The sequence below is a fragment of the Streptomyces javensis genome (assembly GCF_039525925.1).
GTDB lineage: Bacteria > Actinomycetota > Actinomycetes > Streptomycetales > Streptomycetaceae > Streptomyces > Streptomyces asiaticus.
The window spans coordinates 1-55,931 of record NZ_BAAAIF010000043.1 but is presented as its reverse complement, the minus strand read 5'-3'; the positions used below and the strand labels follow the sequence as shown (position 1 = coordinate 55,931).

General features: G+C 71.8%; 49 protein-coding genes and 2 tRNA genes. 19 read left to right on the top strand and 32 right to left on the bottom strand.

The window, feature by feature from the left end:
* Window positions 1-104: 104 nt before the first annotated feature.
* The 5 genes from ABD329_RS30980 to ABD329_RS30960 all read left to right on the top strand — a co-directional run bounded on the left by ABD329_RS30980 (window position 105) and on the right by ABD329_RS30960 (window position 5,736).
* Window positions 105-929: an AfsR/SARP family transcriptional regulator gene (locus tag ABD329_RS30980; RefSeq protein ID WP_037953152.1), complete on the top strand. Its 825-nt coding sequence runs from the start codon at window positions 105-107 to the stop codon at window positions 927-929.
* 263 nt (window positions 930-1,192) lie between these two features.
* Complete coding sequence (locus ABD329_RS30975) at window positions 1,193-2,428, top strand: FAD-dependent monooxygenase (RefSeq protein WP_198282009.1); 1,236 nt, start codon at window positions 1,193-1,195, stop codon at window positions 2,426-2,428.
* 93 nt (window positions 2,429-2,521) lie between these two features.
* Complete coding sequence (locus ABD329_RS30970; protein WP_198282008.1) at window positions 2,522-3,472, top strand: GlxA family transcriptional regulator; 951 nt, start codon at window positions 2,522-2,524, stop codon at window positions 3,470-3,472.
* A 103-nt stretch (window positions 3,473-3,575) separates the two neighbouring features.
* Complete coding sequence (locus ABD329_RS30965; protein WP_344317219.1) at window positions 3,576-4,322, top strand: SDR family NAD(P)-dependent oxidoreductase; 747 nt, start codon at window positions 3,576-3,578, stop codon at window positions 4,320-4,322.
* A gap of 91 nt (window positions 4,323-4,413) precedes the next feature.
* Window positions 4,414-5,736 (top strand): nucleotide disphospho-sugar-binding domain-containing protein, encoded by a 1,323-nt coding sequence (locus ABD329_RS30960; RefSeq protein WP_344317218.1) that lies wholly within the window; start codon window positions 4,414-4,416, stop codon window positions 5,734-5,736.
* Window positions 5,737-5,814: 78 nt separating this feature from the next.
* Here the strand turns inward: ABD329_RS30960 and ABD329_RS30955 are convergent.
* From ABD329_RS30955 to ABD329_RS30925, 7 genes are all read right to left on the bottom strand, one after another.
* Window positions 5,815-5,888, bottom strand: a tRNA-Lys gene (locus ABD329_RS30955).
* Window positions 5,889-5,944: 56 nt separating this feature from the next.
* Window positions 5,945-6,562, bottom strand: a complete 618-nt coding sequence (locus ABD329_RS30950; protein WP_198277661.1) for a bifunctional DNA primase/polymerase — start codon at window positions 6,560-6,562, stop codon at window positions 5,945-5,947.
* A gap of 114 nt (window positions 6,563-6,676) precedes the next feature.
* Window positions 6,677-7,042, bottom strand: a complete 366-nt coding sequence (locus ABD329_RS30945) for a hypothetical protein (protein WP_198277660.1) — start codon at window positions 7,040-7,042, stop codon at window positions 6,677-6,679.
* 270 nt (window positions 7,043-7,312) lie between these two features.
* Entirely contained in the window at window positions 7,313-8,695 is a 1,383-nt protein-coding gene (locus tag ABD329_RS30940; protein ID WP_309142742.1) for an AAA family ATPase, read from the bottom strand.
* Window positions 8,695-10,431, bottom strand: coding sequence for a hypothetical protein (locus ABD329_RS30935; RefSeq protein ID WP_198277659.1), 1,737 nt, complete (start codon window positions 10,429-10,431; stop codon window positions 8,695-8,697). The genes ABD329_RS30940 and ABD329_RS30935 overlap by 1 nt, the downstream gene beginning before the upstream one ends.
* Entirely contained in the window at window positions 10,422-11,753 is a 1,332-nt protein-coding gene (locus ABD329_RS30930; RefSeq protein ID WP_246618522.1) for a hypothetical protein, read from the bottom strand. The genes ABD329_RS30935 and ABD329_RS30930 overlap by 10 nt, the downstream gene beginning before the upstream one ends.
* A 31-nt stretch (window positions 11,754-11,784) precedes the next feature.
* A complete protein-coding gene (locus tag ABD329_RS30925; RefSeq protein WP_198277657.1) occupies window positions 11,785-12,795 on the bottom strand; it encodes a phosphatase PAP2 family protein in 1,011 nt (336 codons plus the stop codon).
* Between the two features lie 309 nt (window positions 12,796-13,104).
* Here ABD329_RS30925 and ABD329_RS30920 point away from each other — a divergent pair, with 309 nt between their 5' ends.
* Window positions 13,105-13,698 carry a histidine phosphatase family protein gene (locus tag ABD329_RS30920; protein ID WP_198277656.1) on the top strand — a complete coding sequence of 198 codons (594 nt, stop codon included), beginning with the start codon at window positions 13,105-13,107 and terminating at the stop codon, window positions 13,696-13,698.
* Window positions 13,699-13,830: 132 nt separating this feature from the next.
* Here the strand turns inward: ABD329_RS30920 and ABD329_RS30915 are convergent, their stop codons facing one another.
* On the bottom strand, window positions 13,831-15,285 hold the full coding sequence (locus ABD329_RS30915; protein ID WP_344317216.1) for an NsdA family TPR-like regulatory protein: 1,455 nt from the start codon (window positions 15,283-15,285) through the stop codon (window positions 13,831-13,833).
* Window positions 15,286-15,471: 186 nt separating this feature from the next.
* Here ABD329_RS30915 and ABD329_RS48340 point away from each other — a divergent pair, with 186 nt between their 5' ends.
* Window positions 15,472-16,077, top strand: coding sequence for a hypothetical protein (locus tag ABD329_RS48340; protein ID WP_198280216.1), 606 nt, complete (start codon window positions 15,472-15,474; stop codon window positions 16,075-16,077).
* A 40-nt stretch (window positions 16,078-16,117) separates the two neighbouring features.
* Window positions 16,118-17,008 carry a spermidine synthase gene (locus tag ABD329_RS30905; RefSeq protein WP_344317215.1) on the top strand — a complete coding sequence of 297 codons (891 nt, stop codon included), beginning with the start codon at window positions 16,118-16,120 and terminating at the stop codon, window positions 17,006-17,008.
* A gap of 311 nt (window positions 17,009-17,319) precedes the next feature.
* On the opposite strand, the gene ABD329_RS30900 is transcribed toward ABD329_RS30905, so the two are convergent.
* Window positions 17,320-17,895 carry a hypothetical protein gene (locus tag ABD329_RS30900; RefSeq protein WP_198281711.1) on the bottom strand — a complete coding sequence of 192 codons (576 nt, stop codon included), beginning with the start codon at window positions 17,893-17,895 and terminating at the stop codon, window positions 17,320-17,322.
* A gap of 42 nt (window positions 17,896-17,937) precedes the next feature.
* Between ABD329_RS30900 and ABD329_RS30895 the strand changes: the two genes are divergently transcribed.
* The 3 genes from ABD329_RS30895 to ABD329_RS30885 all read left to right on the top strand — a co-directional run bounded on the left by ABD329_RS30895 (window position 17,938) and on the right by ABD329_RS30885 (window position 21,234).
* Window positions 17,938-18,651, top strand: coding sequence for a response regulator transcription factor (locus ABD329_RS30895; RefSeq protein ID WP_198281710.1), 714 nt, complete (start codon window positions 17,938-17,940; stop codon window positions 18,649-18,651).
* The gene (locus ABD329_RS30890; protein WP_198281709.1) at window positions 18,648-20,042 is read left to right on the top strand and encodes a sensor histidine kinase; all 1,395 of its coding nucleotides are present in this window, start codon (window positions 18,648-18,650) and stop codon (window positions 20,040-20,042) included. The genes ABD329_RS30895 and ABD329_RS30890 overlap by 4 nt, the downstream gene beginning before the upstream one ends.
* Window positions 20,043-20,181: 139 nt before the next feature.
* On the top strand, window positions 20,182-21,234 hold the full coding sequence (locus ABD329_RS30885) for a chitinase (RefSeq protein ID WP_198281708.1): 1,053 nt from the start codon (window positions 20,182-20,184) through the stop codon (window positions 21,232-21,234).
* A 112-nt stretch (window positions 21,235-21,346) separates the two neighbouring features.
* Here ABD329_RS30885 and qcrB read toward each other — a convergent pair whose 3' ends face one another.
* The 5 genes from qcrB to ABD329_RS30860 all read right to left on the bottom strand — a co-directional run bounded on the left by qcrB (window position 21,347) and on the right by ABD329_RS30860 (window position 28,020).
* Window positions 21,347-23,038, bottom strand: a complete 1,692-nt coding sequence (gene qcrB, locus ABD329_RS30880; protein ID WP_198281899.1) for a cytochrome bc1 complex cytochrome b subunit — start codon at window positions 23,036-23,038, stop codon at window positions 21,347-21,349.
* 180 nt (window positions 23,039-23,218) lie between these two features.
* The gene (locus ABD329_RS30875) at window positions 23,219-24,625 is read right to left on the bottom strand and encodes a GH1 family beta-glucosidase (protein WP_198281898.1); all 1,407 of its coding nucleotides are present in this window, start codon (window positions 24,623-24,625) and stop codon (window positions 23,219-23,221) included.
* A gap of 96 nt (window positions 24,626-24,721) precedes the next feature.
* Entirely contained in the window at window positions 24,722-25,636 is a 915-nt protein-coding gene (locus tag ABD329_RS30870) for a carbohydrate ABC transporter permease (RefSeq protein ID WP_198276993.1), read from the bottom strand.
* Window positions 25,637-25,653: 17 nt separating this feature from the next.
* Complete coding sequence (locus tag ABD329_RS30865) at window positions 25,654-26,679, bottom strand: carbohydrate ABC transporter permease (protein WP_344317213.1); 1,026 nt, start codon at window positions 26,677-26,679, stop codon at window positions 25,654-25,656.
* Window positions 26,680-26,685: 6 nt separating this feature from the next.
* A complete protein-coding gene (locus ABD329_RS30860; protein ID WP_198276991.1) occupies window positions 26,686-28,020 on the bottom strand; it encodes an ABC transporter substrate-binding protein in 1,335 nt (444 codons plus the stop codon).
* A 279-nt stretch (window positions 28,021-28,299) separates the two neighbouring features.
* Between ABD329_RS30860 and ABD329_RS30855 the strand changes: the two genes are divergently transcribed.
* Window positions 28,300-29,346: a LacI family DNA-binding transcriptional regulator gene (locus ABD329_RS30855; RefSeq protein ID WP_198276990.1), complete on the top strand. Its 1,047-nt coding sequence runs from the start codon at window positions 28,300-28,302 to the stop codon at window positions 29,344-29,346.
* A 94-nt stretch (window positions 29,347-29,440) separates the two neighbouring features.
* Here the strand turns inward: ABD329_RS30855 and ABD329_RS30850 are convergent, their stop codons facing one another.
* Entirely contained in the window at window positions 29,441-30,808 is a 1,368-nt protein-coding gene (locus ABD329_RS30850; protein WP_198276989.1) for a glycoside hydrolase family 6 protein, read from the bottom strand.
* Window positions 30,805-31,971 carry a glycoside hydrolase family 5 protein gene (locus ABD329_RS30845; RefSeq protein ID WP_198276988.1) on the bottom strand — a complete coding sequence of 389 codons (1,167 nt, stop codon included), beginning with the start codon at window positions 31,969-31,971 and terminating at the stop codon, window positions 30,805-30,807. The genes ABD329_RS30850 and ABD329_RS30845 overlap by 4 nt, the downstream gene beginning before the upstream one ends.
* A 317-nt stretch (window positions 31,972-32,288) precedes the next feature.
* Between ABD329_RS30845 and ABD329_RS30840 the strand changes: the two genes are divergently transcribed.
* Window positions 32,289-35,180: a glycoside hydrolase family 48 protein gene (locus ABD329_RS30840; RefSeq protein WP_198276987.1), complete on the top strand. Its 2,892-nt coding sequence runs from the start codon at window positions 32,289-32,291 to the stop codon at window positions 35,178-35,180.
* A 68-nt stretch (window positions 35,181-35,248) separates the two neighbouring features.
* On the opposite strand, the gene ABD329_RS30835 is transcribed toward ABD329_RS30840, so the two are convergent.
* The 4 genes from ABD329_RS30835 to ABD329_RS30820 all read right to left on the bottom strand — a co-directional run bounded on the left by ABD329_RS30835 (window position 35,249) and on the right by ABD329_RS30820 (window position 40,029).
* Window positions 35,249-36,238: a glycosyltransferase family 2 protein gene (locus tag ABD329_RS30835; protein ID WP_198276986.1), complete on the bottom strand. Its 990-nt coding sequence runs from the start codon at window positions 36,236-36,238 to the stop codon at window positions 35,249-35,251.
* Complete coding sequence (locus ABD329_RS30830) at window positions 36,235-36,600, bottom strand: hypothetical protein (protein WP_198276985.1); 366 nt, start codon at window positions 36,598-36,600, stop codon at window positions 36,235-36,237. The genes ABD329_RS30835 and ABD329_RS30830 overlap by 4 nt, the downstream gene beginning before the upstream one ends.
* A gap of 96 nt (window positions 36,601-36,696) precedes the next feature.
* Window positions 36,697-38,232, bottom strand: coding sequence for a glycosyltransferase (locus ABD329_RS30825; RefSeq protein WP_246618422.1), 1,536 nt, complete (start codon window positions 38,230-38,232; stop codon window positions 36,697-36,699).
* 231 nt (window positions 38,233-38,463) lie between these two features.
* A complete protein-coding gene (locus tag ABD329_RS30820) occupies window positions 38,464-40,029 on the bottom strand; it encodes a N,N-dimethylformamidase beta subunit family domain-containing protein (RefSeq protein ID WP_425574401.1) in 1,566 nt (521 codons plus the stop codon).
* 154 nt (window positions 40,030-40,183) lie between these two features.
* Here ABD329_RS30820 and ABD329_RS30815 point away from each other — a divergent pair, with 154 nt between their 5' ends.
* Both ABD329_RS30815 and ABD329_RS30810 read left to right on the top strand, forming a co-directional pair.
* Window positions 40,184-40,456: a hypothetical protein gene (locus tag ABD329_RS30815; protein WP_198276984.1), complete on the top strand. Its 273-nt coding sequence runs from the start codon at window positions 40,184-40,186 to the stop codon at window positions 40,454-40,456.
* 55 nt (window positions 40,457-40,511) lie between these two features.
* Window positions 40,512-41,261 (top strand): Clp protease N-terminal domain-containing protein, encoded by a 750-nt coding sequence (locus tag ABD329_RS30810; RefSeq protein WP_198276983.1) that lies wholly within the window; start codon window positions 40,512-40,514, stop codon window positions 41,259-41,261.
* On the opposite strand, the gene ABD329_RS30805 is transcribed toward ABD329_RS30810, so the two are convergent.
* A complete protein-coding gene (locus ABD329_RS30805; RefSeq protein ID WP_198276982.1) occupies window positions 41,239-41,697 on the bottom strand; it encodes an STAS domain-containing protein in 459 nt (152 codons plus the stop codon). The genes ABD329_RS30810 and ABD329_RS30805 overlap by 23 nt on opposite strands.
* A 108-nt stretch (window positions 41,698-41,805) precedes the next feature.
* On the opposite strand from ABD329_RS30805, the gene ABD329_RS30800 reads away from it, so the two are divergent.
* Window positions 41,806-42,207: a helix-turn-helix transcriptional regulator gene (locus ABD329_RS30800; protein ID WP_246618421.1), complete on the top strand. Its 402-nt coding sequence runs from the start codon at window positions 41,806-41,808 to the stop codon at window positions 42,205-42,207.
* Window positions 42,208-42,243: 36 nt separating this feature from the next.
* Window positions 42,244-42,621 (top strand): MerR family transcriptional regulator, encoded by a 378-nt coding sequence (locus tag ABD329_RS30795; protein ID WP_198276981.1) that lies wholly within the window; start codon window positions 42,244-42,246, stop codon window positions 42,619-42,621.
* 41 nt (window positions 42,622-42,662) lie between these two features.
* Here the strand turns inward: ABD329_RS30795 and ABD329_RS30790 are convergent, their stop codons facing one another.
* From ABD329_RS30790 to ABD329_RS30770, 5 genes are all read right to left on the bottom strand, one after another.
* On the bottom strand, window positions 42,663-42,863 hold the full coding sequence (locus ABD329_RS30790; RefSeq protein WP_037953114.1) for an SCO3870 family protein: 201 nt from the start codon (window positions 42,861-42,863) through the stop codon (window positions 42,663-42,665).
* Between the two features lie 410 nt (window positions 42,864-43,273).
* Window positions 43,274-43,346 (bottom strand) — tRNA-His (locus ABD329_RS30785).
* A gap of 108 nt (window positions 43,347-43,454) precedes the next feature.
* Window positions 43,455-44,063, bottom strand: a complete 609-nt coding sequence (gene orn, locus ABD329_RS30780) for an oligoribonuclease (protein ID WP_086880111.1) — start codon at window positions 44,061-44,063, stop codon at window positions 43,455-43,457.
* A gap of 5 nt (window positions 44,064-44,068) precedes the next feature.
* Window positions 44,069-45,400 carry a helix-turn-helix domain-containing protein gene (locus tag ABD329_RS30775; RefSeq protein WP_198276980.1) on the bottom strand — a complete coding sequence of 444 codons (1,332 nt, stop codon included), beginning with the start codon at window positions 45,398-45,400 and terminating at the stop codon, window positions 44,069-44,071.
* A 520-nt stretch (window positions 45,401-45,920) separates the two neighbouring features.
* A complete protein-coding gene (locus ABD329_RS30770; RefSeq protein WP_344317212.1) occupies window positions 45,921-46,295 on the bottom strand; it encodes a hypothetical protein in 375 nt (124 codons plus the stop codon).
* Window positions 46,296-46,794: 499 nt separating this feature from the next.
* Here ABD329_RS30770 and ABD329_RS30765 point away from each other — a divergent pair, with 499 nt between their 5' ends.
* The gene (locus ABD329_RS30765; RefSeq protein WP_020871124.1) at window positions 46,795-47,316 is read left to right on the top strand and encodes a universal stress protein; all 522 of its coding nucleotides are present in this window, start codon (window positions 46,795-46,797) and stop codon (window positions 47,314-47,316) included.
* A gap of 467 nt (window positions 47,317-47,783) precedes the next feature.
* On the opposite strand, the gene glmS is transcribed toward ABD329_RS30765, so the two are convergent.
* The 3 genes from glmS to ABD329_RS30750 form a co-directional block, all read right to left on the bottom strand.
* Window positions 47,784-49,616 carry a glutamine--fructose-6-phosphate transaminase (isomerizing) gene (gene glmS / locus ABD329_RS30760; RefSeq protein WP_198280017.1) on the bottom strand — a complete coding sequence of 611 codons (1,833 nt, stop codon included), beginning with the start codon at window positions 49,614-49,616 and terminating at the stop codon, window positions 47,784-47,786.
* A 108-nt stretch (window positions 49,617-49,724) separates the two neighbouring features.
* On the bottom strand, window positions 49,725-50,000 hold the full coding sequence (locus ABD329_RS30755) for a hypothetical protein (protein ID WP_037953108.1): 276 nt from the start codon (window positions 49,998-50,000) through the stop codon (window positions 49,725-49,727).
* A 133-nt stretch (window positions 50,001-50,133) separates the two neighbouring features.
* The gene (locus tag ABD329_RS30750; protein WP_198280018.1) at window positions 50,134-51,045 is read right to left on the bottom strand and encodes a DUF4429 domain-containing protein; all 912 of its coding nucleotides are present in this window, start codon (window positions 51,043-51,045) and stop codon (window positions 50,134-50,136) included.
* A 103-nt stretch (window positions 51,046-51,148) separates the two neighbouring features.
* On the opposite strand from ABD329_RS30750, the gene ABD329_RS30745 reads away from it, so the two are divergent.
* Entirely contained in the window at window positions 51,149-52,822 is a 1,674-nt protein-coding gene (locus ABD329_RS30745) for a beta-N-acetylhexosaminidase (protein ID WP_198280019.1), read from the top strand.
* Window positions 52,823-53,055: 233 nt separating this feature from the next.
* Here ABD329_RS30745 and ABD329_RS30740 read toward each other — a convergent pair whose 3' ends face one another.
* The 3 genes from ABD329_RS30740 to ABD329_RS48335 all read right to left on the bottom strand — a co-directional run.
* Window positions 53,056-54,222: an acyl-CoA dehydrogenase family protein gene (locus tag ABD329_RS30740; protein WP_171072702.1), complete on the bottom strand. Its 1,167-nt coding sequence runs from the start codon at window positions 54,220-54,222 to the stop codon at window positions 53,056-53,058.
* A gap of 3 nt (window positions 54,223-54,225) precedes the next feature.
* Window positions 54,226-55,158 carry a hydroxymethylglutaryl-CoA lyase gene (locus ABD329_RS30735; protein ID WP_198280020.1) on the bottom strand — a complete coding sequence of 311 codons (933 nt, stop codon included), beginning with the start codon at window positions 55,156-55,158 and terminating at the stop codon, window positions 54,226-54,228.
* The coding region (locus ABD329_RS48335) for an acyl-CoA carboxylase biotin carboxyl carrier protein subunit (protein ID WP_425574400.1) at window positions 55,158-55,931 on the bottom strand (774 nt) is incomplete at its 5' end. The genes ABD329_RS30735 and ABD329_RS48335, both read right to left, overlap by 1 nt.

The window sequence follows — 55,931 nt, the reverse complement described above, 5'->3', positions numbered from 1 at the left end:
CACTGGCCGCACAGGCCGCCCACAAGCGAGGCTCTTAGATGCCTCGGTGGCAGGGCCGCGCGGCCAGGAGGCACTTGACGGACCGTTGACGGAGGTACACGACCATGGACATCAAGGTGTTGGGGCCGCTGAGCGTCGAGGCGTGCGGTCAGTCGATCGTGCCCAGCGCGGGCAAGCCGCGCCAGATCCTTGCACTGCTTTCCGTCTACGCCAACCAGATGCTCCCGGTGCCCACTCTTATGGAGGAAATCTGGGGCACGCAGATGCCGCGCAGCGCGCTCACCACTTTGCAGACCTACATCCTCCAGCTGCGCCGCAGGCTGGCCGCGGCCTATGGACCACAGGCCCCGCAGGCTTCCAAGGACGTGCTGGCCACGCGCTACGGCGGATATGTGCTGGAGGCCCAGCCCGGCGCGGTGGACATCCATGAGTACGACCGGCTGGTGGCCGCGGGGCGGGACGCGCTGGACGCCGGGGACGATGTCCAGGCGTCCCTGCTGCTGCGCGAGGCGCTGGCCGTCTGGCGCGGTCCCGCGCTGGTGGATGTGAAGGTCGGGCCGGTCCTGGAGATCGAGCTTGCCCGTCTGGAGGAGAGCCGGCTCGGCGTCCTGGAGCGCCGCATCGAGGCCGATCTGCGGCTGGGCCGCCATGCCGAGCTGCTCACGGAGCTCACCGAGCTGACCGCCCGTCATCCGCTGCACGAGGGGTTGCACGCCCAGTGCATGGCCGCGCTCTACCGCGCGGGCCGCCCCTGGCAGGCACTGGAGGTCTACCAGGGGCTGCGCGCCAGACTGGTCGAGGACCTCGGGCTGGAGCCGTCGCCGCGGCTTCAGAAGCTCCAGCAGGCGGTGCTCGCCTCCGACCCGGCGCTCGATCTGGACCTGGACGGCCACTGGCGCCGCCCGGTGCTCGACCTGTTCGCCGCCTAGCCCCCGGGCCACCGGCCCGCAGCCCGCAGCCCCCAGCCTCGGTCCCCCGGCCCACAGCCCCCGTACCAGCCGTCCCCGTCCGGTGAACCATCCCCCCAATACGCCCGGCGCCGCCCTTCAGCCGGGCCTGCTACGGCTCCGCTGCCCGATCCCCCCGCGCGGGCAAGCGGAGCCGTAGCGCGTCCAGGGGCTGTCACGGGCGCCCGATGCCCGATGCCCATGGCCTGAGCCCTGGACCCTGAGCCCGACCAGCAGGAGGCGCGATGATGCGCGAGATCGACACCGATGTGTGCGTGGTCGGGGGCGGCCCGGCCGGTCTGGTGCTGGCGCTGCTGATGCTGCGGTCGGGGGCTCGGGTGACCGTGGTGGAGTGCGCCCGCGCGCATCAGCGCGTGGTCCGCGGCGAAATACTCCAGCCCGGCGCGATGGAGCTGTTGGACGCGCTCGATGTGCTCGCCGGCGCCCGCGCCCGCGGCGCCCATGAGCACCACCGGTTCCTGGTGATAGAGGGCGAGCGGGTGCTGCTGGAGGCCGACTACCGGCTGCTTCCGGCCCCGCACGACCACCTGCTGAGCGTGGTGCGCTCCCATCTGCTGGACGAGCTCCTCGCCCGCTGCCGCCGCTCGCCCGGCTTCCGTTATCTGCCCGGGCGGCGGGCCGGGGCGCTGCTGCGGCGGGAGGGGCGGATCGCCGGGGTCATCGCCGAAGGCCCGCCGGGCCGCTGTGCCGTCCGGGCCCGGGCCGTGGTCGGCGCGGACGGCCGGTTCTCGCGGATCCGGCGGCTCGCGGGCATCGGGGCGGGCCGCGCCGACGCGTTCGCCCAGGATGTGCTGTGGTGCACCCTCGTCACGCCCCCGGAAGAGCCGCCGGTCCGCGATGTACGGGTGTACCGCACCGGCGGCGGCCCGGTGCTGGTCTACGGCTCCTGGCCGAACCGGATCCAGATCGGCTGGACCCTGCCGCACCGGCGCTACGGCCATATCGCCGCCCTCGGCCTCGATCACGTCAAGGAGCGGCTGGCGCGTGCCGTGCCGCGGTACGCCACGCTGATCCGCGATCAGATCCGCACCCCCGCCGACCTCGGTGTGCTCGATGTCTTCTCCGCACGTGCCGAGCGCTGGGTGGCCGACGGGCTGGTGCTGATCGGCGACGCCGCCCACACCCACAGCCCGATCGGCGCCCAGGGCATCAACCTCGCGGTGCAGGACGCGGTGGTGCTGCACCCCCTGCTGGCCCGCGCCCTGGCCGACGGCGACACCAGCGCCGGGCGGCTGGCGGAGTTCGAGCGGCGGCGCGGGCCCGATATCGCGGCGGTGATGCGGATGCAGACCCTACAGAGCCGGGCGATCCTCTCGCAGGGCGCGTTCACCACCCGGGTGCGCCCCCGTCTCGCGCGGGCGCTGCGTCATACGCCGATCTATCGCAAGATCCTCCAGCGCATGGCCTACGGCAACCCCTCGATCCGTATCGCCGACGCCGGGGTGTGCGGCCGTACCTGACACCCCAGGGGCCGACGGCTGGAAACCAGCTGCACACCGGCTTCTCGCCACCCCGGCATTGGCGCCATGCCCCGTACGGCCTAGGTTGAGGCCATGCACACTGTCGTGATCCTGGCGCTGGACCAGGTCATCGCCTTCGATCTGGCCACCCCGATCGAGGTGTTCACCCGCACCCGGCTGCCCGATGGCCGGGAGCCCTACCGGGTCCGGGTCTGTGCCCCCGCCCCCACCGTCGACGCCGGGGTGTTCGCCCTCCAGGCTCCGTACGGGCTCGAGGCGCTCGCCGAGGCCGACACCATCGTCGTGCCCGGCCGCGGCGACCCCCTGCTCCCGCTCCCCGACGGGGTGGTCGAGGCGCTGCGGGACGCGGCCGGGCGGGGCACTCGTATCGCCTCGATCTGCTCCGGGGCCTTCGTCCTCGCCGCCACCGGGCTGCTCGACGGTCTCCGCGCCACCACGCACTGGCTCGGCGGCGCGCTGCTCGCCGAGCTCCATCCGAAGATCCAGGTCGACCCGGATGTGCTCTATGTGGACAACGGCCAGTTCCTCACCTCGGCGGGCGCCGCGGCCGGGCTCGACCTGTGTCTGCACATCATCCGGCGCGACCACGGCTCCGCCGTGGCCGCCGACGCCGCCCGGCTGTCGGTGATGCCCCTGGAACGGGAGGGCGGACAGGCCCAGTTCATCGTCCATGACCAGCCACCCGTACCGCGCGGATCGCTGTTCGAACCCCTGCTGCGGTGGATGGAGGACAACGCCGGACGGGACCTCACCCTCAACGAGATCGCCGCCCACGTCGGCATGAGCACCCGCACCCTCAACCGCCGCTTCCGGGAGCACACCGGGACCACCCCGCTCCAGTGGCTGCACCGCGCCCGGATCCGGCAGGCGCAGTATCTGCTGGAGGCCACCACCCACCCCGTGGAGCGCATCGCCTCCCAGGTGGGGTTCGGCTCGCCCACCTCCTTCCGGGACCGCTTCAAGCGCGTCGTCGGCACCAGCCCGCACAGCTATCGCTCCGCCTTCCAGCGAAACGCCGGATAGCCGCCGAGCGAGGCACCGGACAGGGTCGGGCGCGGGTCGAGGCGGGCTCGAGTCACGGCGGCGACCATGGCCTTCTCAGTGGGAACGACCGCGAGGAGCGCCCATGTTGGACCTCGGCCTGGAGGGGCGCACGGTCCTGGTCACCGGGGCCACCGGCGCCATCGGCAGCGCCGCCGCACGCGCCTTCGCGGAGCAGGGCGCCCGGGTCGCGCTCGCCTTCCGGCACCGCCGCGAGGCCGCCGAAGGGCTGGCCGTCGAGCTGTCCGGACCGGATCGGGGCCGGGCCTTCGCGGTGCCGTACGCCCTGGACGACGCCGCGTCGCCGCGCTGGGTCGTGGCCGCCGTGGAGGAGCACTGGGGCGGGCTGGACGTGCTGGTGGCGGCCGCCCGGCGAAGGGGCGCGCGGCGCGAGCCGCACGCCCGGTTCGAGGACGTCCCGGAGGAGCACTGGCGGCCGCTGGTCGTCGACGCCTTCGCGCCCGCGATCCGCACCGTCCAGTGGGCCGTGGCCGGGATGCGGAAGCGCGGCTGGGGCCGGATCGCGCTGGTGGCCCCGCCGCATATGCCGGACGGCGACCCGGGTGGGGAGTTCCACGAGGTGGCGCGGGCCGGGCTGCGGGGTCTGGTCCGCGGGCTGGTGGGCGAGGTGGGCGGGGATGGAGTGCTGATCAACGCCGTATGCCCCGGTCCCACCCCGCCCGACCGGCCGCCGACCTCGCCCGACCGACCACCCATCGCCTCCGAGAGCCCCACGACCCCCGAGGACATCGCCCGCGCTCTCGTCTTCCTGTGCTCGGCGGCCAACGGCGCGATCACCGGCGAGACGCTGACGCTCGCGGGGCGCCGCTGAGCCCGCCGGCGGGTGTGAGGGGTCGGCTCGGTGTCATGTCCATCGGCCGGACGGGTCGGTCCGGTCGGCTCGACCTCCGCGGGAGGTGACCATGCGCGTCCTGTTCACGACCTGGGCCTCGGGCGCCCATCTCGTCCCCATGGTGCCGCTGGCCCGCGCCCTGCTCGAGGCCGGACACCAGGTGCGGGTCGCGGTGCCGTCCGAGTGCGCGGCGGCCGTCGCCCGGACCGGCCTGGTGCCGGTGCAGATCGGCGCGCTGCCCATGGCGGTGGTCAGACCGCCGGACGCGGCGCGCCGCCCGCGCGGCATCTGGCCCGCGGAATGGCCGGTGCGGCCCGCCGCGCTCACCCCGGAGCAGCACGGTGTGCTACGCGCGTGCGGCGACCGGCAGGTGCGGATCGCCGAGGCGATGGCCCAGGGCCTGGTGGCCTTCGCCCGCTGCTGGCAGCCGGAGCTGGTGGTGCATGACGCGGGCGCGTACGCGGGCACGGTGGCCGCGGGGGCGCTGGGCGTGCCGGCGGTCGGCCAGCTGTGGGGGAGCGCGGCCGTCCTGCGGCTGGACCGGCAGCGGCTGGAAGGCCCGCCGCTGCCCGGCTACGCCCGGCTGATGCGGCGTTACGGCGCCGATCCGGCGCGCGAGCCCGACCTGTGGCTCGACCCCTGCCCGCCGAGCCTCGCGCTGCCCTCGCGGGCGCGGCGGCTGCCGGTGCGCTTCGTGCCGCACGACGGGACGTCGCCGGACGAGACGCCGTCGCCGTACGAGGCCCGCCGCGCCGGGACACGCCAGGAGCACCCCGGGCACCCCGGGCGCCACGAGTACCCGGGGCACCCCGGGCACCCCGGGCACCCCGGGCGCCACACCGCCGCGTCGAACGGGCGGCGCGGACCGGGCGGTGGCCCCAGGTGCTCAGGGCCGGTGCGGGTGTGCGCGGCGTGGGACGACGCCGGTGGCCCGCCGGACGCCGTACGGGCCGCGCTGTGGGCCGCCGAGGCGCGGGGCGTGGAGGTCGTCAGGGTCGGAAGCGCCGCCGAGGGGCGGCCGCCCGCCGGGCCGCTGCACCGGGTGCTGCCGGGCTGCCGGGCGCTGCTCCACCAGGGCGGGGGCGCGGCGGTGCTGGGCGCCGCCATGGCCGGGGTGCCGCAGTTGGTCGTCGCGCCCCGCCTGGAGCACCAGCTGAACGGGGCGCGGCTGGCCCGCGCGGGCGCCGGAATGTATCTGCCCGCAGACGCACTCGACGCCGCCCGACCCGGGGCGCGGGCGGCGGGCGCCCGGCTGGCCCTGGATCTGTTCGCGTTGCTGGAGCAGCCCTCGTACGCCGCGGCGGCGCACACCCTGCGCCGGGAGGCGCTCGCGATGCCCGGCCCGGACAAGGCGGTGAAGGCGGTCACCCGGCTCGTGGGCCCGGCGGTGTGAGTCCGCCGTCACCCGCGTCCCGTGTCGCCGGGGTACGCGAAAGGCCCCCCACCGAGGTGAGGGGCCTTTCACTGTCTGTGCGCCGCCAGGGACTCGAACCCCGGACCCGCTGATTAAGAGTCAGCTGCTCTAACCAACTGAGCTAGCGGCGCCTGCTGACGTAGGAGACCTTAGCACCCGGACGCCACGGAGCGAAAATCGATAAGTTTCAGCCCGGAAAGGCGGCGGGTTCGCTGGTCACGGCCGTGCAGACAAGATCACCACCGGCGGCGCGCGCCGCCCTCACACACGCCCACAGCAGCACCTCGGGGCCGGGCAGCCAGGGGGCGCGGACATCGGGCGCGACCAGCCAGCGCGGCGACGGCATCGGGGCGACGCCGGACTCCGGGGCGTCGTGTTCCAGGGGCGCCGCCTCCTGTGGGCCGGGGTCCGGCGGGAACAGCGGCGGCACGGTCACCGCGTCGCCCCGGCCGTAGCAGAGCAGCGGGGGAGCGGCCGCGCCCCACTCCTCCCAGCCGAGCAGCGCGGGCAGCCGCTGGGCGGTCCCGGGTGTGGCGAAGAGCATGACCCGGCCGCCCTGGGCCGCGACCGGTCCGGTGCCGGGGCCGTCGGTCCATAACCGGCCCACCACCCGGCGGCCGAAGAGCGCGTCCATGCTGATCACGTCGAACGCCGTGCCGCACGGCAGCGTCACCGGGGCGGTCGGGGCAGCGGCCCACAGGGCCTGCACACCGCGCGGGGAGGCGCTGGCCGAGGCGAGCCAGTCCGCGCCTGCCGGGGTGACGAAGGCGGCGGTGTGAAGTGAGTCCTGCGGCGATCTGCTCATGTTTCCACCTTTACCGTCAGCGCGGACGGTGTAGAGAGATGAGACGAAACCGGGACATCGGATGGCGGTATCGGGTACCTTCCGCTCGCATATGCCCCGGGCTCACGCCTGCCGTCAGTCCAGCACCTCGCCGCCCCGCATCAGCTCACGACCGAACTCGACCATCTTCTTGGCGTAGTCCTCGGTCCACTCGGCACGCTCGGCGATCACGGCGGGGGTCAGCCGATCGAACCGCCTCGGGTCGGCGAGCTGCGCGGCCGCCATCGCCTGGAACTCCATGGCCCGGTCGGTTGCCGCGCGGAACGCCAGCACCAGCTCCGTCGAGCGGGACAGCAGCTCACGCGGGTCTTCGATCGACTCCAGGTCGAAGAAGTGCGCCTCGTCCGACGCGGCGGCGGCCGGCTCGAAGAGCAGGGGCGCGGGCTTCAGCCGCCGGGGCGCGGAGCCGTGCGGGCCGTGAGCCGAATCCGGCTCGGGCATGTGATCTCTCCTCCTGGCTCGTGAGACACGTACGGTTCGCGGGTCTTGTCGTCTCCATTGTCGCGCGTAGGGCAAGGGCGTCCCTGCCGTACGCCGCCGACCTGGGGTCTCTCCCCACCCCACCGCCCCCTGAACCATGGCCGCGCCGCTCGCCCCGGTGACGCACCGTACGGCCACCGGGAACGCGCCGTCCTTACGGCCACCGGGGAGACGCCGTCCGGCTCTCGGAGACGCACCCTTAACGGCCACCGGGAACGCGCCCTCACGTCCTTACGGCCGCCATGACACCCGGTGCTCGGACAGGTGCGCCAGCACCGCGTGGTTGGCCTCCCAGCCGTCCGGGAACTTCACCGTGACGCCCAGCTGCACCGGCTCCGTGGACGGATGCTCGTCCAGCAGCTCGGCCACCCCCGCCCGGCACACCACCACACACGCCTGCCGGTGCCGCGACGCCAGTACGCACAGCCGCCCCGTCTCCAGGTGGAAGGCCGTGGCGTCGGGCCGCCCCGACAGCGGGTGGAGCACGACCGTGACATCGAACTCACGCCCTTGGAGGCGGTTGGCGGTGTCGACGGTGACGCCGGAGACCCCGAGCCCCGCCAGCGCCGCCCGGACGGCCGCCGCCTGGTCCCGGTGCGCCGTGCCCACCGCGATCCGGTCCGCCGCGACCGGCTGCGGCTCGTCGGACCGCTCGCTGACCGCCACCGCGCCCCGGTCCAGCAGCCGCCGCACCACCTGGGCCACGGCCGCCACCGCCTCCGGGTCGGTGCGCGGGGTGCGCCGGGCGGGCAGCTCCAGCAGCCCCCAGCCGGACGCGGCGGCCTCGTCGAGCACCCGGTCGGGGCCCGAGCCGTCGGAGGCCACCCCGAAGCTCAGCCGCCGCTCGCCGTGGCCGGTGCCGCTGCGGAAGGGCGTGTACGGATAGAACGCGTGCGAGACCAGCGGCGCGGCCGAGGCCGGGAGCCGCCAGGAGACCGGCAGCCGGTGCTGCGGTAGTCGCGGATTGTGGGCGAGCAGGGTGGTCACCGCGCTCGCCGAGGGGTCGTACGAGAGCCCCGCCCACTGGTCGGCGCCGACCACGCTGAACGGGTCCAGCTGCCCGGGGTCGCCCACGAACAGCGCGCGCTCGAACAGCCCGGCGACCGCCAGCAGCGCGTCGGACCGCATCTGGTACGCCTCGTCCACGATCGCGTGCCGCCACGGTTCGACGTGTTTGATGTGCGCCCACTTCGCGGCCGTGGAGACCACGATGTCGAGCCCGGCGAGGTCGGCGATCTTCGCGGAGGCGCGGACCGACTCATGGCCGTCGAGCACCGGGTCGTACGGATGCGGATCGCTGCTGTGCAGCCGCCCCACCGGAAGATCGGGGTCCGCCGTGGCCAGCCGGTCCACCAGATCGTCCACCTGGGCGTTGGTCTGCGCGACCACCATCAGCGGCCGCCCGGCGGCGGCCAGCTCCCGCGCCGCCCGCACCACCAGCGTCGACTTGCCGGCACCGGGCGGGGAGTCCACGACGACGCCGCGGTCCGCTCCGTGCAGCGTGTCGTGCAGGATCGCCTCGGTGGCGCGCGCCGCGGCGGCCGACGGGTCGAACGGCTCGCCCGCGCGGGCACGGCCCGGGTGGGCCGCGGCGGCGGCCGGGTCCGCGCCGATCACAGATAGTCCTCCTCGGTCATCGGGTCGGGCTGGGGGCCCTGGGCCGGGGCGGCGGCGTCCGGCGGGCCGCCGTGGGTCCATGGGGTGCTCTCCGCGTCGGGCAGCTCGGGGCCGCCGCGCGGGGCGTGCTCGAACAGCGTCCAGCACACCCGGTCGCCCTTCTCGGGCACCGTGCCCGGCTCGGGCTGCTTGCCCCGGCCCATCCCGCCGGTGAGCCGCACCACCAGCGCACGACCCGCGCCGTGCGCATCGCCCGCGCCTTGCGCACCGCCTGGGCCGTCCGTATCGCGGGGACTGGTGTCGCCCGGGCCGTCCACGACGTCGGCTCCCGGGCCGTCCACGACATCGGCTCCGTCGGTCTCGTCGGGCACGTCGGCACCGTCCAGGTCCGCGAAACCCGCGAACTCCCCGCTCTGCGCCCTGCCGTCGGCCGTGACCCGGTGCAGTTTGACCCGCTCGGCCAGGTGCGGACGGTCCTCGGTGCGGATCGTGACCAGCGGGCGCGGGCGCGGCACCTTCGCGTCCGACCAGGCCATCTCCACATCGATCACCTCGCCCGCGAACGCCTCACCGGCCAGCCGCCGCCCCGCCATGACCAGCGGATCGTCCAGCGCCTCATGGGCGTCCAGCTGGGCCTGCGCGGTCTCGCGCGCGGCGAGCTTCTGCGCCGCCGTCACCGCGTCGTCCAGCTTGGGCTGCGGTGGCTCCCCGGCCCGGACCCGGTCCCGGTGGCCGGTGTACGACCAGCGGTCCCGCTTCCAGCGGTCGGCCACCCGCGCGCCCTCCGGGAGGGCGCGCAGCAGATCCACCCCGTGCCACAGCGCGTCCCAGGTGGGCCGCAGCTGCGACTCGATCAGCCCGCGCAGCTCCGCCTCGGCGAGCCGCAGCCGCGCCGTGCCCCCGGCCACGCCCTGCGACGCCTCGGCACGGGCCGCGTCATAGCGGGACATCGCCGGGGCCAGCAGCTTGTTGTCGAAGGCGGGGTCGGTGGACGGCCCGGCGGGCGGGCAGCGCAACTGGCCGGTCTCGTCCCGCTCCGACTCCGCCCGCAGTGCCGCCTCCGCGCCCGGTACGCCCTCCGGGGGGTCGATCCAGGCCAGCAGCGAGCCCAGGTGCTGGTCCTCCAGATTGCTCTGCCCGGTCGCCCAGTGACGGCTCAGCAGCTCGGTGAGCGACAGCAGCAGACAGGAGCCGGGCACCCGCGCCCGCTCCCCGTAGTGGGTCAGCCACCGCCCCAGCAGCGGTACCCGCGCGGGCGCCGGGAAGGGCGTCTCCGGGTCCTGCTCGGCGGTCCGCCGGAACCGCATCGACCGGCCCAGCAGCCGTACGAACGCCACGCCCGCGGCGCTGGGCACCAGCAGCTGCGGCGCGTCCTGGCAGAGCTCGACCTGGACCGGCACCTTCTTACCGGTCTCCGGATCGGTCTCCTTGCGCTCCTCCAGCTCGACCTCGTCCCCGTACGAGTCCAGATACGGCTGGATCTCCTCGGCGAGCTCGGCGAGGAACGCGAACCTCAGGTCGCGGTCGCGCGGCTGGGCCACGATCAGCAGCCGCGGCGCGTCCCGGTCGGTGCCCACCAGCGCCCCGAGCGGCGCCCCCGCCTCACCGGCGGTGGTGAGCGGGACGAACGCCAGCGGACGCTCCGACAGATGGCGGTGGCGCACGGTGGTCAGGGGCTGGGCCCGCCCCTCCCGGACCGCCTCCATCCGGGCCAGGGTGGTGATCAGCGACATGCCACCGCCTCGGGGCGGGACGCGAGCGCCTCGGCGCGCAGGGCCGCCGCGCGGCGCAGGGCGTCCACGGCGGGGTCACCGGTGGGCGCCTCGTCGGCGGGGCCGTTCATGGCGGCCGTAAGGACGGCGTCCACGGTGGTGAGCCCGCCCAGTTCGCCCCGCACGCCACGGCCCAGCGCCTCGACCTGTCCCGCCGCGCGGGACCGCGTCCGGCAGTGGGCGGCCAGCTCGCACGTGGACAGGCACTCCGGCGCGTACGCCGCGTCCACCGCGTCCACGGCGGCCGTGAGCTCATCGACCGGCCGGGTGGGGCTCCGGCCGTCGTCGGTGAGCCGGAGGTCGAAGGTGGTGCCCTCGGGGAGGGCGGCGGCGATCTCCTCGATCCGGGTCAGCCGGTCCAGCTGTCGCCTGGTGACCGCCAGCTGCTTGCGCACATCGACCAGTTCGGCGGTCGGCAGATTGGAGAAGTCCTTGGGGCAGACGAGCAGCACCTGATGCCGCACCCGGGCCCGGGCCCGCACGGGAGCGGCCTCCGCCGGGGTCACCGAGCCCTCCTGCGCCGCCGTTTCGGCCGGGTCCGCCGAGGCTGCCGCCTCCTTCGTCCCAGCCGGGGCCGCCGCGTCCGCCGGGGCCGTCTGGCCCGCGGTTTCAGCTGCCCCGGCCGCCTCAGCCGTCATCGCCGCGCTCGCCGTCTCCGCCGCGTCCACGGCCTCCACCGCCGCCGCGGTGTCTCCGCCGCCCTCCTCCGGCTCGCCGACCATCGACGCCACCCGCTCCAGCGCCAGCGTGTAGACCGCGGACTGCCGGGCGGCCGCGCCCACCTTGGCCGGGTCGGCGGAGCCGTCCACCATCGGGAAGGACTTGATCTCGATGACCGTCCACGACCCGTCGGGGTGCACCACGACCGCGTCCGGCTCCAGGAAGGCGGGCGAGCCCGCCACGTCCAGGCTCACCATCGGATGGTCCAGCAGCGCCCAGCGCCCCGCCGCCGTGGCCTCCCGCAGCGCGAGCGCCGTACGGGCCGTGCGGCCCTGCGGCCCGGGCGCGGTCAGATCGGGGGTCGCGACGGCGCCGGGGCCGGGCGGCTCCGAGCCGTCGCGCAGCCGCTCGTGCAGCAGCCGCACCAGATCCGCGCCGCCGTCGGCCTTGACCCGGGCCTCGAAGGAATTGCCGCGCTGATGCGCGAACTGCGACTGGCCGAAGTTCGCGGGAGCCCCCAGGGCCTGCGCCAGCGCGCCCTTGTCGACCCCGGCCCCGTCCAGCAGCGCGCGGCGGCGGCAGCCCGGGTTGGCGGCCAGGGCCGCCAGCGCTCGGGCGTCCATCGGACGGGGAGCGGTGGCCGGGCCGCGCAGCTCAGCGAGCCGCTGCCGGAGCCCCGTCGCCTGCCGTGGAGGTCGCGCCGCCCCGGCTGCCGGTACCGGCACCGGCTCCCCGGCCGCCGTCGTCCGCGGCACCGTCGGTGTGTTGCCTGTCCGCGCCCCTGCCCTGCTGTCGGGGGATCCGTTCCCGTTCACGCGCCGAAGTCTCGCACTTGTCACCGACATTCGCGGGCACACCCGCGTTTCGGGAGGCGACGGGGGCCTCCTGGGCCGGGCGCAGCCGGGTGCGCAGGGCCTCCGTGAGCCGCAGCGCCGGGCCCGCGAGCAGCGCCCCGAGTCCCATGGTGGCGACGCCGGCGGCCGCGTCCAGGAAGTAGTGGTTGGCGGTGCCCATCACCACGAGCGTGATCGCCAGCGGATAGCCGACCGCGAGGACCTTGGTCCACAGCGAGCGCCCGTGCCGCCACAGGGCGACACCGCACCACAGCGCCCACCCCACATGGAGGCTGGGCATCGCCGCGTACTGGTTGGTCAGTCCGCCGAGCCCGCGCGGTGCGCTGGCGTCGCCGCCCCACCAGCCGTACGAGCCGTACTGCGCCATGGTGTCCACGAAGCCGTGGCTCGCGTCCAGGAGCCGCGGCGGGCACGTCGGCAGCAGGGTGAAGCCGATGAGCCCGATGACCGTGGAGACCAGCAGCCAGGTGCGCAGAAAGCGGTAGTCCGACGCCTTACGGCGCTTCCACAGCCACATCAGGATGGCCGGGGTGAGGACGTAGTGCAGCGAGGCGTAGGCGAAGTCCGCCGGTATGCCTATGACCGCGTTGGCCGTGAAGAGGTCGTTCAGCGGCGACTCGAAGTCGATGTTCAGACGCTGTTCGAAATGGAGGATCGCCAGACCGTGATCGACGGCGGTGGACACATCGCCGCGGGCCAGGAGCCGACCGGCCGAGTACGCGGCGTAGACCACCGCTATGAGCGGCAGTTCGGTCCACCAACGGGGCCGACTGCCCTGTGCTGCTCCGGCACGGGGCACGGTGTGGGGCATTCGGACGCTCTCCAAAGTTCAGGCGGCCAGAAAAAGGCGCGCGATCAACCGTACGGTGTAGGCGAAGCGACCTACGCACCGCCCCCGTCCGCGAGCGCGCCCACTGTCGGGACCCCCTGGCGGACTCGCGCGCAGCCTGGAAGACGCCAGGAGTGACCCGGAGGTTGCCTGTCGATCACGTGCGCGATGATGGAGGGATGGTGATCGGCCATGTGCCGGTCCCGTGATGTGCACGAAACCGCAGGCAGCGACGTGTAATGGCGCACGGCGGCGCGGCGGTGCGGAACCGGTGAAAGAAGGCACTGCCCCATGGCCCCACGCATCCTCCTGGCCCGGCACGGACAGACGCGGTGGTCGCTGACCGGGAAGCACACCGGCCGTACGGACATCCCGCTGCTGGACGAGGGGCGGCGCGGCGCCGAACTGCTCGGCGAGCGGCTGCGCCACGGCCCCTGGGCGGGCCTCCCGGACGTCGAGGTGCGCACCAGCCCGCTGGCGCGGGCGAAGGAAACCTGCGCGCTGGCGGGCTTCGGCGACCGGGCGCGGGAGTGGGACGCGCTCCTGGAGTGGGACTACGGCGCGTACGAGGGCATGACCCCCGACGAGATCAAGGCCGTCCGGCCGGGCTGGCTCATCTGGCGCGACGGGGTGCCCGAGGGCGAGTCGATCGCCTCGGTCGGGGCGCGGGCCGACGAGGTCGTGGAGTGGGCGCGCTCGGCCGACCGCGATGTGCTGGTCTTCGCGCACGGCCACATCCTGCGGACACTGGGCGCCCGTTGGCTCGGCCATGACGTCTCCTTCGCCGCCCGTATCCGGCTCGATCCCACGTCCCTGTCGGTGCTCGGCTGGGCGTACGGCGAGCCCGCCATCGAGCGCTGGAACGACACCGGCCATCTCGACTAACCGGCCACCTCGGCCGAACCGGCCATCTCGACCGAGCCGGCCATCTCGACCGAACCGACCATCTCGGCCGAGCCGGCCATCTCGGCCGACGACCATTGAACCGGCCATCCCGACCGAGGGCCCGGACCGGAGTCAGACCGGGCTCGTGAGCCCGGCTGGCTCGGGACGGGCGGCGCCCTCGGGCCGCGCGGTCGGCTCGTGGCGTGCGGCGGTCGTCTCATAGCGGGCGAGGAAGTCCGCGACCCCCGCATCGCGACCGTAAGGACGAAGTATCCGGGCCGTGTCGTCGAGCATCCGGCGGATCCGTGACGACTTCACCTGATCCAGCAGGCCGAGCGCCCGGGCGGCCGAGGCGGCGGCCGCGTCCGGTGCGCCGCCCGCCACCAGATCGCTCGCCAGCTCCGTGGTGAACAGCGCGATGTTGCGGGTGAAGTGGGGGTTCTGGAGGGCCACCGCGCGCCGCGCGTGCTCCACGGCGCGCTTCCAGTCGCCGAGCGCCGACCAGCACTGCGCCTCAAGACCCTCCAGTTCGGCCTCCCCGAAGAAGCTCATCCACTCGGGGTCGGCGTCGCAGGGCCCGCGCCCGAACAGCGTCCGGGCGCGCAGCAGCGCCCGCTCACAGCCGCCCCGGTCGGTCAGCCAGGCGAGCCCCCCGGCCTCGCGCAGCGCGAGCAGCGACAGCAGCCGTGGCGAGGCGAGCCGCTCGGCGACCCGCTGGGCCGCCTGTGCCGCCCTTACGGCCTCGCGGGGGTGCCCGGCGTCGCGGGCGAGGAAGGCGGTGTTGCAGAACGCGTGCGCCTCCAGGGCGGCGTCGCCGGAGACCCGCGCGGTGGCCAGGGCCTCGGCGTAGTGGGACCGCGCGTCGGACAGCCGCCCGGAGTCATGGGCCAGCCAGCCCACCGAGATGGCCAGTTCGCCCGCGCCCGTGAAGAGCCGCTCGGCGATCGAGCGGCTGTAGCCGCCCGCGTCGAGCAGCGCGTAGGCGGCGCTCAGCGGTTTGGCGGTGTGTGCGTAGAGGGGATCCGCGCCGTGCCGGTCGTCCAGCACCCGGATCCGCCGTACGGCCTCCACCACGGCGGCGGCGTCGGCCTCGCCCTCTCGCCGCCCGGCCCGCCGGGGCGGCGTCCCGGCCCGGGGTGCGGCGGCCACGGCGGCGGCCGCCGCCCCACCGGCCATGAACGAGCGGCGCAGCAGTTCGCTCTCCTCGAAGATGTCGACGGACCCCTTGCCCTGGGGGTCGCGGGGCCCGGGGCGCGGGCCGGGGAAGGGGACGGGGACGGGGACGGGAGGGCCCGCCGGGCCGCGCGCCTGGTGGCCGCGCACCGACTCACGGGAGGCGAAGCCGAGATCCGTAAGGGTGCGGCCGGGGAACATATGGCGGAAGACCCGCTCGTACGCGTAGTTGGGGCAGCGGATCGCCCCCGACTCGACACGGCCGATGTAGCGGGCGTCGCAGGAGACCTGCTCGCCGATCTCACGGGCGGCGCGGCGTACGGACGCCGCGAACTCGGAGGGCGAGAGCTGTCCGCGCAGTCGGCGGAACGCGGTGTTCGGCCGGGTCGGCGGGGGCTCTGGAAGCGGCGTCATCTGAGCCTCTCCCTTGGTGATGCCAGGTGGGCGGGGGAGAACCGTACCGGCTGTGATATCCACGACACTCGGAGATTTCCGGCAAATGTGACGTCTCGCCCACGATCTGCCATGAACTGCCATCCTTTACGGCGGCATTCGGCCGTAGCCGTTGACACCGCCGCGCGTTGAACCAGGTGCTACCCGATGGAGAGGGAGGCCGGAGTGGATACCAGCCGCTCACGGACGACTGCCCAGCACCCCCAGCGCCAGGACTGCGATCTCGTCACCGTGCCCGCCCGCCAGGGGCTGGAGGCGGTGGACATTTTGCGCCGTGCGTGCGACGGCCTCGGTCCGGTCCTGCATGACAACGCCTGCGACACCCTCGGTTTCCTGGTCCCGCCCGGTACGGCGGACGGCTGGGACCTGCCGGGCTCGGCGTGCACCCAGACATCCGGGCGCGGGATCCGGATAAATATCGGCTCCGGCCCCGGCGTCCCCGCCGGGGCCGGAGACACCCGAACCGGAGACTCCGCACCCGGAGACCTCCCATACGGCAACAACGGATCCGGAGGCCCTGAATCCGTAAACAGCGCATCCGGAGACAGCACATCCGGAGACAGTGACTCCGGAGACAGCGACCCCGGAGACATCGCATCCGGCGCGTCCGGGAACGAGGCCCCGCCGGGCATCGGCACCGACTGGCTGGTGCCGCCCCACGCGGCGTACACGGTCGCCACCGACCCCGCCGAGCTCCGGGCGGCGCTCGGTGAGGCGGCCCGCATGATCGAGGCCGTCGACCGCTGCCAGTGAGCCCACGGGGCTGTCAGTGGTCGGCCCCATACTGGGACACATGGCGAAAGGCACGAACAAGCGAGCCGCGCGCGGGCGCGGAGCGGCGCGGGGACGCAGCCCCGAGCCGGTCACCGCATCCGTCGACGGGGGGCTCGCCGAGCTCGTGCCGGACCGGGACCGGCCGCGCGGCTGGACGCTGCTGCTCGACGGCAAGCCGCAGTCGCATGTGGACCTCGACGACCCGGCCCATCTCGACTTCGAGTACCAGCGCAGATTCGGCCATGTCGCCGATCTCGCCGCCCCTCCCGGCCGTCCGCTGCACGCGGTCCATCTGGGCGGCGGCGCCTTCACCCTCGCCCGCTATATAGCGGCCACCCGCCCCCGCTCCACCCAGCAGATCATCGAGATCGACGCCCCGCTCGTCCAGTTCGTCCGGCGTGAGCTGCCGCTGGACCCCGGCGACCGGATACGGGTGCGCGGCGCCGACGCCCGGGCCGGGCTCGCCAAGGTGCCCGACGGCTGGGCGGATCTGATCGTCGCGGATGTCTTCAGCGGGGCCCGTACGCCCGCCCATCTCACCAGCGCGGAGTTCCTCGCCGAGGTGCGCCGCGCCCTGCGACCGGACGGGTGCTACGCCGCGAATCTCGCCGACGGCCCGCCGCTGGCCCATCTGAAGGCCCAGATCGCCACCGCCCGCGCCGCCTTCGCCGAGGTGTGTCTGACCGCCGACCCCGCCCTGCTGCGCGGCCGCCGCTTTGGCAACGCCGTGCTGCTGGCCGCCGACCGCGAGCTGCCGCTGGCCGAGCTCACCCGCCGCGCCGCGGGCGATCCGCACCCCGCCCGGGTCGAACACGGTCGCGCGCTCGCCGACTTCACCGGTGGCGCGGCCCCGGTCACCGACGCGACCGCCGCCCCCTCCCCGGCCCCGCCGCCCGCGGTCTTCGCCTGACCGTCCCGGCGGCTCTTTCCCCTCCCCGCCCCTTCCCACAACCATGGGCTCCGCCCCTGTACCCCGCATTCCGGGGCGGAGCGCCACCGCGTGGCGGGGTCGGACTGTGCGGCGGTACGGGACCTTGGGGTCTGGGGCGGAGCCCGCGCGGCGGGGTTGGACCGCGCAATCTGGGGCGGAGTCCCACCGCGTGGCGGGGTCGGACTGTGCGGCGGTACGGGGCCCGGGGGTCTGGGGCGGAGCCCCGGTTTCGGGAAGGGGCGGGTCGGGGAACAAGCCCGCCGCAGGCGCCAAGAGCCCCCCAACGCGCACTAATGCTCGTCGATGCGAACCTTGGGCGGCCCGTCGTGCCAGGTGCAGAAGATCGTGGTGGTGTCGGCCCCGGAGACGAAGTCCACCCGGATCCACTCGCTCTGCTTCCACACCTGCATCTGCCATCCGCCGTCCGGGGTGGCCGAGACCAGATCCGCCGACGCCGCCCGGATGTCGAACACCGCCCGGCCGCCCTTGGCCGGATAGCTGCGCACCTCCCCGCTCTCCTCCGGCCGTGCCGACTCCTGCCGGGACGGCGCCCGCGTCGGCTTCCGGGTGGGCCCGGCCGAACCGGACTCCTTGCGTTTGTCCCCGCCGGACCCCGCGTCCGTCCCGGGAGACGAGGGCGAGGACGGCGAGGACGGTGAAGTGGCCGAGGGAGACGGCGGTTTGGGCCGATGCGTGGAGGAGGACCAGGCCCCGTTCGCCGACCCGGAGCCGTCCGTGATCGGCAGCGCGCGCGGCGGGTCGTAGGCCGTACCGGTCAGCACCGTCCGCACGCCGTACCACGACAGCGTGACCGCGGCGCCGGTCGCCAGCACCCAGGCCAGACATTGGACCAGACCTCTTTGCATCTTCCTCATCTTGCCTCACCCGAATGGCGTACGGTGCCGCTCATGGCAAGTGTGCTTGTGGTCGAGGACGACCAGTTCGTGCGCTCAGCCCTCATACGGCAGTTGACCGAGGCGTCCCATACCGTGCGCAGCGTCGGCACCGCCCTGGAGGCGTTGCGCGAGGTGGCGCAGATCGGATTCGACGTCGTCATCCTGGACCTCGGCCTGCCCGATCTGGACGGGGCGGAGGCGCTCAAGATGCTGCGGGGCATCACCGATGTCCCGGTCATCGTGGCCACCGCCCGCGACGACGAGGGCGAGATCGTCCGGCTGCTCAACGACGGCGCCGACGACTACCTGGTCAAACCGTTCTCGGTGGCCCATCTCTCCGCCCGGATGACCGCCGTGCTGCGCCGCGCTCGCGGCGGCGGGCCGGGCGAGCCGGGTGGCGTGGCGGCGCCCCCGGCGGTGCTCCGGGTCGGCGGGCTGGCCGTCGACCCGCTGCGCCGCCAGGCCGAGTTGGACGGGACGGCGCTCGATCTGACCCGGCGCGAGTTCGACCTGCTGGCCTATCTCGCCGGGCGGCCCGGTGTCGTGGTGCCGCGCCGGGAGCTCCTCGCCGAGGTCTGGCGGCAGGCGTACGGGGACGACCAGACGATAGACGTCCATCTGTCCTGGCTGCGCCGCAAGCTGGGCGAGACCGCCGCCCGGCCGCGCTATCTCCACACGCTGCGCGGGGTCGGCGTCAAATTGGAGCCCCCGGCGGAGCCCACGTGAGATGGGCCCTGGTCAAGGTCTGTCTGGCGGTCACGGCGATGGTCGTGGTCGCCTTCGCCGTACCGCTCGGACTCGTCGTCAAGGAGCTGGCCCGGGACCGGGCGTTCGCCGACGCCGAGCGGCAGGCCGCCACCATCGGCCCGGCGCTCGCCATCACCACCGAGCGGGCGCGGCTCCAGCGCGCGGTAGCCAGCACCCAGGCGGGCGGGGACGGCCGGATGGCGGTGCACGTCCCCGATGAGCCGGGGGACCGGGGAAGCGGCTACGACCTGGGCAAGAGCCGTGCGCCCAAGGGCGATCTCGCCACCGCGCGGCGGCTCGGCCGCGCCTCGGTGTCCGGCGCCCCCGGGGGCTACGCACTGCTCCAGCCGACCGCGCTGAGCAGCGGTCAGGTCGCGGTCGTGGAGGTGTATGTCCCGCGTGGCGTGGTCACCAGCGGGGTCACCACGTCCTGGCTGGTGCTCGCGGGCGTCGGCCTGGCGCTGATCGTCGGCGCGGTGGCCATCGCCGACCGGCTCGGCACCCGGCTGGTGCGCCCCGCCGGGCGGCTCGCCGAGGCGGCGCACGACCTGGGCCGGGGCGAGCTCGGGGTGCGCGTCCCGGAGGACGGCCCGGCCGAACTGCGGGCGGCCGCCGCCGCGTTCAACTCCATGGCCGACCAGGTGGTCCAGCTCCTGGCCGGCGAGCGCGAGCTGGCCGCCGACCTCTCCCACCGGCTCCGCACCCCGCTCACCGTGCTGCGCCTCAACGCCGCCTCGCTGGGCGAGGGACCGGCGGCCGACCAGACCCGCGCCGCCGTCGCCCAGCTGGAGGGCGAGGTCGACCAGATCATCCGCACCGCGCGGCAGCAGAAGACCCACACCCCCTCCGGCTGTGACGCCTCCGAGGTGATCCGGGACCGGATGGAGTTCTGGTCCGCGCTCGCCGAGGACGAGGACCGTACGGTGCGGCTGGCCGGGGTCGACCGCACCGTGCGGGTGCCGGTCGCCCGCCCCGAACTCGGCGCCGCGCTGGACGCGCTGCTCGGCAATGTCTTCCGGCACACACCCGAGGGCACGGCGCTCGCGGTCGACGTCCACAACGGCGAGGACAGCGTGATCATCCTGGTCTCGGACGCGGGCCCGGGCATCGCCGACCCGGACGCGGCGCTCCGCCGGGGCCACGGCGACGGCGGCCCCGGTTCGACCGGCCTCGGCCTGGACATCGTGCGCCGGGTCGCGGAGTCCACGGGCGGAGATCTGCGGATCGGACGGTCCGTGCTGGGCGGCACCGAGATACGGGTGTGGCTCTCGCTGAACGGCGCCGGCTCCGCCGACCCGGGGCAGCGGCGGCGCGGCCGCAAGAAGAGGGCCCGGGGCCGCGGTCGGGCCAAGGAGCCCGCGGAGCATTAATCGCCGCCGATGGGTTCCTTAAGACAGCCATAAGATCCGTGGCCCGTGCACGGATCCTGCCGTTTGTCCGACTTCCCCTCGCTAGCGTGTCGCCCGCACCACCAACCCCCCACACCCGTACAGCGAAGGCAGGCACCTGATGAGCAGCACGCACCGTCGCAAGGCGAGCCGGACCACCAAGGTGATCGGCGCGACCGCCGCCGCCGTCGTGGCCGGCGGCACGGCGTTCGCGCTCAGCGGGGCGGCGAACGCGGGAACCGTCTCCGAGAAGACCTCCGCCTCCGAGAAGCCCGCCGCGGCGGCGGGCGGCTTCGCCCCGTACATCGACACCTCGCTCTACCCCGCCTACGACATGGTGGGCACCGCCGACAAGACCGGCGTCAAGGAGTTCAACCTCGCCTTCATCACCTCCGGTGGCGGCTGTACCCCCAAGTGGGGCGGCGTCACCGAGGTCGGTGACAACGAGGTGGCCAAGCAGACCGAAGCGCTGCGCGCGAAGGGCGGCGACGTCCGGGTCTCCTTCGGCGGCGCCTCCGGCTCCGAGCTGGGCCTGGCCTGCACCTCGGCGGACGAGCTCGCCGCGGCCTACGGCAAGGTCGTGGACGCCCTCAAGCTCACCAAGGTCGACTTCGACATCGAGGGCAGCGCGCTCCCGAACAAGGAGGCCAACACCCGTCGCGCCCAGGCGATAGCCAAGCTCCAGCAGCAGCACTCGGACCTGGATGTCTCCTTCACCCTGCCGGTGCTGCCGACCGGCCTCACCCAGGACGGTGTCGACCTCGTCGCCGACGCCAAGAAGAACGGCGTGAAGGTCTCCGCCGTCAACATCATGGCGATGGACTACGGCGCGTCCTTCGACGACGACATGGGCCAGTACGCGATCGACGCCGCCACCGCGACCCAGGGCCAGATCAAGGACGCGCTCGGGCTGAGCGACGACGAGGCGTGGAAGACCGTGGCGGTCACCCCGATGATCGGCGTCAATGACGTCAAGAACGAGATATTCAAGGTCGACGACGCCTCCCAGCTGGTGGAGTTCGCCAAGTCCAAGGGCCTGGCCTGGCTGTCGATGTGGTCCGCGACCCGCGACAAGCAGTGCCCCAGCCCGCAGGACACCGCGTCGCCGACCTGTAGCTCGATCGACCAGGAAGAGTTCGCGTTCACCAAGGCCTTCAGCGCCAACAACGGCTGACGCCTGACAAGCCCCACATCGCCACCCCCCACGGAACCCCCCACACGGCGGGGCGCGGAAGGAATCCCCCACCCACCGCGCCCCGCCGCTTCCGCGTTTCCGGCGGGCCCCCTTAGGGCCGCCGCGCTTCCTCCGCCCGCTCCTCCGGCTCGTGCTCCTCGTGCCCCTCGTGCTCGGCCACCTGCTCCTTCGTGACCTTGGCGACCTGGCCGTCGCGGCCGAAGAAGCTCTGGGACAGCGAGACCCGCAGCCGCTCCTTGAGGGAGAGCTTCCGGGCGACCCCGGCCTCGTCGACCGATGGCGGCAGCTCCAGCGGCAGATACTGCTCATACGCGGTCAGCGTGTACTTCTCCCCGGGCGAGAGCGGCTCGTGCACCTCGACGTACTCGCCGTGCGGCAGCCGCTGGATGGTGCCGGTCTCGCGCCCGTGCAGCAGCTTCTGCCGGTCCCTGTGCTGGAGGCCCAGACAGATCCGCTTGGTGATCACGAAGACCACGACCGGCACCACGAAGAAGCCGATCCGGCAGGCCCAGGTGATCGCGTTGATCGACAGATGGAAGTGGGTGGCGATGAGGTCATTGCCGCCGCCCGCCAGCAGCACCGCGTAGAGCGCGATCCAGGCGGCGCCGAAGGCGGTGCGGGTCGGGGCGTTGCGTGGGCGCTCGTTGAGATGGTGTTCGCGCCGGTCCCCGGTGATCCACGCCTCCAGGAACGGATAGAGCCAGATGACCAGCAGCACCGTGGGGAAGACCAGGAACGGGATCAGCACCCCGAGCACCAGGGTGTGGCCCCAGAGATTGATCTCCCAGCCCGGCATCAGCCGGATCAGCCCTTCGGAATAGCCCATGTACCAGTCGGGCTGGGCGTCGGTGGAGACCTGGTCGGGCCGGTAGGGGCCGTAGGCCCACACCGGATTGATCTGGGCGATGGCCGACATCAGGGTGGTGACGCCGAAGACCAGGAAGAAGAATCCGCCGGACTTGGCCACATAGACCGGCCACAGGGGCGGCCCCACGATATTCATGTTCTTCGCGCCGGGCCCCGGGTGATGGGTGTGCTTGTGATAGACGAGCAGGATCATATGGAGCGCCAGCAGCCCGAGCATGATGCCCGGAATCAGCAGCACATGCACGGTGAACAGCCGCGGCACGATCGAATCCCCCGGGAATTGGCCGCCGAAGAAGAAGAACGACAGATAGGTGCCGACGATCGGGATCGACAGGATCGCGCCCTCCATGAAGCGCAGACCGGTGCCGGACAGCAGATCGTCGGGCAGCGAATAGCCCATGAAGCCGTCGAACATCCCGAGAATCAGCAGACCGGCGCCGGAGAGCCAGTTGATCTCGCGAGGTTTGCGGAAGACGCCGTTGAAGAACGTCCGCATCATATGGACGAGCATGCTGGCGATGAAGACGATGGCCGCCCAGTGGTGCACCTGCCGCATCAGCAGTCCGCCGCGCACATCGAAGCTGATGTTCAGCGTGGACTCATACGCCTGCGACATGCGGATGCCGCTCAGCGGCGTCCACCGGCCGGCGTAGACCACCTCATTCATCGCCGGTTTGAAGAACAGGGTCAGATAGACCCCGGTCAGAATGATGATGACGAACGTATAGAGGGCGATCTCGCCGATAAGAAAGGACCAGTGGTCGGGGAAGACCTTGCGCAGATTGGCCTTGGCCATCTTGAACAGGCCCACCCGGCCGTCGAACCAGTCGGCGAGGGCCTCGCCTTTTCCGGCGGGCGCGCGCCGACCGGATGGCTCATCGCGGAACCTCTGCCGGCGCTCCGGAAATGCTCTCATGTCTCAATGGGTTTACCAGGCATTCCCCACGGACGACGGCGCCCTTCCGCCGGGTGGATCAGGGCGTAACCCCATTGAAGGAAGAACGCCCCGGCCGGCTTGCGCCCGGGTGCCGGCCTCCGCCGCCGGCCACGGCGCCGCCCGCCCCCCAGCGGGCGGCGCCGTGAACCCGGGCCCCGGTCAGGCCGCCGGAAGCTCTCCGGTGCGGGCCACCCGGGCGTACCAGCGGGCGCTGGACTTCGGTACCCGGGCCTGCGTCGGATAGTCGACGTAGACCGCGCCGAAGCGCTTGCTGTAGCCGTACGCCCATTCGAAGTTGTCCATCAGCGACCAGAGGAAGTAGCCGCGCAGATCGGCGCCGTCCGCGATGGCCTGGTGGGCCACGGCCAGATGGGCCTGGAGGTAGTCGATCCGCCGCGGGTCGTGGACCGTGCCCTCCGCGTCCGGCTTGTCGTCGAACGCGGCGCCGTTCTCGGTGATGTACAGCGGTACGCCCGGCGCCTCACGGCTGTAGCGCATCAGCAGGTCGTGCAGCCCGGTCGGGTCGATGGTCCAGCCCATCTCGGTGCGCTCGCCCGGGGTCTGGTGGAAGGCCACCCGCTCCGAGCCCGGCCAGGGGGAGTGGGCGCTGGCGCCGTGGCCGTCGTGGCGGGCGGGCGAGCCGTCGTTGTCGGTGGCGGCTGATACCAATGACGGTGTGTAGTAATTGATGCCCAGCGCGTCCAGGGGGTGCTTGATGACGGCCAGATCGCCATCGCGGACGAACGACCAGTCGGTGATCGAGGCGGTGTCCTTGATCAGGTCGCTGGGGTAGGCACCGCGCAGCAGCGGCCCGGTGAAGACGCGATTGGCCAGCGCGTCGATACGCCGCGCCGCGTCCAGGTCCTCGGGCTTGTCGCTGAGCGGCCGGACCACGGCCGGGTTGAGGCTGATGGCGATCTGGGCGCGGGCGGGGAGCGCGGCGCGCAGCGCCTGGGCGCCGAGGCCATGGGCGAGGTTCAGATGGTGGGCGGCGCGCAGCGGGGCCAGCCGCTCGGTGCGGCCCGGGGCGTGCACCCCCGAGCCATAGCCCAGGAAGGCGCTGCACCACGGCTCGTTGAGAGTGGTCCAGAACTCGACGCGGTCGCCCAGCGCCCCCGCCACGATGCCCGCGTACTCGGCGAACCGCTCGGCGGTCTCGCGCTCCGGCCACCCGCCGGCGTTCTCGAGCTCCTGGGGCAGGTCCCAGTGGTAGAGGGTGACCACCGGCTGGATGCCCGCACCCAGCAGCTCGTCCACCAGCGAGCGGTAGAAGTCGAGCCCGCGCTGCACGGCCGGCCCCCGGCCGGTCGGCTGCACCCGTGACCAGGACACCGAGAAGCGGTACGCCCCCAGGTTCAGCTCCGCCATCAGCCGGACGTCCTCACGGAAGCGGTGGTAGTGGTCCACCGCCACATCACCGGTGTCACCGGCGAGCACCTTGCCGGGGGTGTGGCTGAAGGTGTCCCAGATGGAGGGGGTGCGGCCGTCCTCCTGGGCGGCGCCCTCGACCTGATAGGCGGCCGAGGCCGCGCCCCACAGGAATCCGGGCGGGAAGGTAAGAGTCATGGAAGCGCTCCCATTCGAGGTCGTGGGGAGGGGAAGCAGGGAGGGGAAGCAGGGAGGGAAACGGGGAGGGAGGGCGGAGTGGTGGTCGCGGGCGGCTCAGCCCTTGACCGCGCCCTGCATGATGCCCCCCACGATCTGCTTGCCGAAGAGGACGAAGGCGATCAGCAGCGGCAGGGTGCCCAGCAGCGCCCCCGCCATGATCAGCGATTGATCCGGGGTGTATCCCCGGCTCAGACCGGTCAGTGCCACCTGCATGGTCGGGTTGCCGTTCTGGGTGAGCGCGATGAACGGCCAGAAGAAGTCGTTCCACGATTGGACGAAGGTGAGCATCCCCAGCACCGCCATCGCCGGACGCGCCGCCGGGAAGACGACATGCCAGATGATCCGCAGGCTGCTCGCGCCGTCCATCCGCGCCGCCTCGATCAGCTCGGTCGGCAGCGCCTGGGAGAGGTACTGCCGCATGAAGAAGACCCCGAAGGCGCTGACGAGCGTCGGCACGATGACCGCCTGGAGCTGGTCGGTCCACTCCAGCTTGGCCACCATCATGTACAGCGGCACCACACTGAGCTGGGGCGGCACCATCATCGTCCCGATGGTGAGCATCAGCAGGATGTTCTTGAAGCGGAAGCGCAGCTTGGCGAAGGCGAAGCCCGCGATGGTCGAGAACAGCACGGTCGACGCCGCGACCGTGCCCGCCACCACCGTCGTGTTGAGCAGCGCGGTGCCCATGTTGGCGCCGTTCCACGCCTTGTCCAGGTTGTTGAAGAGATTGCCGCCGAACCACAGGGGAGGGGGTGTCTGGGCCAGCCGGGTGTTGGTGCGGGAGGCGGCGATGGCGGTCCACACCAGCGGGAAGAGCGAGCCGACGGTGAACAGGATCAGCACGGCGTAGGTGATCTTGCCCCCGTGCAGCTGCCTGCCCGCTCGGCCGCGGCCCTTCTCACCCCGCGGAGTGGCGCGCGCGGGAGCTGCCGGATCGAGTGGCTGCCGGGAAGAGACAGTGGCGCTCATGGTTCTCCTCGTCTCCCTCACTGGCTCTTTCGCAGCCGCCGCGCGAACAGCGCGTTGGCCGCGGCGATCAGCAGCAGGATCAGGAACATCGTCCAGGCGATGGCGGAGGCCCGGCCGAGGTGCAGGTTCACCCAGCCCTGCTCGTACATGTACAGGCCGAGCGTCTGGTACTGGTGATCGGCGCCGCCGGTGGCCGTCCCCGCGGTGTTGAACAGCAGCGGCTCACCGAAGAGCTGGGTGGCCCCGATGGTGGAGACGACGACCGTGAAGAGGATGGTGGGCCGCAGCGACGGGACCGTGACGTGCAGGAACTGCTTCCAGCGCGAGGCCCCGTCCAGCGCCGCCGACTCGTACAGATCGTTCGGCACGGCCTGCATGGCGGCCAGGTAGATCAGCGCGTTGTAACCGGTCCACCGCCAGATGACGATCGTGGAGACCGCGATCTGCGAGGTCCAGGTGCCGTTCTGCCAGTCGATGCCGTCCAGTCCGACCAGCCCGAGCGACCAGTTGACCATGCCGTAGTCATGCCCGAAGAGCAGTGCGAACACCAGCGTGGCGGCGGCGACGGAGGTGGCGTACGGGGTGAGGATCGCCACCCGGAAGAACATCGAGGCGCGCAGCCGGTAGTTGAGCAGATGCGCGAGCCCGAGGGCCATCAGCAGCTGGGGAACGGTGGAGATCACCCCGATGGTGAAGGTGTTCCGCAGCGCCTTCCAGAAGAACTCGTCTTCCCACAGCCGGGAGTAGTTGTGCCAGCCCGCCCACTCCATATGGGTGGGGTTGGTGAGCTCCACCTGGTGCAGCGAGGCCCACCCGGTGTAGAGCAGCGGGAAGAGCCCGAAGGCGGCGAAGAAGACGAAGAACGGGGCGACGAAGGCGTACGGGCTCCATCGCACATCCCAGCGGTAGCGGCGGCTGCTCCGGTCGCGGCGCCGCTGCTCGGCCGGGTCGGGCGCCGGCGCGGTCGCGGCGCGCGGGGCCGCGCCCCCCTGCCCTGCGGGGGGCGCGGCCGTATCAGGGGTGAAACCGGAAGGTGCGGTCATGTCCGGTCACTGATCCAGCGCGTTGTCGTTCGTCTTGATCGCGGCCTTCCAGCCCTCGTCGGCGGACTTGCCCTGCTGCTCGACCTGGAGCAGGCCGACATCGGTGAAGTTCTGCTTGATGATGGCGTCCTTCGGGCCCAGGACCTGCGTCGGACTGTCCTTCGCGGCCTGGGAGAAGATCTTGCCGATGGGCGCGTTGTCGAAGTAGGGGAGCTTGGCGTCGGCCACCTGGGGAAGGCTGTACGCGGCCTGGGCGCTGGGGAAGCTCGCCTGCTTCTCGAAGAGCTTGGCCTGCTGCTCGGGCGCGGTCAGCCAGGTGGCGAGCTTGACCGCCTCGTCCTTGTTCTTCGCCGCCTGCGGCACGGAGAGGAAGGAGCCGCCCCAGTTGGCGGGCCGGGGAGCGGCCGCGACGTCCCACTTGCCCTTGTACTTGTCCCCGGCGTACTCCTTGATCTGGCCGAGCATCCAGGCCGGGCAGGAGACGGTGGCGAACTTGCCGTTGGCGAGCGCCTGCTGCCAGGGCTTGGTGAACTCCTGGAGCCCCGCGGAGAGTTTGGACGAGGACGCGTCGGTCGCCAGCTTCCACGCCTTCTTGACGGCCGGGCTGTCCTTGTAGATCGGCTTCCCGCTCTTGTCGTAGTAGACCTCGGAGCCGCCGGAGACCGCCGCGTTGAACAGCCCGCCGGCCGAGTCCAGGAACGCCGCTCCGCCCGGCGCCTTCTTCGCGTAGTCCTTACCGGCGTCGAGGTACTTCTGCCAGTCGCCCGCCCAGAGCTCGGAGACCGCGTCACGGTCGGCCGGGAGCCCGGCCTGCTGGAAGAGGTCCTTGCGGTAGCAGATCGCCATGGGGCCCACGTCCGTACCGAGGCCGATCGTCTTGCCGTCCTTGGCGGTGGCCTGCGCCCACTTCCAGTCGAGGAAGTTCTCTTTTTTAACGCCGTCCGCCTTCGAAAGATCAACGAACTTGTCGGCCTGGGTGGTGGTGACCTCATTGATGTTGCCCACCTCGACCGCCTGGATGTCGGCGAGCCCGCTGCCCGAGCCGAGATGGGTGAGCAACTGCGGATAGTAGTTCGAGGCCGGATCGATCACATTCTCTTCGATCTTGATATCCGGGTGCAGCTTTGTGTACTCGTCGTAGAGGCCGGCCTGTTTGAAACCCATGACGCCGTACGTGCCGACGGTCACGACCGTCTTGCCCTTGCTGTCGCCGCCGCCGGACGAGCCGGCGGACCCGTCGTCGCTGTCATCGGCGCACCCGCTGAGCACCCCGGCTCCTAAAGCGGCGACGGCCGCGAGGACCACGGCTCTGCTGCGGTGACTACCAGTGTTCCTGCGCATTCCGTCCTCCTAGCGCCCCGCCCAACGGCTTCCGGTCAAAAGTGGCGATACATGGCTTTTTGAGATGCATCGAGTCGGGTGGGCATCGTGCGGGTTGTGTATGGCTCAGGTACGGTGGGAGCGCTCCCAGCTGTGATGTGTTGAAGGGTTGCGGCTCCCCGCTGGGGTGTCAAGGGAGTGCGCGAAACAACTTCCCGAAACCACACTGCTGTTGAATGTCCCCGCAGCCGCCCATTTGGGGGGTTGGAGCTGCTGGGCATGGACGGCTGGAGGCGCGATATGGCAGGAACGCGGCGGCATGGCGCGGGGCGGGGACGGCCGACCCTCGAGGAGGTGGCGGCCCGCGCCGGAGTCGGCCGCGGCACCGTGTCCCGGGTGATCAACGGTTCGCCCCGGGTCAGCGATCGCACCCGCACGGCCGTGGAACAGGCCGTCGCCGAACTCGGCTATGTGCCGAACCGGGTGGCCCGCGCCCTCGCCGCCAACCGCGCCGACGCCGTCGCCCTGGTCATCCCCGAGCCCGAGACCCGGCTCTTCGCCGAACCGTACTTCTCCGACATCATCCGCGGCGTCGGCGCCGAGCTCGCCGACACCGACCTCCAGCTGCTGCTCACCCTCATCCGTACCCCCAAGGAACGGCAGCGGCTCGCGGACTACCTCTCCGCGCACCGGGTCGACGGGGTGCTGCTGGTCTCCGTCCACGCGGACGATCCGCTGCCGGATCTGCTGGAGCGGATCGAGATGCCCGCGGTGCTCAGCGGCCGCCGCTCGGCGCATGAATCGGTCCCGTACGTCGACTCGGACAACACCGGCGGCGCCCAGTCCGCCGTGGAGCACCTCATCGGCCGCGGCCGCGAGACGGTCGCCACCATCACCGGCCCGCTGGACATGTATGTCGCGCAGTGCCGCCTGGCGGGCTACCACGCCGCGGTCCGGGCGGCGGGCCGGGAGGTGGCGGCGGAGCTGGTGGCGTCCGCGGACTTCACCGAGGAGGGCGGCCGCCGGGCGATGCGGCAGCTGCTGAGCCATCGCCCGGACCTGGACGGGGTCTTCGCCGCCTCGGACGTGATGGCCGCGGGCGCCCGGCAGGTGCTGCGCGAGAACGGGCGCCGCGTCCCGGACGACGTGGCGCTGGTCGGCTTCGAGGACTCGGCCGTCGCCCGCCATATGGACCCTCCCCTCACGAGCGTCCGGCAGGCCACGGAGGAGATGGGCCGGGCGATGGTGCGGGTGCTGCTGGAGGAGATCGCGGGGCGCTCGGACCGCACGGCCAAGCGGCCGCAGATGGTGCTGCCGACGCAGCTGGTACGGAGGCAGTCCTCCTGAGGCGGCAATGGGTGTGGGGCCGGTGGTCGCGAAGAGCGTCCACCGGCCCCACTTCAGGGGACGGGTCGTGCGATGACAGCGCCGGGTAGGCGGATTACAGCGCCGGATAGGCGTTCTTCAGCAGCTCCTGGAACTGGGCCGAGAACCAGTGGCCCGACAGCGGGGCGTTCGGCAGCGCACCCGACATGTTGTTGTTGTTGCGCGGGTTGCCGGTGTACGTCGGGTCGCACATCCGGTCGAAGCCCTTGCCCTCGTCGTTCGGGATCGAGGAGCTCGAGCCGTCCGACTCGCCCGGGGGCTTCATCCACACGTACGCGTCGATCCCGGCCGCGGGTGCCGCCTTGGGCCGCTCGCCGAGCCCGGCGCCCTTCTGGTTGCACCAGTTGCCGACGTGGATCCGGCGGTCGTAGCGCCCGCCGTTGACGTACGTGTCCACGTCCGTCTTCGCGCCGGGGCCGCTGGGCCGGGCCGAGCCGCCCCAGCCGTTGCGGGAGGTGTCGATCAGCGCGCCGATGTTGCTCGGGAAGCCGACGTTGACCAGCTCCTGGCGGAACGCCTGGGCGTAGGAGAGCTCGTCCACGTACCGGTTCCAGTCCACCCATTTCGACTGGCGCACGGTGGTGCCGTTGACCGAGTCGTTGACGGTGAAGTTGTCCTCCTTCAGCGCGCTGAAGTTGGCCGTGTTGGTGATGATGCCGGCCACCTTGTCGACCGTGCTGCCCTCGGCCGTCGCCGCCTGCTTGATCACCTGTGCGGTGGGGTTGAAGTTGTCGTCCCAGCCGATCCAGCCGTGGTGCCCGGCGTCGATGTAGTTGTAGACGTTGCCGATCGAGCCCAGCTTGTTCAGGGCGTAGCCGACGCCCTTCACATAGTTGCCGTTCGCCTTCATCGTGTCGCACTCGGGGGTCGCGGTGGGCTTGCCGCCGGTGTTGGTGACCAGGTTGGGCAGCGAGTCGACCTCGATCGTGGTCACGATCCGCAGATTGGAGTTGGCGTACTTCGACTCGGAGAGGATCGCCGCGATCGGATCGATGAACTGCGTCTTGTACTTGTCGATCTCGGTCGGGCCGAGCTCGCCGTTGGACGCCAGTGCCGAGCAGTCACGGCCGGGCAGGTCGTAGACCACCAACTGGACGACGGTCGGGCTGCCGCCCGACTGCTGGAGCGCCTGGTCGAGGTGGGCGCGCAGCCCCATCGCGCCGCCCGTGCCGTTGATCGCGGCGATCCGGTCCAGCCAGATGCCGGTCGGCTGGTTGGAGACCTTGCTGCCGCCGGGTTCGGCGGCGGCCTTCGCCGACCAGTCGGGGTTCACGTACACCTTGGCGCCCGAGTACGGGTTGTCGACCTTCGCGGCGGCCGCCCTGCCGCTGTCCACCTGGGCGGACGCCACGCCGGTCAGCGCCCCCATGGTCAGCGCGGAGGCGGCGAGCAGGGTGCCCGCCATTCGGATTCTGCGGCTCATTGCATTCCCTTCAGGTGATCGCGGAGTCCCACGCCGTAGTTGGTCGGCGTGCCGTTGTCATCGCTGTTCAGGGACGGGCCCGAGGAACAGTCCCAGGTGTTCCGGGTCCACCCCAGATACGAGGCGCCCTTGGCGTCCAACCAGGCCATGACCCGGTCGACATAGCCGTGGGAGCAGGTGTTCTCGCCGATCTCGCCCGCCACGAACGGGACCTGGGCGATGACCGGCGCGAGCTGTTCGTTGAAGCAGCTCTCGTTGGAACAGGTGTTGAAGTTGTACGTGTGCCAGGCGGCGGCGAGATTGCCCGCCGGGTCGTTCGGCTTGTACGTCAGCCACTGGCGCAGATCGCCTGCGTAGGCGACCCCGGGGACCAGCACCAGGTTCCTGGCGCCGGTGGCCCGTACGGCGTTCAGCAGGGTCTGCATCCCGGCGACCTGGAAGTCGATCCCGGGGCAGCTCCCGCCGTCGCGCCAGCACTTCCACGCCGCCGTGAGGTCGGAGGTGGCGCGGTCCGGGAACGGCTCGTTGAACAGGTCGAAGACCACGGCCTGGTCGCCCTTGAAGGTCTGGGCGACCGAGGTCCAGAAGGCCGGGGTGTACTGCGCGTCCGGCATCGGCTTCTGGCAGGTGGCGTACTCGGTGTCGGCGCAGTGGCTGTCCCCGCCGGTGTATCTGCCGTGGCTCCAGTGGAGTTCGACGACGGGCGTGATGCCACGGGCCTCCAGCCGGGCGACGAGTGCCTCGACGGCCGCGATGTAGTTGGCCCCTCCGTAGGCCGCGTCGATAGGGGAAAGGCCCAGCCAGCACTCCTCGTTGAGCGGGATCCGGACCGCGTTGACCTTCCAGTCGGCGATGGCCTTGACGGCCGCGTCGTCCACGGGGCCGTCGAAGATGCCACGCCCCTGGACGCACATGAACTCACCGCCGGAGCGGTTGACGCCCAGCAGCCGCCGGGTGGCTCCGTTCTCGTCGACGAGCTTGTTGCCGGAGGCGCGGAGCTTCGGTGGTGCCGCGTTGGGCACGGCCACCGCTGGGGCGCTGGCCGCCGAGGCGTTCGTGGCCGGGCCGCTCGCCGCCGAGGCGGTGGCGGGCACCAAGGCGGTGCCCGCCACGGATAACGCCGCGGCGGCCACCAAGGCGTAAAGGCGCGGGGGTGCTCGCATGGAGCGACTCCTCGAGGTCCAAGCGCCGTTCGAGGTGGCGCAGACTGCTGGAATCGCTCCCACTGGTTGAAGTGAAGGTAGCGCTCGACGGGCGCATGTCAACAGACCCCGTTCATGAATTATCGGTCGAGGGTGCCCGGCGACCCGCTGTTGTTCAAAGACTTGACACTCCTTCGGGCTGACACGAACCTTGGGAGCGCTCCCACTGGTTCGCACATCCCCCACCACCCGCACGAACCGCGAGGAGGTCCCCCCAGATGCGCGTACAGCGTGGCTCGCCCTTATCCAGCCCACGACGATCAGGGGCACGACGACGAATGAGACGGCTGGTGACCACCCTCGCCGCCGCCCTCTCGCTCCCCGTGGCCATGACCGCGGCGGGCGGCGCCGCCCCCGCGCACGCCGCGGCGGTCCAGTGCGGGGTCGACTACAAGACCAATGACTGGGGTTCCGGCTTCACCGCCGATCTCACCATCACCAACCCCGGCACCGACGCCATCGACGGCTGGACCCTCACCTACGACTACGCAGGCAACCAGAAGCTCGGCAACGGCTGGAACGGCAGCTGGTCGCAGTCCGGCAAGACCGTCACCGTCACCAACGCCGGGCACAACGCGAAGATCGCGGCCGGGGGCAACGTCACCACCGGCGCCCAGTTCACCTACAGCGGCACCAACGCCGCCCCCACCTCCTTCGCCGTCAACGGCGTGGCCTGCCGGGGCGCCCATCAGCCGCCCATCACGGTGCTGAGCAGCCCGTCACCCGGCGCCGTCTTCACCTCCGGCGACACCGTCCCGATGACGGCCACGGCCGCGGCGGCGGACGGGGCGACGATCAGCAAGGTGGAGTTCTACAGCGACACCAAGCTCCTCGGCACCGACACCACCTCCCCGTACGCCTTCGACTACCAGGACGTCCCGGCCGGCGACTACTCGCTCTACGCCAAGGCGTACGACAGCCAGGGCGCCGCCGCCGAGTCCACCCCCGTCGGCATCCATGTGGCGGCCGGGCCCGCGCTGGTGGCCAGCCCCGGGCAGCTCGGGGTGCAGCAGGGCAAGACGGGGACCTTCGGCGTCAAGCTGTCCACCAAGCCGTCCGGAGACGTCACGGTCTCCGTCGCCCGCACCTCGGGCAACACCGGCCTGACGATCTCCTCGGGCGCCACCCTCACCTTCACCCCCGCCAACTGGGACACCGCGCAGCAGGTGACCGTCGCCGCCGCGAACTCCGGCACCGGCGCCGCGACCTTCACCGCGACCGCCGCCGGCCACACCAAGGCCGAGGTCACCGTCACCCAGCTGGCCGCCGCGAAGGACTACGACGCCCGCTTCCTGGACCTCTACAACAAGATCACCGCACCCTCGGCGGGCTACTTCTCGCCCGAGGGCGTTCCGTACCACTCGGTGGAGACCCTGATCGTCGAGGCCCCCGACCACGGCCATGAGACGACCTCCGAGGCGTACAGCTATCTGATCTGGCTCCAGGCGATGTACGGCAAGGTCACCGGCGACTGGTCCAAGTTCAACTCCGCGTGGGACACCATGGAGAAGTACATGATCCCCACCCACGCCGACCAGCCCACCAACAGCTTCTACAACGCCTCCAAGCCGGCCACCTACGCCCCCGAATGGGACCAGCCCTCCCAGTACCCCTCGCAGCTCAACGGCAATGTCCCGGTCGGCAACGACCCCATCGCCGCCGAGCTGAAGAGCGCGTACGGCACCGATGACATCTACGGCATGCACTGGATCCAGGACGTCGACAACGTCTACGGCTACGGCAACGCGCCCGGCAAGTGCGAGGCGGGGCCGTCCGACACCGGCCCGTCCTACGTCAATACCTTCCAGCGCGGTCCGCAGGAGTCGGTCTGGGAGACCGTGACCCAGCCCACCTGCGACAGCTTCAAGTACGGCGGCAAGAACGGCTATCTGGACCTGTTCACCGGCGACGCCTCGTACGCCAAGCAGTGGAAGTTCACCAACGCCCCCGACGCCGACGCCCGGGTCGTCCAGGCCGCCTACTGGGCCTCGGAGTGGGCCAAGGCGCAGGGCAAGGGAAGCCAGATCTCCGGCAACATCGCCAAGGCCGCCAAGATGGGCGACTATCTGCGCTACGCGATGTACGACAAGTACTTCAAGAAGATCGGCAACTGTGCCGGTGAGACCACCTGCCCGGCCGGGAGCGGCAAGAACAGCTCCCACTACCTGCTGTCCTGGTACTACGCCTGGGGCGGCGCCACCGACACCTCCGCGGGCTGGTCCTGGCGCATCGGCTCCAGCCACGCCCACGGCGGCTACCAGAACCCCATGGCGGCCTGGGCCCTGAGCTCGTACGCCGACCTCAAGCCCAAGTCCGCGACGGGTGCGAGCGACTGGTCCACCAGCCTCAAGCGCCAGCTGGAGTTCTACCGGTGGCTCCAGTCCAGCGAGGGCGCCATCGCGGGCGGCGCCACCAACAGCTGGCAGGGCCGCTACGCCACGCCGCCGTCGGGCACGTCCACCTTCTACGGCATGTACTACGACGAGAAGCCGGTCTACCACGATCCGCCGTCCAACCAGTGGTTCGGCTTCCAGGCGTGGTCCATGGAGCGCGTCGCGGAGTACTACAACCGCACCGGTGACGCCTCCGCGAAGACGGTCCTGGACAAGTGGGTGAAGTGGGCGCTGTCCAAGACCACCGTCAACGCCGATGGCACCTACCAGATCCCGTCCACCCTCCAGTGGTCCGGCCAGCCCGACACCTGGAACGCCTCCAGCCCCGGCGCCAACGCGAACCTGCACGTCACCGTCGCCGACTACACCAATGACGTCGGCGTGGCGGCCGCGTACGCCAAGACCCTGTCCTACTACGCCGCCAAGTCCGGCGACACCAAGGCCAGGGACACCGCGAAGGCGTTGCTGGACGGCATGTGGAACAACTACCAGGACGCCCTCGGCATCGCGGTCCCCGAGACCCGCGCCGACTACAACCGCTTCGACGACCCGGTCTACGTGCCCAGCGGCTGGACCGGGACCATGCCGAACGGTGACAAGATCGACTCCAGCTCCACCTTCATGTCGATCCGCTCCTTCTACAAGAACGACCCGGCCTGGTCCAAGGTCGAGGCGTATCTGAAGGGCGGCGCGGTGCCCAGCTTCACGTACCACCGGTTCTGGGCCCAGGCGGACATCGCGCTGGCGATGGGGTCGTACGCGGACCTCTTCGAATAGCCGACTCCACTAGCCGACTCCACGCCGAGCGGGGCTCCATGGGGAGCCCCGCTCTCGCCGCGCCGCGTTCAGACGGGCACCGGGACATCCCGCTCGGCCAGGGACCGCTCCAGCCGCCGGATGTGACGGCTCTGGAGCCGCGCGGTGCGCTGGAGCCGCATGACGACCCGCAGGAACTGGTCCATGTCGGCGGCCCGGGTGAGGATGTCATCGGGCACCCGCTCGTCGGCCAGGCACTCCCGCTCGTCCTGGGCGAGCACCGCCCGCGCCCAGGCCAGGGTGACCGGCTTGAACATCCCGGGGTGGTTGGCCACGATCCTGGCCCGGGTCGCCAGGTCGTTCTCGGCCGCCTCCACGTGTAGTCCGTCGTCCTTGTGGCGCGCCCCGAACAGCGGCTCGTGGATGTGGTGGGCCGTGAAGCCGCGCTCGGTGGCGGCGATCCAGAAGTCCCAGTCCTCCCCGGCGCGCATGTCCTCGACGTAACCGCCCACCGCCTGCCACACCTCACGGCGGTAGAGCGAGCAGTAGAACATGATCAGCCGCCGCAGCAGCAGGTCCCTGTCGTAGGCCGGAAGCTCCAGCACCTGCGCGGGCAGGTCGTCGTCGGTGAAGACGGACAGATCGGTGGAGACGATGGCGATGTCCGGGTGCCGCTCCAGCACCGCGACCGTCCGCTCCAGCATGGTGGGGGCGATCATGTCGTCGGCGTCCAGCGGCAGAACATAGCGGCCGGTGGTGGCCGCGATGCCCGCGTTACGGGCGGCCGACACCCCGGCGTTGGCCTGTTCCAGGAGCCGGATGCGCCGCCCGGGATGGTCGGCGATCAGCGATCGGGCCACCGCCGCGGTGTCGTCGGTGCTGCCGTCGTCGACCACGACGAGCTCCCAGTCCGGGTAGGTCTGCGCCAGCACGCTCTCCACGGCCTGCGACAGATAATGACCGTAGTCGTAGCAGGGGATGACCACCGAGACAACGGGCTCCCGCGGTGACACCGCGGCCCCCGAGAGGTCACCAGCCTCCAGGGGGCCGTGTTCGGGGCCGGTTGGTGCCTGCGTCATCGGTGCCCGGCGCCGTACGCGCCCCGGTGGTCCACCTTGGCGTTCGACTTTTCGGAGACGGCGACGTTGGCGCACTGCGAGCCCTCGACGATCGTGCTCGAGAAGAGCAGGTTGCCGGAGCTCGCGGTCGGACCGCTGGCGGATTCACAGTCGTTGAGCTGAGTCAGATCCCCGAAGACGTCCGCGAAGTTGACACAGTCGGGCTTCGACGGCGGCCCGCCGAAGCTGACGGCATCTTCGGAGTCGCAGTTGTTGAGCTGCTTCACGGCGTTGTCCTGACCGTGGGCGCCGGCGCTGGCACCGCCGAAGACCACTGCCCCGGCCGCCGCGGTCACCAGAATGGCCGCCTTGCCGATGTTCATGCGATTCTCCTCATTTTCGTGTTCCGTTGACACACCCCCGCAGAGGCATCTGGATAACGACCCCTGCCTGTACAAGCACCGGGGCCGAAGACCGCTTCACCTGCTTGGCTCAGGCACGGGGGCTTCCAGGTCGTCCGCCGGGGCGAGGGGCAGCCGCTTCGCCATCGCGCGCACCTGGTCCGCGTAGGCGTCGCCGGACGGCCACACCTGGGTCGCGGCGTCGAAGAGGCTCGTGAAGTGCGACTCGTCGAAGGTGTTGGCCCCGTGGAACACGTAGGTGTAGAGCTCGGGCGCGTCCAGGGACACCGTCCGCCCGCCGCGCACCACGGCCTCCGCGACCGGGGAGTCCTCGCCGCGCCGCCGCTCCGGATAGCGGGGGAGCGCGTCCTTCGCGCAGAGCATGGAGCCCTCCCACACTCGCACCCCGGAGATGGCCAGCTTGCGGCGCGCGGGCCACCACAGCCGCTCCCGGGCCAGGAAACACGCCGTGGCGTCCAGCGCGAGGACCGCCGCCAGCTGCACCTCGAGCCGCTCCGGGGCGTACAGGTCGTCGTCGTCCCACTGGCACACATACGTCCCGGCGGCGAGGTCCACCGCGATGTTCCGCAGTGCGCCCAGCGTCCGCCCCTCGGGCGGCAGCCGGTGCACACGGATCCTCGGGTCGGCGTGTTCGCGTACGTGGTCCGCGAGGGCGCCGTCCGCGCCGTCGTCCACCACGACCAGCTCCGCGCGGGTGTAGGTCTGGGCGAGGAAGCACCGGATCGCCCGCTCGGCCAGCGGCAGCCGGCCCTTGGTCACCATCAGACAGGACACCGTCGGCGCGGGGGATCCCGAGGCCCACCGCCTGCGCTGGGCGTCGAGGTCGACCACGCCCCGGACGCAGGGTTGCAGGTCCTGGCTCATCCAGAACCTGACCTGACGCCCCCTCGACGCCGCCGGAGCGCCCGGGGCCTCCCGGACGCAGGCGCCCGACCAGTGGTGCACGGCGTGCGCCAGGTCCCGGTCGTCCTCACGCTGCCCGAACAACTCCGCGGCGGCCGGACTCAGCTTGGGGTACAGGGTGGCGGCCCCCAGGAACGTGATGGGGGCGTCCTCCGGGGCACTGTCGACCGAGCGCGTGAGGAAGAACGGGCCCGTCGCGTCCAGCGTGTCGGGCCTGGTGTGGGCGCCCACCAGCCGCCGGTGCACATGCGGCCAGAACGGATGGCCGGGCCGCGAGGCCATGAACGCGTTGCCGACGATGCGCCGCATACCGCCGTGGCGGCTCGACGGCAGTTGGACGTGCTCCTCCGGCTCCAAGCCGAGCACCAGCTCCTGCCCGGCGAAGAGCTCGGTCATCGGGCGCAGGCACTCGAAATCCAAATCGACGTACAGCCCGCCGAAGTGGTCGAGGACGAAGTAGCGGATGGCGCCGGCCCGTTTGACCGGCTCGCGATAGCCGTCGTAGACGGGGAGGAACCACGCGTAGTGCTCTTCGAGGAACGCGCGGTTGTCCGCGTCCGTCCACAGCCGGTACTCCCAGTCGCGGTGGTGTCGGCGCCAGGACTCGGACCACTCCCGCCACTTGTGCGGTACGTCGGTGTTCTTCCACGTCTGGTGGATCAGATGAGGAATGAGCGTCTTCTCGGGCATTTGCGCAGTATGTTCCGACGGTGTGAAGGCCGGGCCGAGCGCGACGGCGGAAATTCACTCGTCCGGTCCGGCCCGGATGCCGGACCGGGCGGGAAAGGCCCTGCTGTTGGCTGTCGGCGGCGCTCGGCCGGGCGGGGACGAGGGCACCGAGAACAGCACCCGTTCGGGGACAGCACCCGGTCGGGGGCGGCCCGGTGCGGCGTCGGTGAGCGGCGGCGCTCGGGCCCCGGGTCAGGCGCCTACGCGCGACGCGCCCGAGTACACCGCGCGCACGTTGTCCTCCGGCCGTGGCTTGTCCCGGCCGGCGGGCCCCGCGGCGAAGGCACGCAGCAGATTCTCCGTGACGCGGGTGACGAAGGCACCGGTGCGCGCGTCCATCCGGTGGTCGCGCCCGTTCTCCCGGGTCCCCGCCATCAGGGCCTCCACCCAGCGCATCGTCCCCGAGGCGAAGACCCCGGCCCCGCTCGGCACGGTGTAGTACGCGGAGTCCGAGTGGCTGTGCCGGCCCCGGCAGACCAGGGGGGAGTGGGCGATGATCCGCAGGGGCGCCGGGGTGGGATCGCCCGGGGTGACCCGGTCGTACTCCACCCCCACCAGATGGTCGAAGGAGTCGCCGTCGTCCACCCCGGTCCCGGCGAACAGCCAGTGGCCGCTGTCCAGGACGACGTACGGGGCGTCGGTCGGGTAGCCCTCGTAGAGGACGCCGGTCAGTGAGGACTCGGGATCGGGCGCGGGGGGCTGGCGGAAGTCGGTGGTCGCCAGGTCGCGATGGTTCACCAGGTACGGGTCGTCCCGGTAGGCGGTCTTGTAGCAGACCACGGTGCGCGCGGGGGCACCGCCGGGGCCGCGCTCCAGCCGGATCCGGCGGAAGCAGGTGTTGGCGCCGAGGAAGGCCAGATTGGTGCCGTCGTCCCGGGCCCGGGTCACGTACTGCCGCTGCTGCGGGGTCCAGTACTCGTCGTGGCCGAGCGACAGGGCGGCCGAGACGCCCTCCAGCACGGCCGGTCGCAGATGGACGTCCACGCCCGTGGTGTACGCGAGCGGAAGGCCCAGCCGTTCGGCGAGGACCACCAGGGGCCGCTCGTAGACCAGGAACTTCTCGGCCCCGTTCTTGGCGTACGGCCGGTCGAAGCTGACGGCCAGCGAGCGGCTCCCGTACGCACCGTCCCGGCCCTGGTAGAGGCTGTAGCCGCCCCAGGTGTTGTACGCCTGCCAGGTGGCCGGCGCGTGCAACAGCAGCGTCCGCCCCCGCGCCTGCCGGGAGCGCACGATCAGCGGCACGTAGCGCTGATGGCCACTCGAGGCGTCCAGCCGCAGCAGATACGAGCCCTCCGGCCAGTTCCGGGCGCGGACCCGCAGTGAACGGTCCCAGTCGGCCCGCACCGTGCGGGTGGCGTCGAGGAACACGGGCGGGCCCTGCTTCCGGCCGTCCACCCGGCCCGACCGCCACACCAGCCGCGCCTGCGCCCCGCCGTACCAGCCGATCCGGTAGGCCGAGACGCGGAAGGCGGGCGCGGTGGTCGACACATGGAGTCCGAACTCCTCGTCGGGCAGCACGCTCACCCGGTCGGTATAGCCCGCGATGGCGTCGGGCGGCCCCACCGAGCGGATGCGCCAGTCGGCGCTGCCCGGCCGGGCCCGCTCCGCCTCCTCCGCCCGGCGTGCGGCGTCGGCGCGCCGGGACGGGCGGGCGCGGTGGCCGGTGCGTTCGGAGGAGGAGTCGCAGCCCGTCGCGGCCACCGCCGACGCCCCGCCACCGGCCGCCGCGGCGGCCCCGAGGAAGCGGCGGCGGCCCAGTCCGCCGGATATGCGGCCGTGTTCTCCGTCCACCGGACCATCGTGGGGCGCGGTGCGGGGGCGGGCGAGCCGGTGCGGTCCGACGGAGTGCCCGGCCGCGCGGTCCGGCGCCGCCGAGGTGCGGCGGGAGGGCACGGGGCGCAGCCTGGGACATATGACCGAATCCCAGGCGCCGCGCATCCACCGGCCCCCGATCGTGGTGCTCGGCGTCCAGCAGAACGACCCCCCGTTCCGTCTGGTCGAGATCGCCGGTGAGCTGGCGGGCAAGGCGCACTCGGTGCTGGACGTCATCGAGATCGCGCGGGAGGTCGGCCTGGACGACGTCGATCTGGACGACCCGGACGTGGTCCGGTGGGTGGGCGGCGACAAGTTCACCTGGACGTCGTTCTGGCCCCCGAACCGGCCGCGCCGCGAACCCCGGGGCTAGATTTACTGTCAACCCAGCGTTGACACTCCGCGGGGTGTCAACCTATGGTTGACGCATGACGAAATCAGTCGGACCCACCCATCCCGTGCGCCTCGACGACCTGATCGAGGCCATCAAGAAGGTCCACCCCGACGCCCTCGACCAGCTCACCGACGCGGTGATCGCCGCCGAGCACCTCGGCGACGTGGCCGACCACCTCATCGGCCACTTCGTGGACCAGGCCCGCCGCTCCGGCGCCTCCTGGACCGACATCGGCAAGAGCATGGGGGTGACGCGGCAGGCGGCCCAGAAGCGCTTCGTCCCCAAGGCGTCCGGCGAACCGTCGGACCTCGACCCGAGCCAGGGCTTCGGCCGCTACACGCCGCGCGCCCGGAGCGTCGTGGTCGCCTCCCAGAACGAGGCCCGCGCCGCCGCCAACGCCGAGATCCGCCCCGAGCACCTCATCCTCGGTCTGCTGGCCGAGCCCGAGGGTCTGGCCGCCAAGGCGATCGTCGCCCAGGATGTCCCCCTGGACGCCGTCCGCCAGGCCGCCACCGCCGCCCTCCCGGCCGCATCCGACTCCATGCCCGCGCTGGTCCCCTTCGACGCCGACGCGCGCAAGGTCCTCGAACTCACCTTCCGCGAGGCCCTGCGGCTGGGCCACAACTACGTCGGCACCGAGCACATCCTCCTCGCCCTCCTCGAACACGAGGACGGCGCGGGCCTGCTGACCGACCTCGGCATCGACAAGGCCGCCGCGGTGGCCACCATCACCAAGACGCTGACCCGGATCGCCGAGGCCATCAAGGACGAGATGGAGGGGTGACCGCCCGGCCCTCGAAGACCGGAGGCCGGAACAGCCGTGCGGTGCCGGTCAGGTCCAGGACCCGGCCGGCCGTGCGGCTCGGGGAGCGGACGATGACCGTCTTGCCGTGCGCGAGCGCCTCCCGGCGGAGCCTCAGCAGCGCGTTCAGCGCCGCGCAGTCCCAGAACCTCACCGCGCTCAGGTCCACGTCAACGCCCTCGGCGGAATCGCGGAGGGCGTTGCGCAGGACGGCGGACATGACGGGGGCGGTCTCGTAGTCCACCTCGCCGTTGACCACGACGACCTTCCGGGGGCCCTCCGGGTAGCTGTCGGTGAGGAGGATGGATGAGGGGATCGGCGGCGTCGAGCTGTCCGGTATGCCCGGTGCCGCGCCGATCACGGGCCTGTACGGCGAGCGATGTCCAGGCTCGGGCACGGAGATGTCTCGTGCGTGCACCTGTCTGTCTCCCCTCAAGGTCGCCTCACGGGCGTCACACGGCTTGCTATACACGAAGTTGGATTCATGTTTCCAGATGCGCTATTGTTTCGGCAATATCATGAGGCCATGGGAGGAGTAACTGAATCGCACACTGGATGGACGTTCTTGACCAACCACGCTCGCGTGCTGGCCGCGATCGCCGATGATCCGAACGTGCGGATCCGTGACATCGCCGCGCACTGTAGGCTGACCGAGCGCGCCGTCCAGAAGATCATCGGAGACCTGGAGCAGGACGGGTATCTGTCGCACACCCGTGAGGGGCGTACGAACACGTACCGCATCGAGCCGGGGAAGGTCCTTCGCCATCCGGCCGAGGCCGGGCTTCCCGTGGCCTCGCTCCTCTCTCTGCTCGTCGCGGACGAGGACCGGCGCAAACACGTCGACGGCGCCCTCGGTGAGGGGAGGCCGGCGGCGGAGGAGACTCCCGCCCAACCGCCCCCCGACTCCCGGGCCCCTCGACTACGCTGAAGCGCGTCCCTGACGTCGGATGCGGGAGGAGTCACGGTGCGCATCGGCGAACTCGCCGCCAAGACCGGCGTCAGTGTACGAGCGCTGCGCTACTACGAGGAGCAGGGCCTGCTCACCTCGGAACGCAGCCCCAGCGGCCAGCGCCACTACGCGGACTACGCGGTCGACCGCGTGCTGTGGATCCAGTGCCTCTACTCCGCGGGCCTGTCGAGCAAGACCCTCCGCGAATTCCTCCCCTGTACGCACACCGGCGTCGCCACCCCCGACAACATCGACCGCCTGACCGCCGAACGCGACCGCATCAACGCCCAGATGGCCGACCTGGCCACCATCCGCGACCGCCTCGATGCCGTCATCGCGGCGGCCAGCGGCACGGTCGCGGGCGAGGAGTGCTGCCTCCCGCAAAGCGCCTGACCAGGCAACCACCGCCCAGCCGGGCAGCTGACCCCCGCGACTCAGTTCGCGTGCGGCCGACCGTCTCGGACCCACGTCACCATGACCAGGGCCGCGGTGACGTACATCAAGACGCTGAAGGTGGCCACGGATTCGACGTACTGCTCGTAGCCGTCTGCGCGCAGCTGGAGCGCGAGGGAACCGAGCGCGGTCCCAAGCGCCGCGGTAGCGGCGGACATGGCGACGAACGGGGCCTTGGTCATGGGTGCTTCCTCCAAGCCACGAGATGACTGAACAATGCCGAGAGTACATGGATTGCGATGTCACCCTCGGAGTCGGTTGTGGACGGTCGGCCAAGCGCCAAATCCCGCGCCGCGGCTGCGCGTTGCACCAGGCACCGCATTGACTCCTGGCGCGGCAAAGGCCCCGGACCGGACCTGAGTGTCCAGGCTCGACCGACCGCGGCCATTCAGGACGCATAGGGCTGTGCGGGCGATCCGGGCCGACCCCGGCCGGCCCCCCGCTCGCCGGGCTGGGCGCGGGGGCAGAGCGCATCCTCATGCCGCAGGGCCTGATCCGCGGTGCAGCCGTCCTCGCGGACCGCTTACGGGCGCTCGCCACGACGAAAGAGGCCGCTGACCCGTTTTGCCAGGTCAGCGGCCTCTTCGAAGAGGGTGAGTAACGGGACTCGAACCCGCGACATCCTGGACCACAACCAGGTGCTCTACCAGCTGAGCTATACCCACCATGACCGGCGCTTTCCGCACCGGCCGAGAAAAAGTGTACAGGGTCCGGAGGGGTGCTCGCTCCCGGCTTTCGGGGAGTCGGGAGCGAGCACCGGGATGGCGGCAGGGTCAGGCGTGCCGGGCGGGCAGGACGTGCTTGGTCGCGATGGCCTTCGCCGTGTCCGAGTCCGGGCCGGGAGCGGGCACGAAGATCGCTTCCCGGTAGTAGCGCAGCTCGGCGATGGACTCGTGGATGTCCGCGAGCGCGCGGTGGTTGCCGTTCTTCTTGGGGCTGTTGAAGTAGGCCCGCGGGTACCAGCGGCGGGCCAGCTCCTTGATCGAGGAGACGTCGACGATCCGGTAGTGGAGGTAGCTCTCGAGCGTCGGCATGTCCCGGAGGAGGAAGCCCCGGTCGGTGCCGACCGAGTTTCCGCACAGCGGGGCCTTGCCGGCCTCGGGGACGTGCTCGCGGATGTAGGCCAGGACCTGGTCCTGGGCGTCCTCGAGCGTGGTCCCGCCCTCGAGCTCGGCGAGCAGGCCGGAGGTGGTGTGCATCTCGCGCACCACCTCGGGCATGGTGACCAGCGCTTCCGCGGGGGGCCGGACAACGATGTCCACTCCGTCGCCCTGGATGTTCAGCTCGGAGTCCGTGACCAGCGCGGCCACCTCGATAAGCGCGTCGTTCGCCAGCGAGAGCCCGGTCATCTCGCAGTCGATCCACACCATGCGATCGTTCATACGTCTCACCCTACGGGGCGTTCCCGCTGGCCGGGCAGGGACGGACGGCCCGGGGCCCGGCCCGCCGCCTGTTCGGGCAGGCGTGGGGCGTAGGCGTCCGACTCCGGTTTGCCAGGTTCCGGATGCGGAGCGTGATGGTGGTGCGGAGGGTGCCCCGAGTGGCCGGTGGGGGCGCCGGGCGGGCCCGGCCGCCGCAGCGGCAGGGAGTGGTCGCCGGCCCGGGGTTCGATCACCTCGGCGCGGTCGGGCCGGTCGGCCCGCTCCAGCCGCTCCAGCCGCTCCAAGCGGTCGGGGCGGTCCGGGCGCTCCGCGGGCCCGCCCTGGGGCCTGCGGGCACGGTACGCGGCCCGGTAGGCGGCCGGGGAGGACCCCAGCTGCCGCCGGAAGTGCCCGCGCAGCGCGACCGGCGAGCGGAAGCCACAGCGCCCCGCGACCTCGTCGACCGAGTAGTCGGAGGTCTCCAGGAGCCGCTGCGCCTGTAGCACCCGCTGGGTGATCAGCCACTGGAGTGGAGCGCTCCCAGTGAGCGAGCGGAACCTGCGGTCGAAGGTCCTGCGGCTCATATAGGCGCGGGCCGCCAGGGCCTCGACGTCGAACTGCTCGTGCAGATGCTCGAGCGCCCACGCCACCACCTCGGCGAGCGGATCCGCCCCGATCTCCTCTGGTAATGACCTGTCCAGATAGCGCTCCTGCCCTCCACTGCGGCGCGGCGGGACGACCAGGCGCCTGGCGAGGGCGCCGGCGGCGTCCGCGCCGTGGTCGGTGCGCACGATGTGCAGGCACAGGTCGATCCCGGCGGCGGTGCCCGCCGAGGTCAGTACGTCGCCGTCGTCCACGAAGAGCTCGCGGGGGTCCACATGGACCGACGGATAGCGCTTGGCGAGCGTCGGCGCGTACATCCAGTGGGTGGTCGCCGGGCGGCCGTCCAGCAGCCCGGCGGCTGCCAGTACGAAGGCCCCGGTGCACAGGCCCACGATCCGCGCGCCCTCCTCGTGCGCGCGGCGCAGTGCGTCGAGCGCGGCGGCCGGTGGCGGCTGGGTTATCGACCGCCAGGCCGGTACGACGACGGTGCCGGCCCGGGAGAGTGCCTCCAGGCCGTATGGTGCGGTCAGTTCCAGACCGCCAGTCGTTCGCAGTGGCACATCTTCGCCCGCGCACACCAGAAGTCGGTACCGAGGAACTCCGGCGTCCTGCCGGTCGATACCGAAGACGGAGAGCGGGATGGAGCTTTCGAAGATGGGGCCGCCGCTGAACAGCAGCACCGCGACGATTTCTCGTCGCCGGCGTCCGGAGAGCTTGCGCGAGGTCTCCGGTACGGTCGTGGAGTCCTGGCTCATGGCACTAAGCCCCCCTCGGTGGTCGCGTCCTCTCGGTCCTGCACGTTTCCCCTCGGTCCTGAACGGTTCCCCCGCCGGTCATGGCCAAGATCGAATCTACTGTGTCGCGTGTGGTCGCCGTGACCAGTTCACCACCCGCCACTATGTCGACATGACAACTTGGCGCGAAGCATTCGATCACGAAGCGTTGCACTCGTAGCCCTCGCTGTGAAGTACGCCTTGTGCGGACACCCACTTCCCGTAGGGGGTACGTGCGCCCCTGACCCCTTTCCACGCTGGCCGGACGGGTGTTGAGCACGGCGTTTGCCAAGGAAAGAAGTGTGGCCGGAAGTTGGCTGAAAACAAGCGGGCGCAGACGTACGGATGCGTCATACGACCGGCGTACGTCCCCCTCGTACTTCTTCAGGGACCGAGCGGCCGTCTTCCGGGCTTGAGCGGTGCTATAGCGACGCTCCATCGGCGCTGAGTGTGCGGAGCACTACGCACCGCTTCCCCGGCTCCGGCCTTTTCCGGTCGGCCCTCAGACGCGGCGGCCGCCCCGGTGCGCACCGATCCCCGTACGGCCGTGGCGGCCCCGGTGCGGGGAGACGCCGTCCGCGTCCAACCGGGCCGCGGTGCGCTCGGAGTGGCGCAGCAGGGCGCGGCTGGCGGCCGTCACGGCGGCGAGGCCCGCGGCGGCCCCCAGGGCGGCGCCGAAGGGCGATCCGCACATGAGCAGGACGACGGGGACCACGGCGCAGCTGAAGGCCGCCCAGCGGATCACCTCGCTCACCGCGTCGCTAGCGGGGGCCTGGACCTGGGCTCGAGGGGGGCTCGGAACGTGGGGCCCGCCGGGTGTCCCGGCCCGGCCGCCGGGGGTGGAGCCGGGGGCGTCGTACTCGGGGGCGACGGGCACGGGCGGGGCTCCTCTCGAGCGGCCGACGAGGTGTCGGCGCGGGGCTCGGCGCGGGGGTGGCGGGGGCGCGGCGGGCGGGGGATCCGGGCAGGTGAGCCGGGCGGGCCGGGGCCGCCGCACCCGGTGCCGCTACTACAACGCCCGGCCCGCCCCCAGGTCACTGCCGGGCGGCCGCACGGCGTACCGCGGCGGCCCCGCCGGGCCGGTCCGCCGCCCGGGGCCCGGGACGACGGGGGACCACTTGGGGCATTGCGTTACGGGCCGCCCTCCGGCATGCTCCGGGGAACGCTTCGGGCGCTCCGCTCCCGTGGCGACCTCTGGGCAGGTGGTGAATGCCGCCGTACCCTTGGGGGTAAGGGCTTGGAAAGATGAATCCCGGACGGATTTCGACCCCTCGAGACCGCCCCCCGAGCTCCAGCGGAGCTCAAGTCCCCCGACAGCCCTCTACCTGAGCCCCCGCCGATCCCTCCGCACGAGGACATCCTTCGCCGAGACACCGATGGCCGGTCACGAAATCCCCGAACCCGCGGACCGCAAGCGGGTCGCCGATCACATGGCGCACCCCGAAGCGGCGGAAGAAACACGTCATTCCTGCGATCCAGCGTTCCAGCACGGTGTTGTGGTGGGATTCGACGGCTCCATGTCGAGCGAACGCGCCCTCGCCTATGCGATCGGCATGGCCCGGCGCTCCGGCTCCGGGCTGATCATCGTCCATGTGGCCAACCGGCTGCCGACGACGGTCTGGGCGGGCTGTGAGCCGCCGGTCTTCGTCGACGTCCCCGATCACCGCACCGAGGTACTGGGGCTCGAGCTGGCCTGCGCCGATCATCTCTCCGAAGTGCCCTGGATCCTCGTCGAACGGGGCGGGGACATCTGCCATGAGCTGGAGGAGGTCGGCCGGGAGTACGCGGCCGACGCCATCGTGGTGGGCTCCACGCACGGGCTGGTGGGGCGGATCTTCGGCTCGGTCGCGGGGCGGCTCGCACGGCGGGCGCAGCGGCCCGTCGTCGTCATTCCCTGAGCGCCGTCGTCGTCATTCCCCGAGCGCCAGCCGGGCGTCGTCCCCTGGGCGTCTGCCGGGGCCCGTTCGGCCCTTCCGGGCTCTGCCGGGTTCCCGGGACTCTGAACACACCGTGCCCGGCGCGCCTTCTCGTCAAGTGACGTTGTTCAGTCCAAAACCTTTTACGTCGGCACGACTTGCGCGGGCGCCTGGAACCGGACACCCTCAACTCCCCTTGACCGCAGGTGAGATGGCGTCAGTCCATCTTGACAACGGACGAACCTACCCGTGCGTAGAGGTGGATTGTGCGTTTGTGAGGGGTACAAACCGTTCGATCGTGCTGTCGCGCGGGAAGTGACGGTTCCCGCGCGACGGCCAGCCGCCGGCGTACTAGGGCGACGTCGGCGAAGGGGAGGCGGCCCCCGCGTGCGTGGTGGCACACGCGGGGGACCGCCGAAGGACTCGCCCAGGTCGCGGGTGGTGCGGTCCTACTCGACCGTCACCGACTTGGCGAGGTTGCGGGGCTTGTCGATGTCCCGGCCGAGCGCCAGCGCCGTGTGGTAGGCGAGCAGTTGGAGCGGAATGCCCATCAGGATCGGGTCGAGCTCCACCTCATTGCGGGGGACCACGATCGTGTGGTCCGCCTTCTCCTGCTCCCGGTGGGCCACGGCCAGGATCCGGCCGCTGCGGGCCTTGATCTCCTCCAGCGTCGCCCGGTTCTTCTCCAGCAGGTCGTCGTCGGGCAGGACCGCGACGGTGGGCACCTCGGGCTCGATCAGCGCGAGCGGCCCGTGCTTGAGCTCGGAGGCCGGGTACGCCTCGGCGTGGACGTAGGAGACCTCCTTCAGCTTCAGGGACGCCTCGCGCGCGACCGGGTAGCCGCGGACCCGTCCGACGAACATCATGCTCTTTGCGTTCGCATATTCCGCGGCCAGCTTCTTGATCTCCTCCTCGCCGCGCAGCACCTCCGCGATCTGCTCGGGCAGCTTGCGCAGCCCGGCGATGATCCGCTTGCCGTCGGCGACCGAGAGATCGCGGATCCGGCCCAGGTGCAGGGCGAGCAGCGCGAAGGCGACGGCGGTGTTGGTGAAGCACTTGGTGGAGACGACACACACCTCCGGCCCGGCGTGGACGTACACCCCGCCGTCCGTCTCCCGGGCGATCGCGCTGCCCACGACATTGACGACGCCCAGCACCCGCGCGCCCTTGCGCTTGAGCTCCTGGACGGCCGCCAGGGTGTCGTAGGTCTCGCCGGACTGGCTGACCGCGAGGTAGAGGGTGTCCGGGTCCACCACCGGGTTGCGGTAGCGGAACTCGCTCGCGGGCTCCGCGTCCGCCGGGATCCGGGCCAGCTCCTCGATCAGCTGGGCGCCGATCAGACCCGTGTGGTACGCCGAACCACAGCCGAGGATCTTGACCCGGCGCACCCCGCGCGCCTCGCGGGCGTCCAGGTTGAGCCCGCCGAGGTGGACGGTGGAGAAGCGGTCGTCGATCCGGCCGCGCAGCACCCGGTCCACGGCGTCGACCTGCTCGTGGATCTCCTTGTGCATATAGGTGTCGTGGCCGCCCATGTCGTACGACTCGGCCTCCCACTCCACTGTGGTGGGGGAGGTGGAGGTGCGGCTGCCCTCGGTGGTGTAGGTGCGGTAGTCGTCGGCCTTGAGGGTGGCCATCTCGCCGTCGTCCAGGGTGACCACCTGACGGGTGTGGCTGACCAGCGCGGCGACGTCCGAGGCGACGAACATCTCCTTCTCGCCGATCCCCAGCACCACCGGCGAGCCGTTGCGGGCGACGACGATGCGGTCGGGGAAGTCCGCGTGCAGCACCGCGATGCCGTAGGTGCCCTCGACCATCGCCAGCGCGTGGCGGACCTTCTCCTCCAGGGTGGGCGCCTGGGAGCGGCCGATGAGGTGGGCGAGCGCCTCGGAGTCGGTGTCGGAGACCAGCTCCACACCGTCGGCGGCCAGCTTGGCACGCAGATCGGCGGCGTTGTCGATGATGCCGTTGTGGACGACGGCGACCTTGCCCTCCGCATCCTGATGCGGATGGGCGTTGATGTCGTTGGGCGCGCCATGGGTGGCCCAGCGGGTGTGGGCGATGCCGGTGGTGCCCGCGAACCGCTTGGGCAGCTTGGCCTCGAGGTCCCGGACCCGGCCCTTGGCCTTGGCGGTCTTCAGCCCGGCGCTCTGGGCGCCCTTCGCGGGCTTGCCCTGGATCGCTAGCCCCGCGGAGTCATAGCCGCGGTACTCCAGCCGCTGCAACCCCTCCAGCAGCAGCGGTGCCACATCGCGTTTCCCGATGTATCCGACGATTCCGCACATGGTGTTCAGGCCCTCCCATTGGATCGCTCGTGCATGCTCGTGCTCGTGTCCGGCGGTGGCGGCCGCCGTCGTGGACCGGTGTCGTGGACCGGCGCGGCACCGGCGTCGTCAGCCGTAGACGATGCGGCGCAGCTGGCGCAGCGAGAGTTCGGGCGGGGCCACCGCGCGGTACGGCAGCTCGGCCGTGATCCGCTCGAAGATGTCCGCGTTGGTCAGCCCGCCGGACTGGAGCTCGCGGTGGCGGCGCCGGACGAACTCCTCCGTCGTCTCGTCGAAGTACGCCAGAACGTCCAGCACCACCCGGCCCGCCTCGCCGCGGCTGAGCGGCGTACTGCGGACCAGGTGGTCGATAAGGTCATCGTGGGACATACGGCGGTCGAGCATCCGTAGATACTGCGATGCGGCGCGGTGTTTCGCAACATTCCTGCCCGATATCGGGCAGGGTTGGGTCTCGGTGACGGAAAATCCGGCCCCCGGTGGCCGGGAAGCCGTCCCTCAGGCGCGGAAAATCCGCCCCTCAGGCGTCGGAGAAGCGGCGGAGCACGGCCTGTTTGGCGGTGGTGAACTCCTCCTCGGTGAGGATCCCGCTCTGGTGAAGATCGCCGAGTTCGCGCAGCCGTCGCAGCAGAACGTCGTGATCCACCTCACCCTCGTCGCCCCCGGCGGACGGGGCGTCCGCGGGCACCGGCTCGGGGGCGGGCGGCTGGGCCGGGAGCGCCTTCGCCGGGGCGCCCGGATGCGGCATCCGCGCCATGACGGCCGCCGCGACCAACGCCATCAGCGGATCCTTCTTGAATCCGTACAGCACCACGGCGTGCGGGTCGTACTTGGGCGCGGCCGTCGCCGTGGCCTTCGCCGTGATGAAGCGGAGGTAGCCGTTCTCCAGCCCGGCGGCCGGGACCCACTCCACCATCTCCAGGTCCGGCAGGAGGATCGTGCGGGGGCCGCCGGACTTCTTCGACTCCTCGGTCTTCCAGTTCCAGTCCAGCCGGACCCGCTCCCCGTCGAAGGAGGCCGTGGCGTCGCCCGCCGACGCCGAGATCGGCACCGGGGGGCCGGGCAGCACATAGCGGTCGCAGGGGCCGGACGGCACCTGCTCCAGGGTCAGGGCCTGGCGGACCTCGTCGACCAGATACTCGGCGAGGTCCCTGCGGTCCGGCTCCACCGAGAGCTGATACGGATCGGCGGCGTCCGGCAGCTTGCCGCCCGTGGCCTGCAACAGCGGGTCCGCCCCCTCGCGCAGCCGCAGCCGCAGCCGGCCCGACCTCCGCCCCGGCTCGTAGGCCACCCCGGCCAAGGCCACCAGGGGGACGGTCAGTTCGCCGAGTGCCTGCCGTACGGCAGGCACGCCGCGGTCCCGCCCCGGGACGATCCGGATCGCTTCCCCGTCAAAGCTCCAGGCGCCATCGCGCTGGGTGATTTCCGCCATGCGGTGAATTCTGACAGGCGGACAGCGACACATTGGTCTACACCTTGACCGCAACTGACCCTCGCGGTACCCAAGATGCCACGTTTCGTTGAAGGGACCCCCTGTGAGACGACGCCGTGCTCGACTTCTGTGTTCCCTGCTGCTGACCGTGGTGGCCGGGGCGGGGACCGCGGCCTCCTCCGCCTCCGCTTCCCCGGCTTCCCCCTGGTCCTCCCGCCCGTCCTCCGCTTCCGCCGAGGACGCCGCTTCCGCCGAGGACGCCGCCGCGGCCGCCCCGACCCCGCTGGACCGGGTGGTGCCCGCGCCCGCGTCCGTACGGCCCGCGGCGGGCTCGTACGCGATCCGCCCGGACACCCGGGTCCGGGTGTCCGGCTCCGACGGCTCGGCGCGTTCGGCGCGCCGGGTGGGCGACTATCTGGCGAAGGTGCTGCGCCCCTCCACGGGCTTTTCGCTGCCCGTCACCACGCGATCGGGTGACGACGGCATCCGGCTGCGGCTGACGCCCAAGGCGGCCGGGGTGCGGACGCTGGGCGAGGAGGGGTATCGGCTCCAGGTCACCGGCCGCGCGATCACCCTCACCGCACGCGGTGCCGCCGGGTTGTTCCACGGCGTCCAGACGCTGCGGCAGCTGCTGCCCGCGTCCATCGAGCGCACCTCCCGGCAGCCGGGCCCCTGGCGGGTCTCCGGCGGCACCATCACCGATGTGCCGCGCTACGCCTGGCGGAGCGCGATGCTCGATGTCTCCCGGCACTTCTTCGGTGTGGACCAGGTCAAGCGCTATATCGACCAGCTGGCCCTCTACAAGATCAATAAGCTGCATCTGCATCTCTCGGACGACCAGGGGTGGCGGATCGCGATCGACTCCTGGCCGAACCTGGCCAGGCACGGCGGCTCCACACAGGTCGGGGGCGGGCCTGGCGGCTACTACACCAAGGACGACTACCGCGAGATCGTGCGTTACGCGGCGAGCCGTGAGCTGACCGTCGTCCCCGAGATCGACATGCCGGGCCACACCAACGCGGCGCTCGCCTCCTACGCGGAGCTCAACTGCGACGGCGTCGCCCCGCCGCTCTACACCGGCACCGAGGTCGGTTTCAGCTCGCTGTGCGTGCCGAAGGAGGTGACGTACGACTTCGTGGACGACGTCATCCGCGAACTCGCCGCGCTCACCCCCGGCCCCTACCTCCACATCGGCGGCGACGAGGCCCACTCCACCAGCCACGAGGACTATGTGGCCTTCCTGGACCGGGTGCAGCCGGTGGTCGCCAAGTACGGCAAGACGGTGGTCGGCTGGCACCAGCTGACCGGTGCGCACCCCGCGAAGGGCGCGATCGCCCAGTACTGGGGGACGGACGGGAGCGAGAAGGAGGTCGCGGACGCGGCCAAGGCGGGCACCCGGCTGATCCTCTCCCCGGCCAACCGCGCCTATCTGGACATGAAGTACAACGCCGATACCCCGCTGGGGCAGAGCTGGGCCGGATACGTCGAGGCGAAGCAGTCCTACGACTGGGACCCGGGCACCTACATCAAGGACGCCCCGGCGTCCTCGGTGCTCGGTGTCGAGGCGCCGCTGTGGACGGAGACCCTCCAGACCAGCCCGCAGATCGAGTACATGGCCTTCCCGCGCCTGCCCGGCATCGCCGAACTCGGCTGGTCACCCGCGAGCGCGCACAACTGGGACGAGTACAAGGTGCGGGTTGCGGCGCAGGGCTCCCGCTGGGACGCGATGGGCATCGCGTACTACCACTCCCCGCAGATCCCCTGGCCCACGAGCTGAGGCTGCCGCTCGGCCGGGGCCCGGGGCTCGGGCCCCGGGCCCCGGCCGAGGTCCGGGGCTCCGCCCCTGGTCCGATCGGGTGGACCGTGCCGCCTGCGGCGGGCTGTTCCCCTCCCCGCCCCTTCCCGAAACTGGGGCGCCGCCCCAGACCCCGGGGTCCAGGGGGCTTCGCCCCGGCCCCCTTACCAGGGACTTCGCCCCTGGTAAGGGGAAGGGGCGGGCCCCACCGGTGCTCAGCTCGCGAAGCCGAGCTCTCGGGCGATCAGCGTGCGCTGGACCTCGCTGGTGCCCTCGCCGATCTCCAGGATCTTGGAGTCCCGCCACATCCGGGCCACCGGATACTCGTTCATAAAGCCGTAGCCACCGTGGATCTGGGTGGCCTCGCGGGCGTTGTCCACCGCGACCTCGGAGGAGTAGAGCTTCGCGATCGACGCCTCCTTCTTGAACGGCTCGCCGAGCACCAGCCTGGACGCCGCGTCGCGCCAGGCCACCCGGGCCATATGGGCGCGCATCTCCATGTCGGCCAGCTTGAACTGGATCGCCTGGTTGGCGCCGATGGGGCGGCCGAACGCCTCGCGGGTCCTGGCGTACGCCACCGACTCGTCCACACAGCCCTGGGCGAGCCCGGTGGCCAGGGCGGAGATCGCGATCCGGCCCTCGTCCAGTATCCGCAGGAACTGGGCGTAGCCCCGGCCCTCCGCGCCCAGCAGGTTCGCGGCCGGGACCCGGCAGTCGGCGAAGGACAGCTCACGGGTGTCCGACGCGTTCCACCCCACCTTGGAGTAGGGGGCGGCCACGCTGAAGCCGGGGGTGCCGGACGGCACGATGATCGAGGAGATCTCGGGGCGGCCGTCCTCCTTGCGGCCGGTGACGGCGGTGACGGTGACCAGCGCGGTGATGTCCGTACCGGAGTTGGTGATGAAGCACTTGGTGCCGTTGATCACCCACTCGCCGGTGGCCTCGTCCAGCCGGGCCGTGGTGCGGGTGGCGCCCGCGTCCGAGCCGCCGCCGGGCTCGGTCAGGCCGAACGCGCCCAGGGTCTCCCCGGAGCAGAGCCCCGGCAGCCAGGTGCGCTTCTGCTCCTCCGTGCCGTAGAGGAAGATCGGCATCGCGCCGAGCGAGACCCCCGCCTCCAGGGTGATCGCCACCGAGGAGTCCACCCGGGCCAGCTCCTCCAGGGCGAGACAGAGCGCGAAGTAGTCCCCGCCCATGCCGCCGTACTCCTCCGGGAAGGGCAGGCCGAACAGGCCCATCCGGCCCATCTCGCGGATGATCTCGTACGGGAACTCATGGTGCTCCCAGTACTCCCCGATCTTGGGGGCGACCACATCGTGCGCGAACGCCTCGACGGTGCGGCGCAGTTCCTCGTGTTCGGGGCTGAGTCGGTGGTCGATCGGCATGGCTCAGATCTCCTTCTGGGAGAGGGCGCGGACGGTGCGGGACGGGCTGGGCCGGCCCAGATGCCGGGCCATCCACACGCTGGTGGCGGTGAGACGGCCGATGTCGACCCCGGTCTCGATGCCGAGGCCGTCGAGCATCCACACGAGGTCTTCGGTGGCGAGATTGCCCGTGGCGCTCTTGGCGTATGGGCAGCCGCCCAGGCCCCCTGCGGAGGCGTCGACGGTGGTCACGCCGTGCTCGAGCGCGGCGAGGGTGTTGGCGAGCGCCTGGCCGTAGGTGTCATGGAAGTGGACGGCCAGCAGGTCGTCGGCGACGCCCGCCTCGTTGAGCGTGTCCAGCAGCTCCCGCACATGGCCCGGGGTGGCGACGCCGATGGTGTCGCCGAGGCTGATCTCGTCGCATCCCATGTCCATCAGGCGGCGGCTGACCGAGACGGTCTGGGAGATCGGGACCGGGCCCTCCCACGGGTCGCCGAAGCACATCGACAGATAGCCGCGCACGGCCGCGCCCGCGTCCTTGGCCCTGGTGACGACCGGCTCGAACATCTCCAGCGCGCCGTCCACCGTGCGATTGAGATTGGCCTTGGCGAAGGACTCCGTGGCGCTGGCGAAGACGGCGATCTCGCGCGCGCCCAGCGCGAGGGCGCGGTCCAGCCCGCGCTCATTGGGCACGAGCACGGGGAGCCGGGCATCCACGTCGTCGATGAGCGCCATCAGCTCCTCGGCGTCGGCCAGTTGGGGCACCCACTTGGGGTGGACGAAGCTGGTGGCCTCGATGGTGCTGAGGCCGGCCTCGGCGAGCCGGTGGATGAACTCGGCCTTGACGGCCGCCGGGACCAGCGCCTTCTCGTTCTGGAGCCCGTCCCGGGGGCCCACCTCGTGGATCCGGACCCGGGTGGGCAGCCCGGGGGCGGGGACGGTCATGGGCAGGGTCATCACTCACGCTCCTCGCTCTGCCGCGGCTCGTGCGGGGTGACGACCGCCAGCAGCTGATCCATGGCGACCGTGCTGCCGGGGGTCACCTCGAGCTCGGTGACGGTGCCGTCGTGGGGCGCGGAGATGAGGTGCTCCATCTTCATCGCCTCGACCACCAGCAGGCCCTGACCCGTGGTGACCTCGTCGCCGACGGCCGCCTTCACGACGGTGACGGTGCCGGGCATGGGCGCGGTGAGCTCCCCGGCGTGCGCCGTGGCGGCCCCGCCGCGCAGCGCCTCCTCCACGGGGTCGTGCCCGACCACGCGCCAGGCCTCCCCGTCCCGCCCCAGCCAGTGGCTCGCGCCGTGCGCGGCATGGCGGAAGCGGTGGGTGACCCCGCCGAGGTCCAGCAGCACGGCGCCCTCTTCGAGGGCGACGAGCCGCGCCCGCACGGTGACGCCCCTGGTGTCCGCCGCGGCCCCGGCGCCGCCCGCCCCCGCGTCGGCGGCCGAGTGCCGCAGGTCGGTCACGGCCGCCCGCGCCGGTGTGGACGTCTGGCCCATCGCGTCCACGATGGGCGGGGCCGGGGCCTCTCCGCCCGCCCCGGCGCTCGGAATCCGCTCGCCCGCGTCCGCGCCCCCGGCCGCGCCGCTTGGGCCCGTCTGCGGGTCGCCCGTGGCGGTGACGCCGGTGCCGGTCTGCGCCGTCGGAGGCACGACGCCGCCCGCAGATCGCCGAGCAGAGCCTCCGTCTCGGACACGCGTCGCTCCCGTCGTCGGGTCTCGTCGAGCGAG

Excerpts from the sequence above, each read along its gene's own strand:
- ABD329_RS30895 (WP_198281710.1), top strand. The coding sequence starts at position 17,938 with ATGGCAAGTGTGCTTGTGGTCGAGGACGACCAGTTCGTGCGCTCAGCC.
- ABD329_RS30875 (WP_198281898.1), bottom strand. The coding sequence starts at position 24,625 with ATGACTCTTACCTTCCCGCCCGGATTCCTGTGGGGCGCGGCCTCGGCC.
- orn (WP_086880111.1), bottom strand. The coding sequence starts at position 44,063 with ATGAACGATCGCATGGTGTGGATCGACTGCGAGATGACCGGGCTCTCG.
- ABD329_RS30930 (WP_246618522.1), bottom strand. The coding sequence starts at position 11,753 with ATGGACGCCCGAGCGCTGGCGGCCCTGGCCGCCAACCCGGGCTGCCGC.
- ABD329_RS30965 (WP_344317219.1), top strand. The coding sequence starts at position 3,576 with ATGTTGGACCTCGGCCTGGAGGGGCGCACGGTCCTGGTCACCGGGGCC.
- ABD329_RS30960 (WP_344317218.1), top strand. The coding sequence starts at position 4,414 with ATGCGCGTCCTGTTCACGACCTGGGCCTCGGGCGCCCATCTCGTCCCC.
- ABD329_RS30975 (WP_198282009.1), top strand. The coding sequence starts at position 1,193 with ATGATGCGCGAGATCGACACCGATGTGTGCGTGGTCGGGGGCGGCCCG.
- ABD329_RS30925 (WP_198277657.1), bottom strand. The coding sequence starts at position 12,795 with ATGCCCCACACCGTGCCCCGTGCCGGAGCAGCACAGGGCAGTCGGCCC.
- ABD329_RS30825 (WP_246618422.1), bottom strand. The coding sequence starts at position 38,232 with ATGCCCGAGAAGACGCTCATTCCTCATCTGATCCACCAGACGTGGAAG.
- ABD329_RS30845 (WP_198276988.1), bottom strand. The coding sequence starts at position 31,971 with ATGCGAGCACCCCCGCGCCTTTACGCCTTGGTGGCCGCCGCGGCGTTA.
- ABD329_RS30905 (WP_344317215.1), top strand. The coding sequence starts at position 16,118 with ATGGCGAAAGGCACGAACAAGCGAGCCGCGCGCGGGCGCGGAGCGGCG.
- ABD329_RS30885 (WP_198281708.1), top strand. The coding sequence starts at position 20,182 with ATGAGCAGCACGCACCGTCGCAAGGCGAGCCGGACCACCAAGGTGATC.
- ABD329_RS30835 (WP_198276986.1), bottom strand. The coding sequence starts at position 36,238 with ATGACGCAGGCACCAACCGGCCCCGAACACGGCCCCCTGGAGGCTGGT.
- ABD329_RS30850 (WP_198276989.1), bottom strand. The coding sequence starts at position 30,808 with ATGAGCCGCAGAATCCGAATGGCGGGCACCCTGCTCGCCGCCTCCGCG.
- ABD329_RS30755 (WP_037953108.1), bottom strand. The coding sequence starts at position 50,000 with ATGCTCGACCGCCGTATGTCCCACGATGACCTTATCGACCACCTGGTC.
- ABD329_RS48340 (WP_198280216.1), top strand. The coding sequence starts at position 15,472 with ATGGAGAGGGAGGCCGGAGTGGATACCAGCCGCTCACGGACGACTGCC.
- ABD329_RS30765 (WP_020871124.1), top strand. The coding sequence starts at position 46,795 with ATGGCCGGTCACGAAATCCCCGAACCCGCGGACCGCAAGCGGGTCGCC.
- ABD329_RS30950 (WP_198277661.1), bottom strand. The coding sequence starts at position 6,562 with ATGAGCAGATCGCCGCAGGACTCACTTCACACCGCCGCCTTCGTCACC.
- glmS (WP_198280017.1), bottom strand. The coding sequence starts at position 49,616 with ATGTGCGGAATCGTCGGATACATCGGGAAACGCGATGTGGCACCGCTG.
- ABD329_RS30870 (WP_198276993.1), bottom strand. The coding sequence starts at position 25,636 with ATGAGCGCCACTGTCTCTTCCCGGCAGCCACTCGATCCGGCAGCTCCC.
- ABD329_RS30915 (WP_344317216.1), bottom strand. The coding sequence starts at position 15,285 with ATGACGCCGCTTCCAGAGCCCCCGCCGACCCGGCCGAACACCGCGTTC.
- ABD329_RS30860 (WP_198276991.1), bottom strand. The coding sequence starts at position 28,020 with ATGCGCAGGAACACTGGTAGTCACCGCAGCAGAGCCGTGGTCCTCGCG.
- ABD329_RS30865 (WP_344317213.1), bottom strand. The coding sequence starts at position 26,679 with ATGACCGCACCTTCCGGTTTCACCCCTGATACGGCCGCGCCCCCCGCA.
- ABD329_RS30740 (WP_171072702.1), bottom strand. The coding sequence starts at position 54,222 with ATGCCGATCGACCACCGACTCAGCCCCGAACACGAGGAACTGCGCCGC.
- ABD329_RS30840 (WP_198276987.1), top strand. The coding sequence starts at position 32,289 with ATGAGACGGCTGGTGACCACCCTCGCCGCCGCCCTCTCGCTCCCCGTG.
- ABD329_RS30815 (WP_198276984.1), top strand. The coding sequence starts at position 40,184 with ATGACCGAATCCCAGGCGCCGCGCATCCACCGGCCCCCGATCGTGGTG.
- ABD329_RS30920 (WP_198277656.1), top strand. The coding sequence starts at position 13,105 with ATGGCCCCACGCATCCTCCTGGCCCGGCACGGACAGACGCGGTGGTCG.
- ABD329_RS30935 (WP_198277659.1), bottom strand. The coding sequence starts at position 10,431 with ATGTCGCTGATCACCACCCTGGCCCGGATGGAGGCGGTCCGGGAGGGG.
- ABD329_RS30855 (WP_198276990.1), top strand. The coding sequence starts at position 28,300 with ATGGCAGGAACGCGGCGGCATGGCGCGGGGCGGGGACGGCCGACCCTC.
- ABD329_RS30750 (WP_198280018.1), bottom strand. The coding sequence starts at position 51,045 with ATGGCGGAAATCACCCAGCGCGATGGCGCCTGGAGCTTTGACGGGGAA.
- ABD329_RS30800 (WP_246618421.1), top strand. The coding sequence starts at position 41,806 with ATGGGAGGAGTAACTGAATCGCACACTGGATGGACGTTCTTGACCAAC.
- ABD329_RS30945 (WP_198277660.1), bottom strand. The coding sequence starts at position 7,042 with ATGCCCGAGCCGGATTCGGCTCACGGCCCGCACGGCTCCGCGCCCCGG.
- ABD329_RS30830 (WP_198276985.1), bottom strand. The coding sequence starts at position 36,600 with ATGAACATCGGCAAGGCGGCCATTCTGGTGACCGCGGCGGCCGGGGCA.
- ABD329_RS30790 (WP_037953114.1), bottom strand. The coding sequence starts at position 42,863 with ATGACCAAGGCCCCGTTCGTCGCCATGTCCGCCGCTACCGCGGCGCTT.
- ABD329_RS30970 (WP_198282008.1), top strand. The coding sequence starts at position 2,522 with ATGCACACTGTCGTGATCCTGGCGCTGGACCAGGTCATCGCCTTCGAT.
- ABD329_RS30735 (WP_198280020.1), bottom strand. The coding sequence starts at position 55,158 with ATGACCCTGCCCATGACCGTCCCCGCCCCCGGGCTGCCCACCCGGGTC.
- ABD329_RS30810 (WP_198276983.1), top strand. The coding sequence starts at position 40,512 with ATGACGAAATCAGTCGGACCCACCCATCCCGTGCGCCTCGACGACCTG.
- ABD329_RS30775 (WP_198276980.1), bottom strand. The coding sequence starts at position 45,400 with ATGAGCCAGGACTCCACGACCGTACCGGAGACCTCGCGCAAGCTCTCC.
- qcrB (WP_198281899.1), bottom strand. The coding sequence starts at position 23,038 with ATGAGAGCATTTCCGGAGCGCCGGCAGAGGTTCCGCGATGAGCCATCC.
- ABD329_RS30900 (WP_198281711.1), bottom strand. The coding sequence starts at position 17,895 with ATGCAAAGAGGTCTGGTCCAATGTCTGGCCTGGGTGCTGGCGACCGGC.
- ABD329_RS30980 (WP_037953152.1), top strand. The coding sequence starts at position 105 with ATGGACATCAAGGTGTTGGGGCCGCTGAGCGTCGAGGCGTGCGGTCAG.